The 56,312-nt window shown below is 67.5% G+C and carries 50 protein-coding genes, 1 tRNA gene, 2 pseudogenes and 2 riboswitches (2 of these 55 only partly in view); of the genes and pseudogenes, 17 read left to right on the forward strand and 36 right to left on the reverse strand.

Annotation, left to right across the window (positions count from 1 at the left end):
• Positions 1–185, forward strand: partial view of an SRPBCC family protein gene (locus QFZ61_RS00245; RefSeq protein ID WP_307032237.1) — the final stretch only. Its footprint begins 310 nt before the window's first position; 185 of the gene's 495 nt are visible here — the last part of the coding sequence; its start codon lies beyond the left edge, outside the window; its stop codon occupies positions 183–185.
• Here the strand turns inward: QFZ61_RS00245 and QFZ61_RS00250 are convergent.
• From QFZ61_RS00250 to QFZ61_RS00330, 17 genes are all read right to left on the reverse strand, one after another.
• A complete protein-coding gene (locus QFZ61_RS00250) occupies positions 131–955 on the reverse strand; it encodes a triose-phosphate isomerase family protein (RefSeq protein WP_307032239.1) in 825 nt (274 codons plus the stop codon). The genes QFZ61_RS00245 and QFZ61_RS00250 overlap by 55 nt on opposite strands.
• A 36-nt stretch (positions 956–991) precedes the next feature.
• Entirely contained in the window at positions 992–2,338 is a 1,347-nt protein-coding gene (locus QFZ61_RS00255) for an MFS transporter (RefSeq protein ID WP_307032241.1), read from the reverse strand.
• 85 nt (positions 2,339–2,423) lie between these two features.
• The gene (locus QFZ61_RS00260) at positions 2,424–3,191 is read right to left on the reverse strand and encodes an SDR family NAD(P)-dependent oxidoreductase (RefSeq protein ID WP_307032242.1); all 768 of its coding nucleotides are present in this window, start codon (positions 3,189–3,191) and stop codon (positions 2,424–2,426) included.
• 34 nt (positions 3,192–3,225) lie between these two features.
• Complete coding sequence (locus tag QFZ61_RS00265) at positions 3,226–4,179, reverse strand: 3-hydroxyacyl-CoA dehydrogenase family protein (RefSeq protein ID WP_307032244.1); 954 nt, start codon at positions 4,177–4,179, stop codon at positions 3,226–3,228.
• Positions 4,176–4,706 (reverse strand): ribose-5-phosphate isomerase, encoded by a 531-nt coding sequence (locus tag QFZ61_RS00270; RefSeq protein WP_307032245.1) that lies wholly within the window; start codon positions 4,704–4,706, stop codon positions 4,176–4,178. The genes QFZ61_RS00265 and QFZ61_RS00270 overlap by 4 nt, the downstream gene beginning before the upstream one ends.
• Positions 4,707–4,717: 11 nt before the next feature.
• Positions 4,718–6,439 (reverse strand): dihydroxyacetone kinase family protein, encoded by a 1,722-nt coding sequence (locus QFZ61_RS00275; protein ID WP_307032247.1) that lies wholly within the window; start codon positions 6,437–6,439, stop codon positions 4,718–4,720.
• Positions 6,440–6,536: 97 nt separating this feature from the next.
• Positions 6,537–7,535 carry a sugar phosphate isomerase/epimerase gene (locus QFZ61_RS00280; protein ID WP_307032249.1) on the reverse strand — a complete coding sequence of 333 codons (999 nt, stop codon included), beginning with the start codon at positions 7,533–7,535 and terminating at the stop codon, positions 6,537–6,539.
• An 81-nt stretch (positions 7,536–7,616) separates the two neighbouring features.
• Positions 7,617–8,306: a GntR family transcriptional regulator gene (locus QFZ61_RS00285; protein WP_307032251.1), complete on the reverse strand. Its 690-nt coding sequence runs from the start codon at positions 8,304–8,306 to the stop codon at positions 7,617–7,619.
• Between the two features lie 28 nt (positions 8,307–8,334).
• Complete coding sequence (locus QFZ61_RS00290; RefSeq protein ID WP_307032253.1) at positions 8,335–9,210, reverse strand: NAD(P)-dependent oxidoreductase; 876 nt, start codon at positions 9,208–9,210, stop codon at positions 8,335–8,337.
• Complete coding sequence (locus QFZ61_RS00295) at positions 9,207–10,688, reverse strand: four-carbon acid sugar kinase family protein (protein ID WP_307032255.1); 1,482 nt, start codon at positions 10,686–10,688, stop codon at positions 9,207–9,209. The genes QFZ61_RS00290 and QFZ61_RS00295 overlap by 4 nt, the downstream gene beginning before the upstream one ends.
• A 59-nt stretch (positions 10,689–10,747) precedes the next feature.
• Positions 10,748–11,524, reverse strand: coding sequence for an SDR family NAD(P)-dependent oxidoreductase (locus tag QFZ61_RS00300; protein WP_307032257.1), 777 nt, complete (start codon positions 11,522–11,524; stop codon positions 10,748–10,750).
• A gap of 9 nt (positions 11,525–11,533) precedes the next feature.
• Positions 11,534–12,883 (reverse strand): MFS transporter, encoded by a 1,350-nt coding sequence (locus tag QFZ61_RS00305; protein ID WP_307032259.1) that lies wholly within the window; start codon positions 12,881–12,883, stop codon positions 11,534–11,536.
• A gap of 181 nt (positions 12,884–13,064) precedes the next feature.
• Positions 13,065–13,793 carry a FadR/GntR family transcriptional regulator gene (locus QFZ61_RS00310; protein ID WP_307032261.1) on the reverse strand — a complete coding sequence of 243 codons (729 nt, stop codon included), beginning with the start codon at positions 13,791–13,793 and terminating at the stop codon, positions 13,065–13,067.
• Positions 13,794–13,993: 200 nt separating this feature from the next.
• The gene (gene sucD / locus QFZ61_RS00315; RefSeq protein ID WP_307032263.1) at positions 13,994–14,896 is read right to left on the reverse strand and encodes a succinate--CoA ligase subunit alpha; all 903 of its coding nucleotides are present in this window, start codon (positions 14,894–14,896) and stop codon (positions 13,994–13,996) included.
• Positions 14,897–14,909: 13 nt separating this feature from the next.
• The gene (gene sucC / locus QFZ61_RS00320; protein WP_307032265.1) at positions 14,910–16,079 is read right to left on the reverse strand and encodes an ADP-forming succinate--CoA ligase subunit beta; all 1,170 of its coding nucleotides are present in this window, start codon (positions 16,077–16,079) and stop codon (positions 14,910–14,912) included.
• 254 nt (positions 16,080–16,333) lie between these two features.
• Entirely contained in the window at positions 16,334–18,910 is a 2,577-nt protein-coding gene (gene pcrA, locus QFZ61_RS00325; protein WP_373427178.1) for a DNA helicase PcrA, read from the reverse strand.
• Positions 18,911–18,982: 72 nt separating this feature from the next.
• Entirely contained in the window at positions 18,983–19,855 is an 873-nt protein-coding gene (locus tag QFZ61_RS00330; protein WP_307032270.1) for an inositol monophosphatase family protein, read from the reverse strand.
• 93 nt (positions 19,856–19,948) lie between these two features.
• Here QFZ61_RS00330 and QFZ61_RS00335 point away from each other — a divergent pair, with 93 nt between their 5' ends.
• Entirely contained in the window at positions 19,949–20,611 is a 663-nt protein-coding gene (locus QFZ61_RS00335) for a hypothetical protein (RefSeq protein ID WP_307032273.1), read from the forward strand.
• A 42-nt stretch (positions 20,612–20,653) separates the two neighbouring features.
• Here the strand turns inward: QFZ61_RS00335 and QFZ61_RS00340 are convergent, their stop codons facing one another.
• Positions 20,654–21,727: a hypothetical protein gene (locus tag QFZ61_RS00340; RefSeq protein ID WP_307032275.1), complete on the reverse strand. Its 1,074-nt coding sequence runs from the start codon at positions 21,725–21,727 to the stop codon at positions 20,654–20,656.
• A 200-nt stretch (positions 21,728–21,927) separates the two neighbouring features.
• On the opposite strand from QFZ61_RS00340, the gene QFZ61_RS00345 reads away from it, so the two are divergent.
• Positions 21,928–22,080 carry a hypothetical protein gene (locus tag QFZ61_RS00345; protein WP_307032277.1) on the forward strand — a complete coding sequence of 51 codons (153 nt, stop codon included), beginning with the start codon at positions 21,928–21,930 and terminating at the stop codon, positions 22,078–22,080.
• A 106-nt stretch (positions 22,081–22,186) separates the two neighbouring features.
• On the opposite strand, the gene QFZ61_RS00350 is transcribed toward QFZ61_RS00345, so the two are convergent.
• The 3 genes from QFZ61_RS00350 to QFZ61_RS00360 form a co-directional block, all read right to left on the reverse strand.
• Positions 22,187–23,722, reverse strand: coding sequence for a bifunctional diguanylate cyclase/phosphodiesterase (locus QFZ61_RS00350; protein ID WP_307032279.1), 1,536 nt, complete (start codon positions 23,720–23,722; stop codon positions 22,187–22,189).
• Positions 23,712–24,302: a hypothetical protein gene (locus QFZ61_RS00355; protein WP_307032281.1), complete on the reverse strand. Its 591-nt coding sequence runs from the start codon at positions 24,300–24,302 to the stop codon at positions 23,712–23,714. Before QFZ61_RS00355 ends, QFZ61_RS00350 begins: the two co-directional genes overlap by 11 nt.
• A 276-nt stretch (positions 24,303–24,578) precedes the next feature.
• Positions 24,579–25,385 (reverse strand): DUF998 domain-containing protein, encoded by an 807-nt coding sequence (locus QFZ61_RS00360; protein ID WP_307032283.1) that lies wholly within the window; start codon positions 25,383–25,385, stop codon positions 24,579–24,581.
• A gap of 86 nt (positions 25,386–25,471) precedes the next feature.
• On the opposite strand from QFZ61_RS00360, the gene QFZ61_RS00365 reads away from it, so the two are divergent.
• The 3 genes and pseudogenes from QFZ61_RS00365 to QFZ61_RS00375 all read left to right on the forward strand — a co-directional run bounded on the left by QFZ61_RS00365 (position 25,472) and on the right by QFZ61_RS00375 (position 26,547).
• Positions 25,472–25,544, forward strand: a tRNA-Arg gene (locus tag QFZ61_RS00365).
• Between the two features lie 52 nt (positions 25,545–25,596).
• Positions 25,597–26,007, forward strand: a pseudogene (locus QFZ61_RS00370) (DUF6314 family protein); the annotation flags it as partial.
• A 105-nt stretch (positions 26,008–26,112) separates the two neighbouring features.
• Complete coding sequence (locus QFZ61_RS00375; protein ID WP_307037933.1) at positions 26,113–26,547, forward strand: NUDIX domain-containing protein; 435 nt, start codon at positions 26,113–26,115, stop codon at positions 26,545–26,547.
• Here the strand turns inward: QFZ61_RS00375 and QFZ61_RS00380 are convergent.
• Together QFZ61_RS00380 and QFZ61_RS00385 are read right to left on the reverse strand one after the other, a co-directional pair.
• On the reverse strand, positions 26,544–28,457 hold the full coding sequence (locus QFZ61_RS00380) for an ABC transporter ATP-binding protein (protein ID WP_307032285.1): 1,914 nt from the start codon (positions 28,455–28,457) through the stop codon (positions 26,544–26,546). The two genes, QFZ61_RS00375 and QFZ61_RS00380, sit on opposite strands and share 4 nt — an antisense overlap.
• Positions 28,454–30,127 carry an ABC-F family ATP-binding cassette domain-containing protein gene (locus QFZ61_RS00385; RefSeq protein ID WP_307032286.1) on the reverse strand — a complete coding sequence of 558 codons (1,674 nt, stop codon included), beginning with the start codon at positions 30,125–30,127 and terminating at the stop codon, positions 28,454–28,456. The genes QFZ61_RS00380 and QFZ61_RS00385 overlap by 4 nt, the downstream gene beginning before the upstream one ends.
• A 226-nt stretch (positions 30,128–30,353) precedes the next feature.
• Between QFZ61_RS00385 and QFZ61_RS00390 the strand changes: the two genes are divergently transcribed.
• The 3 genes from QFZ61_RS00390 to QFZ61_RS00400 are packed head-to-tail and all read left to right on the forward strand — an operon-like array spanning position 30,354 to position 32,593.
• Complete coding sequence (locus QFZ61_RS00390; protein ID WP_307032287.1) at positions 30,354–31,100, forward strand: hypothetical protein; 747 nt, start codon at positions 30,354–30,356, stop codon at positions 31,098–31,100.
• Positions 31,097–31,846 carry a hypothetical protein gene (locus QFZ61_RS00395; RefSeq protein WP_307032289.1) on the forward strand — a complete coding sequence of 250 codons (750 nt, stop codon included), beginning with the start codon at positions 31,097–31,099 and terminating at the stop codon, positions 31,844–31,846. Before QFZ61_RS00390 ends, QFZ61_RS00395 begins: the two co-directional genes overlap by 4 nt.
• A 12-nt stretch (positions 31,847–31,858) precedes the next feature.
• Positions 31,859–32,593 carry a hypothetical protein gene (locus QFZ61_RS00400; protein WP_307032290.1) on the forward strand — a complete coding sequence of 245 codons (735 nt, stop codon included), beginning with the start codon at positions 31,859–31,861 and terminating at the stop codon, positions 32,591–32,593.
• A gap of 256 nt (positions 32,594–32,849) precedes the next feature.
• Here the strand turns inward: QFZ61_RS00400 and QFZ61_RS00405 are convergent, their stop codons facing one another.
• The 9 genes from QFZ61_RS00405 to QFZ61_RS00445 all read right to left on the reverse strand — a co-directional run bounded on the left by QFZ61_RS00405 (position 32,850) and on the right by QFZ61_RS00445 (position 43,373).
• Positions 32,850–35,876, reverse strand: coding sequence for a glycoside hydrolase family 38 C-terminal domain-containing protein (locus QFZ61_RS00405; protein WP_307032292.1), 3,027 nt, complete (start codon positions 35,874–35,876; stop codon positions 32,850–32,852).
• Positions 35,877–35,979: 103 nt separating this feature from the next.
• On the reverse strand, positions 35,980–36,849 hold the full coding sequence (gene fdhD / locus QFZ61_RS00410) for a formate dehydrogenase accessory sulfurtransferase FdhD (protein WP_307032294.1): 870 nt from the start codon (positions 36,847–36,849) through the stop codon (positions 35,980–35,982).
• A gap of 88 nt (positions 36,850–36,937) precedes the next feature.
• The gene (locus QFZ61_RS00415; protein WP_307032296.1) at positions 36,938–38,302 is read right to left on the reverse strand and encodes a molybdopterin molybdotransferase MoeA; all 1,365 of its coding nucleotides are present in this window, start codon (positions 38,300–38,302) and stop codon (positions 36,938–36,940) included.
• Positions 38,299–38,586 carry a DUF6457 domain-containing protein gene (locus QFZ61_RS00420; protein WP_307032298.1) on the reverse strand — a complete coding sequence of 96 codons (288 nt, stop codon included), beginning with the start codon at positions 38,584–38,586 and terminating at the stop codon, positions 38,299–38,301. Before QFZ61_RS00420 ends, QFZ61_RS00415 begins: the two co-directional genes overlap by 4 nt.
• Complete coding sequence (locus QFZ61_RS00425) at positions 38,583–39,317, reverse strand: molybdenum cofactor guanylyltransferase (RefSeq protein WP_307032300.1); 735 nt, start codon at positions 39,315–39,317, stop codon at positions 38,583–38,585. Before QFZ61_RS00425 ends, QFZ61_RS00420 begins: the two co-directional genes overlap by 4 nt.
• Positions 39,318–39,384: 67 nt before the next feature.
• Positions 39,385–39,885 (reverse strand): HNH endonuclease, encoded by a 501-nt coding sequence (locus QFZ61_RS00430; protein WP_307032302.1) that lies wholly within the window; start codon positions 39,883–39,885, stop codon positions 39,385–39,387.
• Between the two features lie 219 nt (positions 39,886–40,104).
• Complete coding sequence (locus tag QFZ61_RS00435) at positions 40,105–40,902, reverse strand: NlpC/P60 family protein (protein ID WP_307032304.1); 798 nt, start codon at positions 40,900–40,902, stop codon at positions 40,105–40,107.
• A 264-nt stretch (positions 40,903–41,166) separates the two neighbouring features.
• A riboswitch (cyclic di-AMP (ydaO/yuaA leader) is annotated at positions 41,167–41,360 on the reverse strand.
• Between the two features lie 112 nt (positions 41,361–41,472).
• The gene (locus tag QFZ61_RS00440) at positions 41,473–42,294 is read right to left on the reverse strand and encodes a M23 family metallopeptidase (RefSeq protein ID WP_307032306.1); all 822 of its coding nucleotides are present in this window, start codon (positions 42,292–42,294) and stop codon (positions 41,473–41,475) included.
• 4 nt (positions 42,295–42,298) lie between these two features.
• Positions 42,299–42,557: riboswitch (cyclic di-AMP (ydaO/yuaA leader) on the reverse strand.
• Positions 42,558–42,677: 120 nt separating this feature from the next.
• Positions 42,678–43,373 (reverse strand): metal-dependent transcriptional regulator, encoded by a 696-nt coding sequence (locus QFZ61_RS00445; protein WP_307032308.1) that lies wholly within the window; start codon positions 43,371–43,373, stop codon positions 42,678–42,680.
• Positions 43,374–43,674: 301 nt separating this feature from the next.
• On the opposite strand from QFZ61_RS00445, the gene serC reads away from it, so the two are divergent.
• Positions 43,675–44,805 (forward strand): phosphoserine transaminase, encoded by a 1,131-nt coding sequence (gene serC, locus QFZ61_RS00450; protein WP_307037934.1) that lies wholly within the window; start codon positions 43,675–43,677, stop codon positions 44,803–44,805.
• A 23-nt stretch (positions 44,806–44,828) separates the two neighbouring features.
• Here the strand turns inward: serC and QFZ61_RS00455 are convergent, their stop codons facing one another.
• The 3 genes and pseudogenes from QFZ61_RS00455 to QFZ61_RS00465 form a co-directional block, all read right to left on the reverse strand.
• Complete coding sequence (locus QFZ61_RS00455; RefSeq protein ID WP_307032310.1) at positions 44,829–46,181, reverse strand: MFS transporter; 1,353 nt, start codon at positions 46,179–46,181, stop codon at positions 44,829–44,831.
• 319 nt (positions 46,182–46,500) lie between these two features.
• Positions 46,501–46,912 (reverse strand): annotated as a pseudogene (locus QFZ61_RS00460) (DUF3027 domain-containing protein); the annotation flags it as partial.
• 10 nt (positions 46,913–46,922) lie between these two features.
• Complete coding sequence (locus tag QFZ61_RS00465; protein WP_307032312.1) at positions 46,923–47,306, reverse strand: cold-shock protein; 384 nt, start codon at positions 47,304–47,306, stop codon at positions 46,923–46,925.
• Positions 47,307–47,483: 177 nt separating this feature from the next.
• On the opposite strand from QFZ61_RS00465, the gene QFZ61_RS00470 reads away from it, so the two are divergent.
• The 6 genes from QFZ61_RS00470 (at position 47,484) to QFZ61_RS00495 (ending at position 54,729) form a co-directional block, all read left to right on the forward strand.
• Complete coding sequence (locus QFZ61_RS00470) at positions 47,484–47,717, forward strand: hypothetical protein (RefSeq protein ID WP_307032314.1); 234 nt, start codon at positions 47,484–47,486, stop codon at positions 47,715–47,717.
• Positions 47,718–47,727: 10 nt separating this feature from the next.
• Positions 47,728–50,253 (forward strand): helicase-associated domain-containing protein, encoded by a 2,526-nt coding sequence (locus tag QFZ61_RS00475; protein WP_307032316.1) that lies wholly within the window; start codon positions 47,728–47,730, stop codon positions 50,251–50,253.
• Positions 50,250–51,896, forward strand: a complete 1,647-nt coding sequence (locus tag QFZ61_RS00480) for a DNA repair helicase XPB (protein ID WP_307032318.1) — start codon at positions 50,250–50,252, stop codon at positions 51,894–51,896. Before QFZ61_RS00475 ends, QFZ61_RS00480 begins: the two co-directional genes overlap by 4 nt.
• A gap of 67 nt (positions 51,897–51,963) precedes the next feature.
• On the forward strand, positions 51,964–52,674 hold the full coding sequence (locus QFZ61_RS00485; RefSeq protein ID WP_307032319.1) for a response regulator transcription factor: 711 nt from the start codon (positions 51,964–51,966) through the stop codon (positions 52,672–52,674).
• A 2-nt stretch (positions 52,675–52,676) separates the two neighbouring features.
• Entirely contained in the window at positions 52,677–54,263 is a 1,587-nt protein-coding gene (locus tag QFZ61_RS00490) for a HAMP domain-containing sensor histidine kinase (protein WP_307032321.1), read from the forward strand.
• A gap of 178 nt (positions 54,264–54,441) precedes the next feature.
• Positions 54,442–54,729: a WXG100 family type VII secretion target gene (locus QFZ61_RS00495; protein WP_307032323.1), complete on the forward strand. Its 288-nt coding sequence runs from the start codon at positions 54,442–54,444 to the stop codon at positions 54,727–54,729.
• A 3-nt stretch (positions 54,730–54,732) separates the two neighbouring features.
• Here QFZ61_RS00495 and QFZ61_RS00500 read toward each other — a convergent pair whose 3' ends face one another.
• On the reverse strand, positions 54,733–55,713 hold the full coding sequence (locus QFZ61_RS00500) for a ribonuclease HI family protein (protein WP_307032325.1): 981 nt from the start codon (positions 55,711–55,713) through the stop codon (positions 54,733–54,735).
• A 131-nt stretch (positions 55,714–55,844) separates the two neighbouring features.
• Here QFZ61_RS00500 and QFZ61_RS00505 point away from each other — a divergent pair, with 131 nt between their 5' ends.
• Positions 55,845–56,312, forward strand: the beginning of a protein-coding gene (locus tag QFZ61_RS00505; protein ID WP_307032327.1) for a winged helix DNA-binding domain-containing protein. The gene runs 726 nt beyond the window's last position; only the first 468 of its 1,194 coding nucleotides appear in the window; its start codon is at positions 55,845–55,847; the stop codon falls past the right edge of the window.

A 56,312-nucleotide genomic window follows, 5' to 3' on the forward strand; every position in this document is an offset into this window, starting at 1 on the left:
GCATCGAGTTCCTGACCTTCGCTGACCTCGGCGGCGGCCGCACCCGGCTCACCGCGCATGCTGTCTACCCCAGCATGGAGGCACGCGACGGCATGGCCCAGTCCGGCATGGAAGGGGGCCTCACCGAAGGCTACGAGCGGCTCGAGGAATTGCTGGCGGAACGGCTGTCAGAGGCGAGGTCCTGAACCTCGAGCGCTTCGTCCAGCACCCGCCCGAGGTTGGCGGCGTCGTGGGCGAACCGGCCTAGGAACAGCCCGTCCGCCGCCGCGAGCTTCGGCAGGAGTCCCGGCCCGGCGCTGCCGCCGTAGATGATGGGGCAGCGCCCGCCGAGCCGTTCGCGGATTCGTGCCACCACCTCGTTGACGTACCCCGGCTCGGCGGGTTGCTCCGCCCCGATCGCCCAGACCGGTTCGTAGGCCAGCACGAGCCGGGGCAGCAGCGAATCGTCACCCCTGGCAGCCGCCCCGACCTGGCGCAGGCAGAAGTCGGCCGCCTCCTCCGGACTGAGCCGCACCGGCTCACCGATGCACAGCAGCGGCGTGAGGCCGGCGTCGACCGCGGCGCGGACCTTGCGGGCCACGACGTCGTCGTCCTCGCCAAACAGTGCGCGGCGCTCCGCGTGGCCGATCTCCACGAGCGAGACACCAAGTTCGGCGAGCATGCCCGGACTCACCTCCCCGGTGAGAGGCCCGTCCGCCCAGGCGCAGTTTTGTGCGCCGAGGAGTACGGGCGAGCCGGCCAGGATGTTCTTCGCTTCGGCGAGGACCGGGAAGGAGGGGATGACGAAGACCCGGACGCGGTCGCTGCCTGCCAGGGCGGCCCGTGCGTCGACGACGGCGCGCACCTCCGACAGCCAGCGCAGGCTTTCCTGGTAGCCCAGGTACATCTTGGTGCTGACACCGATGTGCAAGGGGTGAGGCAGGGGGCTGACGCTGGTGCCGGAGGTGCGGCTCATGGATCTCCTTTTAGTGTGCGGTGGTGCTGGCCGGATTTAGTCCAGCAGCTCATCCGCCTTGTTCTTGAACCGCTTGGTAGCGAACATCATCGCCGCCGCCACAAAGGGCATAACACCGAGGGCGTAGACGCCCATGGAGCCGGTCGGCGACTGAGTGGCCTCGTTGACCGCGGTCCGCAGGATCGGGGCGACGAAGCCGCCGAGGTTGCCCAGCGAGTTGATCAGGCCGATGCCGGCGGCAGCCGCGGAGCCGGCGAGGAACGCCGTCGGGTAGGACCACACCACTGGACCCACGGCCAGGAAGCTGCAGACAGCCAGCGTAATGAAGATCATGCCGATCACGGGCTGGTGGTTGGTGCCGGCCCAGGCCGAGCCGAAGATGCACAGGCCGGTGGAGATGAACAGGGCGGTGCCGAACTTCCGGCGCTTGGCCACCGTGTCTGCTGCGCGGCCGATGAAGTAGCAGGCGAAGATGCCGAAGAACCACGGGACGGCGATCAGCAGACCGACGGCGAGGCCGACCTTCTGCCCGGTCAGGGAGGAAACCTGCTGCGGCAGGAAGAACGTCACACCGTAGACGGCGATCTGCAGGCAGAAGTAGATGGCGGTGAAGTACCAGACCCGGCCGTTGCGCATCGCGGCGAGGATGCCGCGGGGGCCCGTCTCGTCCTTGATGGTGTCCTCCAGAGCCATGACTTCCTTGAGCGCGAACTTTTCTTCGCCGCTGAGGAACTTGGCCTTTTCCGGGCCGTTGATCAGGAAGAAGAAGGCCGCAATGCCGGCCAGGACGGCGAGCAGGCCCTCCACGAAGAACATCACCTGCCAGCCGCGGAGGCCGGGAACCTGGTCGCCGATGTTGATCAGCCAGCCGGAGAGCGGGTTGCCGATCATCTGGGAGAACGGCTGCGCCAGGTAGAAGATGGCGAACATCTGCACGCGCACCTTGTTGGGGAACCACTCGGCGAGGTACATGATGACGCCGGGGAAGAGCCCGGCCTCAGTGACGCCGAGGAGGAACCGCAGGATGACGAAGGAGGTTTCGCCCTGCACGAAGGCGAAGCACGCCGAGACGATGCCCCAGGTGATCGCGATGCGGGCCAGCCAGATCTTGGCGCCGACCTTCTTGAGCAGCAGGTTGCTGGGGATCTCGAAGATCGCGTAGCCGATGAAGAAGATGCCCGCGCCGAGGGCGAAGGCCGCGGCGGAGACGCCCTTGTCCGCGCCCAGGGCGGCTTCGGCGAAACCGACGTTGGTCCGGTCCAGGAACGAAACGACGTACAGAATGACCAGCATCGGCATCAGCCGGCGGGCCGCCTTGGAGATCGCGGACTTCAGGACCGGGCGGGCCAAAAGCTCCTTGGATGTTGCGGTGGTTGCGGACACAGCACTCTCCTTCGAGTGATGAGGTGGGGTGGTTCGCCCGCGGGCCGGCGGCCCGCGGTTCGTCAGCGGCTCCCTGGTGGGGCCGTTAGTGCATGTACAGGCCGCCGTCGACGTTGAGCGTCTGCCCGGAAATGTAGCCTGCGTCTTCGCCGATCAGGAAGTGGATGGCGGCCGCGATGTCGCGGGTGCTGCCGACCCTGTTCACCACCAGGTCCTTGACCAGTTCATCTTTGCGTTCCTCGCTGAGGGTGCCGCCCATGATGTCGGTGTCGATCGGACCGGGTGAGATGGCATTGACGGTGATGTCGTACTCGCCCAGTTCGCGGGCGGTGGCGCGGGTCAGGCCGATGACGCCGGCCTTCGCCACGGAGTACGGAGTTTTGCTGAAGGTGCCGCCGCCGCGCTGGGCGGAGACGGAAGAGATGTTGACGATCCGTCCCAGCCGGTTCTTGGCCATGGATTCGGCGGCCCGGCGGGTCGCGTAGTGGACGCCGTTCAGGTTGATGTTGAGCACCCGGTCCCATTCGGCGGCGTCGAGCTCAAGGTAAGGTACCGGGGAGCTGACACCGGCAACGTTCGCCAGCGCGATCAGCTGGGGCAGTTCGGCCTCGATTTCGTCGATTGCGGCACGGACCGAGGCCTCGTCGCCGATGTTGGCACCGACGCCGTGGGCCTTCACCCCGTGCTTGCCGGCCAGTTCCTTGGCGACGGCTTTGCTGGCGGCGTCGTCGAGGTCGATGACGCCGACGTTCCAGCCGCGTTCGGCGAGGAAGTCGGCGGTCGCCCGGCCAATGCCGCGTTCGGAGACGGCGCCGGTGACGATCACGGTGCGCTCAGCGGGGAATGCGCTCATAAAGGTTTCCTTTGAAAGTTCGCGGGACGGGCGGTCAGCCAAGGGGGGCCGGGCCGAGCTCTTCGATCAGCTTCTGCATCGCAACGTAAGCCTTGTTCCGGTAGGCCACGAGCTCGGCGGTCCGCTCAGCGGGGACGTTCAGGAAGCCGGAGCCGGTCTTGGTGCCGAGCTGGCCGGCGTCGACCTTTTCCTGCAGGATCCGCGGGGTGGCGAACCGCTCCGGGAATCCGGTTTGCAGTGACTTGTAGCAGAAGGCGTAGACGTCGAGCCCGGCCATGTCCGCGATGGCGAACGGGCCGAAGAACGGCAGCCGGAAGCCGAAGGTGGTGCGCACCATGGTGTCCACGTCTTCCGCGGTCGCGATGCCTTCCTCGACGACCTGGGCGGCCTCGTGGAAGAGGGCGTACTGCAACCGGTTGAGCACAAAGCCGGTGACGTCTTTGACGGTGGCCGTTTCCTTGCCGGTCTCCCCCACGATGGCACGGGCGGCTTCGACGGTAGCGGCTGAGGTGCCCTCGTGCGGGATGACTTCCACGCCGGGAATGAACGGTGCGGGGTTGGAGAAGTGCACGCCCAGGAAGCGCTCGGGGTTCACCACCACCTCGGCCAGCTTGGCGATGGAGATGGTGGAGGTGTTCGAGCCGATGATGGCGTCCGGGCGGGCGGCAGCGCTGATCCGCGCCAGGGTGCCGTGCTTGATCTCGATGACCTCAGGCACGGCTTCTTCGATGTATTCGGCGTCGGCGACAGCCTCTTCGATGTCCTTCGCGGCCCACAGGTTTTCCTTGAGCGTTTCGGTGGCGCCGGCCGGGAACAGGCCCGCCGCGACGAATTCGTCCGATTCCTTGAGCAGGCGCTCGTAGTTGCTCTGGGCGATCTCGGCCGAAACGTCGGCGAGCGCGACCCGGGCTCCGGCGAGAGCCAGGACCTGGGCGATCCCGCCGCCCATGTAGCCGGAGCCGACGACGGCAATGTTACGAGTGGTCATTTGATTGTCTGTCCTTCCGAAGCACCCTCATAGGAGTGGATTGCGTCTACTTTGGCCGCGGAGGCGGAGGTCTCGTCGAAGCGGTGGCCGAGCCATTCGCGGACGAGTTTCTTGGCCAGTTCCAGCCCGATTACCCGCTGGCCCATGGTCAGCACCTGGGCGTTGTTGGAAAGCACGGACCGCTCCACGGAGTAGCTGTCGTGCGCGGTGACGGCGCGGATGCCGGGGACCTTGTTGGCCGAGATGGCCACGCCCAGTCCGGTGCCGCAGATCAGCAGAGCGCGGTCCGCTTCACCGTTGGCGACCTTGCGGGCCGCCGCGACGGCCAGGTGCGGGTAGGCGGTGCTGTCGTCAGCGCCGACGCCGACGTCCTCCACGGACGCGACCCGGGGGTCCGCCTCGAGCAGCTCGCGCAGGGCGTTCTTGTATTCGACGCCGGCTTCGTCGTTTCCGACGACGATCCGCCAGCCGGGCTGGGCGGTGTTGTTTTCAGGGCTGTTTTTTTCTGGGCTGTTTTTTTCAGGCAAGAGAAACTCCTTCAGCTGTTTTCGATGGAGGCCGCGTAGTCGGCCATCCGGTCGGCGATCAGGCCGAAAGATACGGCGCCCGGGTCCGGGTGGCCGATGCTCTTTTCGGCCAGCGGGCGGGCCCGGCCCTTCTTGGGGCTCAGCGCCGCCGTGGCGTCCGCGGCTTTGGCGGCGGCGTCGGCAGCGGTCCGCAGGCTGCGGGCCAGGCCCTCGCCGCCGTCGATGGACCGGTTGAAGACTTCGGCGAAGGGAAGCAGCGCGTCCACCATCGTCTTGTCTCCCGCTTCGGCTTTGCCGAGCGTGATGATGGCGTCGCGGAGCGCGTCGACCGCGGCACCGGCGTCGGCGGCGGTGTACGAGTCCTTGCTGCCAAGGGCCCGGCCGACGGCGGTGACGGCCGCGCCCCAGAGCGCCCCGGAAGTGCCGCCGGCACGTTCGGCCCACTGCTCGCCGGCGGCGGCGAGGACTTCTTCCAGCCCGGCACCGGCGGCGTGGGACTGTTCCGCCGCGGCGACGGCTGCGTCCACGCCGCGGCGCATGCCGATGCCGTGGTCGCCGTCGCCGGCAATGGCGTCGAGCTTGCCGAGGGCCTCCTCGTGTTCGACGACGACGGCCTGCGCCACCTTCAGCGCACCCACGGCCGTGGCGGCGAGCGCGGTGGACGCCGCGGTGACGGCCATCGCCGGCGTCGTTCCGGCCTCGGTCTGCTCGGACACGGTCCGGGCGCGGCGCGGGGCCAGGTTTCCCTTGCGGAACGCGGGGGTGTCGGCGGGCGCGGACCAGAACTTCTCCAGTTCCTCGTCCAGCCAGAACAGCGTCAGGGACAGCCCGGACATGTCCAAGCTGGTGACGAGCTCACCGCATTCCGGTTCAACGGTCTCCAGTCCGGCGGCGGTCAGCAGTGCTTCGACCTTTCCGAACAGCAGGAAGAGCTCGTCGTATTTAACCGTGCCCAGGCCATTGAGGATCGGCACGACGCGGCGGCCCGCGGTCTCCGGCTTGTCCTTGAGCAAGCCGTCCACCAGCAGCGCGGCCAGTTCGCTGGCGGTGGGAAGCGGCTGTTCCGAGATTCCCGGTTCGCCGTGGATGCCGAGGCCGACGGACATCATGCCCTCGGGCACGGTGAACAGCGGTTCCGCGGCGCCCGGAAGCGTGCAGCCGGCGAAGGCGACGCCCAGGGAACGGGTGTGGTGGTTGGCTTTGATCGCCAGCCGTTCCACCTCGTCCAGGTCCAGTCCCGCTTCCGCGGCGGCCCCGGCGACTTTGAAGACGGTGAGGTCCCCGGCAATGCCGCGGCGCTTCTCGATTTCCTCCAGCGGGGCACTGGCGATGTCGTCCGTGACCAGCACGGTTCGTGTGTCGATGCCCTCGGCGTTGAGCTTGTCCTGCGCCTGGCCGAAATGCAGCACGTCCCCGGCGTAATTGCCGTAGCTGAGCAGCACTCCGCCGCCTGTCTGCGCTGCCTTGGCGACGCGGTAGACCTGGCCTGCGGAAGGCGAGGCGAACATGTTGCCGCAGGCGCTGCCCGCGGCGAGTCCGGCGCCCACCAGCCCGGCGAACGCCGGATAATGCCCCGACCCGCCACCGATCACCAGCGCGACGTGGCCGTCCGGGGATTCGGTGGAGCGGACCACCCCGCCGTCCACCCGCGCCACGTACTGGCGGTGGACGGCGGCGAAGCCGTCGAGGGCGTCATCCGCGAAGCGTGCGGGATCATCAAATATCTTGGTCATGATTCCTCGTTGAACCGGTTGGGGCGGGTGGAGGGGGCAGCGGGCCGGGCGCCGGACTGTTCTTGCCGGTATGGCGCCGCGGTCGCTGCGGGTTGGCCTAGCGTGCCGCGACGGCGGCGGGCTGCTGCCGGCCCTGGGCCACCTTGGACGTGCCGAGGGCGTAGCCGTCCCGCCTGGGCAGGATCTGGCGGCGCAGGTAGTCCTGGTTTGAGGCGGTGACGCTGAGGCCGTCGCCGCCGTAGTGCTCGGTGCAGATGATGCCCTGGAAGCCGGCCGAGATTGCGACCTGGAAGGCCTCGCGGTAGCTGATCAGACCGGATTCCATCGGCGCGGGCATGGCGACGTACTGGTTCTTGGCGCGGTTTTCGTCCCGGATGTAGTTCTTGACGTGCCAGTAGTTGGAGTAGGGCAGCGCCTTCTGCACGACTTCACGCCAGTCCTCGATGGGCCGGTGCAGGCGGATGAGGTTGCCGATGTCCGGGTTGATCCCGACGTTGGGCAGGTCGATGTCCTGGACCAGCTGTACGGAGGAGTCGGCGGTGCCGAGGTAGGTGTCCTCGTACATTTCGAGGGAAACCAGGAGTCCGAGTTCCGCGGCATGCCGGCCCACTTCCCGGATCCGGGTGACGGCCTTGTTCCAGGTTTCCTTGTCCCCCACCGGGTCCTTGTGTCCTTCGACGGTCCAGAACCAGAGCTGTTCGCGCTGTTCCGGGGTGAGGGCCTGGTGCAGGCCGATCGAGACGACTTCGCAGCCGAGCTGCGCGGCAGCGTCGATGGTGCGGTGGGTGTAGGCCAGGTTGTCTTCCCAGTTGGCGGCGTCGATGACGCTGCGGCGGATGGCTGAGATGGCCGGCAGGCCGATCCCGGCGCCGTTGGCGGCGGCGGTCAGCTCGTCGAGCCGTGCCGGGCTGAGGTCTCCGGGCCGCACCCAGCTGTCGGTGAGGTCGGCGTTGGCGAAGCCTGCGTCGGCCACTTCCTGGAAGACCCGCTGCCATTCGGCGATGGGGGCGTCCTGAACGGACGTGCCATCGGCCATGGTGCCCGGGAACTGCAGCAGGGCCGCGGTGATGGGCCAGTTTTCGGCGGTGTACGACATTGTCACTCCCAAATCTTGAATCACATTTCCTATAGGATTCACCGTGATGCCGACCCTTGTCAAGGGGTCTGGGGTCTTTGCCTAGCTGCGAATTTCGCTGTCGTGCTGGGCGCGCTGCTTGACGCCCTCGATGTGGGCGATCATCTTCTGCCGCGCCAATTCCGCGTCACCGGCCTCGAACGCGCGCAAAATTTCGGTATGTTCCGCGATCGCGAAATCAGCGTCGGTGACGCCGAGTCCACCGAAGAAGCGGAAGCGCTGCACCTGACCGCCCAGCGCGTTGTACGCGGAGAGCAGGAACTGGTTGTCCGCGTACTCGGCGATAAGCCGGTGGAAGCGTTCGTCTGCCTCCCAGTAGGAGCGGAACTCCGCGAAGGAGGGTCCCCGGGGCGCGGCCTTCAGGTCGGCGATGGCCTGGGCCAGCTGGGCGGTCAATTCCTTGTCGGCGCGCCGGCAGGCCATCAGGGCGTTGGCGGGTTCGATCACCAGGCGCGCGTCCATCAGGTCGGCGAGCTCGTCCCGGGTGAAAAGCGGCGCCACGCGGTAACCGCGCAGGGCGGCGCGGCGCACCATGCCGGTCGCCTCCAGCCGGGCGAGCGCCTCCCGGACCGGCGTCGGCGAGACGTCCAGTTCCCGGGCCATGCCGTCGATGCTGACCGGTGTCCCGGCCTGCAGCCGGCCGTCCATCAGCGCGATGAGCAAAGCCTCGTACACGTGGTCGGCGAGGACCTGCCTGCTGACCCCCCGGGGGGCCTGATCCTTGATAGCCATACAGAAATCCTATAGCCGTAATCGCAGCCTACTGGCGCCCGCGCAGGACCTCGATCACGGTGGAGTCGTCCTGCCGGCCAAGGCCTGCGCGCCGCCCGCTGAGGTAGAGCTGTTCCGCCGCGGAGGCGAGCGGCGCCGGGTAGGTGCTCTCCCGTGCCGCGTCCACTACCAGGCCCATGTCCTTGACGAAGATGTCCAGGGCGCTGCGGACCTCGGTGTTGTCCGGGTCCACCATGCGGGAGCCCCGGTCGTCGAACATGAACGACGCCGCGGCGCCGGAGCGCAGCACCTCCCAGGTCTGTTTGGGATCCAGGCCGAGCGCCTCGGCGAAGGCCAGGGCCTCCCCCGCCGCGGCGATGTGCACACCGCAGAGCAGTTGGTTGACGAGCTTGACCTTCTGTCCGTCGCCGACCTCCGTTCCCACGACCGGGGCGGAGCTCGCCATCGCATCCAGCAGCGGCCGCACCACGGCCAGGGCACGCTCGGAGCCGCTGACCATCATCAGCAGGTCGCCAGTGGCGGCCCGCTTGGTACCGCCGGAGACCGGCGCGTCGACGAGTTCGACGTCGAACGCTGCCAGCCGCTGTGCGAGCGACACCACGGCGGCCGGGCCGACGGTGGCCATCAGCAGGACAACGGTCCCCGGGCGCAGCGCGGCGGCGAGCTGGTCGGAGCCGAACAGCACCGCGTCGGCCTGGGCCGGCGTGGCAACCATCAGGGCGACGACGTCGGCCTCCGCGACCGCTTCCTTGGCCGTGGCAGCGGGGGTAAGGCCCGGGACGGCCAGGGACTCCGCCCGTCCTTCCGCCACGTCGAAGGCCGCGACCTCGTGTCCGGCCGCGGCGAGGACGACCGCCATCGGTCCGCCCATCGCCCCCAGTCCGATCCATCCGACCTTGCTCATGGGGTTACTTCCTCTCGTGGGGCTGCGGACGCCGGGGCGCCGCGGAACAGTTCGATGGTGTCGGCGAGCGCGTTTTCGTTCCCGACGTTGCCGGCGAAGACGACGTACGGCATGCCCTGCACGCCGGGGGCGGCTTCATCCGGCCGGAGGACCGAGACCATGCCGGGGAACAGTTGACCCAGCACGGTGGCCCGGCGGATGCCGAGCCCGCGGACGGCCACGTCGTGGGAGGTGATGCCGCCCTTGGCGATGACCCAGGCGGGTTTGGCCGCCAGGGCGGCCTGCACCACTTCGATCAGCGCGCCGGAAACACTGCGGGCGATCTCCAGGCTGGCGGCGGCGTCGGACCCCTTGAGCAGCGACCGGGAGGTGTAGAGCAGGACGTCGGCGCCGGCGAGGGCGTCGACCACCTTGGCCGCCGTGTCGGTAATGTGGGCGCCGCGGGTGGCCGGGTTGACCAGGGCGGGAACGGACAGTTCGATCTCGGTGACGCCGCCGCGAGCCTGGGCCGCGGCGACCTGGCGGGCCGTCTGGCCGACATGGGAACCGACGACGGCGAGGCCGTGCCCAGCGGGGCGGCCGGCGGGCCAGATGTCCTTCGCCTGCAGGGTCGGTTTGGGATCGAGCCCGGCGAGCGCACGGACAAAGGACGGCCCGGTGCGGTGCAGGAACAGCTTGCCTTCACGCTGGACCTGCTGCAGGCCGAGCACCACGATTTCCAGGTCCGCGAACTCGGTGGCGTTGACGACGACGAGCTGCAGGTCATGGGCCGAGCGCAGGATGTCCGCGACCCGGTCCTCGCCGCCGGTACGGATGTCGTCGAGGCCGATGCTGAGCACCTGCTCCCGGGTGACGGTGCCGCCGCTTTTCTCCGCGACGAAGTCCTTGAGGTCCGAGGACCGGTAGCCGAAAGTGGCATCCTTGGCGAACTCGGTGTCGCCGGCCGGTACGGCTTCGCCCCCCACCATTGCCCAGTGCACGTCCCCGGCAGTGAAGCGTCCGGCTTCGAAGTAGGACGGGACGAACAGTACGCCGTCGAAGCCGCGGCCGGTGACCTCGCGCCGGACGGCGTCGAGCGTGCGGATTTCGGCCATCACATGGCCGCGGAGCGTCGAGTCGCTGCGGCTGACCAGGTCCAGGGGCGCGTCGAGCCTCTGCTCGAGTTCGAACAGCGCGCGGCCTGCTGCCTGGTTGAGGACAACGGCGTCGGCCTCATCGAGGCTGCGGGTGTTGGTGAGAATGAAGGAGGTGGACGCCGGCTCAGCGAGGGCTGCAGCGTATTCGGCGGCGTCGAGCACCGTGACCACCGAGACACCGTACACGGACTGCGAGCCGGTCGGATCGTCGTCGAGCACGGCGGTCCGGCGGCCGGTCGCCAGCCGGTGGTCGCGGATTCGCTGACGGGCGTCAGGGAGCCGGACCGGCTCCGGCGCGGCGGGCACACCGGGATGTGCGGCGGGGCGGGTTTCGTGGGTCATGCTGGATCCTTCCGGGTGCCGTGCGGCCGGAGCCGCACGGCACTGCCAGAGCGCTGAGGTCAGGAAACCTGCAGGCCGCCGTTGATGTCATAGGTGGCCGCCGTGATGTAGCCGGCGTCCTCGCCCAGGAGGAAGGCCATCAGCGCAGCGACTTCTTCGCGGCTGCCGACCCGGCCCATCATGATGCCCTCGGACATGGCAGCCTTGCGCTCTTCGCTCAGGGTGCCGCCCATGATGTCGGTGTCGATCGGGCCCGGCGCCACGGCGTTCACCGTGATGCCGAACTCCCCGACTTCGCGTGCCAGCGCGCGGGTGAAGCCGAGAATTCCGGCCTTCGAGGCGCTGTACGCGACCTTGGAGAAGGTGCCGCCGCCGCGCTGCGCCGAGATCGAGGACACGCTGACGATCCGGCCCAGCCGGCGTTCGATCATGCCCTTGAGGACGCGCTGGGAAACGATGAAGGTGCCGCGCATGTTGATGGCGAAGACCTTGTCCCATTCGGCGACGGTGGTTTCCATGAACGGCGTCGGGGAGCTGATCCCGGCCAGGTTGGCCAGGCCCACGATCGGCGGCATCGACGCTTCGACTTCACTGATGGCCCGGTCCACCGACGCTTCGTCCGATACGTCGGCCCCGACGCCGATCGCCTTGACCGCGCGGTTCGATCCGATCTCAGCTGCGGCGGCCCGGGCGTCCTCGGCGTTGATGTCCAGGATCGCGATCGACCAGCCGTCCCGGGCCATCCGGTCCGCTGTGGCCCGGCCGATGCCGCGGGCCGAGGCGGCGCCGGTCAGGACGACGGTCCGTTCGGCGGGGAAAGTGTTGTTCTCTGTCATGGGGATTTCCTAGCGGTTGTTCTTGGCGGGGGCCGCAGCTGCGGGGGCGGTGACGCCCTCCGGCCGGTTGCGGGCGTAGAGGTAGGTGGCGACGGCGGTGATGGCGAGGCAGGCGGCCAGGAAGACGAGGCCGCTCTGGCTGTTGCCGGTCGCGTCCTTGAGGATGCCGACGATGTACGGGGCTACGAAGCCGCCCAGGTTGCCGAGCGAGTTCACCATCGCGAGCCCGGCCGCGGCGGCGGCGCCGGTCAGTGCCGCGGACGGCATGGCCAGGAACGGGGCGATGGCGGAGTAGATGCCCATGGCGGCGAGGGTCAGGAAGACCATGGCCAGCACGGCGTTGACCGGGAGCAGGAACCCGGCGCCGAGCAGGCCGATGGCGGCCAGCACCATGCTGGCGCTGGCGTGCCAGACCCGGTTGCCGGTGCGGTCCGAGCGCTTGCTCCAGAAGTAGACGAACACCGCGGCGATGGCGTACGGGATGAAGACAATGAAGCCGACCTGCACGGAGTCGAACTTGCCGAGTGCCTTGACGATGGTCGGCAGCCAGAGGCCCAGACCGTAAATGCCGCAGACGAGGCCAAAGTACAGCGCGGAGTAGGCCAGGGTGCGCGGGTCCTTCAAGCCGGCGAGGAAGTTGTGCTTCCCGTCCTTCTGCTTGTCGGCCAGTTCCTTGCTCATGGTGGTGGAAAGCCACTCGCGCTCTTCCGGCTTGAGCCACTTGGCGTGTTCCGGCCGGTCGGTCATGACGAAGGGCGTGATAATGCCGAGCACGATCGCCGGGATGCCTTCGAGGATGTAGAGCCACTGCCAGCCGTGCAGGCCCGCGACGCCTTCCAGGCCCAGCAGCATGCCGGAAACCGGTGCGCCCAGGGCGTTGGAAATCGGCTGCGCGAGGATGAAAATGCCCAGGACGGTCACGCGCTGCGCGGCCGGGAACCAGAGCGTCAGGTAGAAGAGGATGGCCGGGAAGAAGCCGGCTTCAGCGGCGCCGAGCAGGAAGCGGATGATGTAGAAGGTGGTCTCGCCGTTGACCAGGAACATGGCCGTGGCGAAGATGCCCCAGCTGATCAGGATGCGGGCGATCCATTTGCGCGCACCGAAGCGGTACATACCGCCGTTGCTGGGGATTTCCAGCAGCGCGTAGCCAAGGAAGAAGATCCCGGCGCCCAGGCCGTAGGCGGCTTCGGTCAGACCGATATCACCCTGCATGCCGAGCTTGGCGAAGCCGACGTTGTTGCGGTCGAGGTAGGCGACGAAGTACAGCAGGACGATCAGCGGCATGAGCCGCCGTCGGACTTTCCGGAGCGTGGTCTGGCCCAGTTCGCTCAAGGCGGGGGCCGCAGTCAGGGAGGTCATCGCGGGCCTCCACCGGTGGTCAGGGTGCCCTGGGAAGGGACGTGCGCGCGCATGAAGACTCCTTTGGCTTGCGGCTTTTTGGGGGTAGACATCAGATGTCTGATGTCTTCCTGAGATTCTAGTCACACCGAGCCGAGGCGTCAACAGGAATGGGGTGCAGGCGAGCGGTGGCTGCGAGGCGTTAACTTGCGGCTACGTCGCGGCTGTCCGCCGCCAGGTACCGCTCGTAATCCTCAAAGGTCTGGGTGATGTGCGTGTCCATCGCGGTGCGCGCGGCGGAGGGTTCGCCGGTGGCGATGGCCGCGAGCACCAGCTTGTGATGATGGATAGCGTGCCGCTGCACGTCCGGAAACGCCGAGGTCTCCCGACGCATGGCGTAGAGCAGGGTCGACAGCTGGCCGAGCAGGGCCGGCACGAAGGGGTTCCCGGAGGCCCGCAGCACCGTGTCATGGAAGGCGATATCGGCCACGGTCAGGGCATCGACGTCGCCGGCGTGGTGCGCAGCCTCCATCCGCTCGATGCTCTCCTGCATCGCGGCGATGTCCGCGGCGCTGTGCCGGGACGCGGCGAGCTCCGCGGCGCCGGTCTCGACCATCCGGCGGACTTCGAGCAGCCGCAGCGCCACCTGGTCCGAGGCCACGCCCCGCGAGGCCGCCCGCATGATGGCATCCAGCCCGGTCCAGCGCTCGGGCGGATTGACGAAGGTGCCCAGCCCGCGCTTCACGTAGACGACGTTCTGCGCCTTGAGGGCCTTCATGGCTTCGCGCGCAGTCAGCCGGCTGACCCCTGATTCCTTGGCAATGTCAGCCTCGGGCGGGAGGGCGTCGTGGGCCTTGATCTGGCCGCTGAGGATGTATTCGAGGACTCTGTCCACGACGACGTCGACCAGCGTGCGTCGCGTTTCTGCCATGGTGATCCCCTGCCTGTGCGCGGTGAGGCGCGCGTTTTGCCTTTCCTAAACCCTACTAGACCGGCGGGCTCGACCGATCTCGGCCGCCGCTTAAACAAGGACGGGTCACCTCCGGCCAATCCCACCGGGTGGGACCGGACGGAGGTGACCCCGCGTTGGTGCTCCGGTTCCGCAGTGCTGCGGTGTCGGGGCGGTGAAGCTTAGAGGCCAGCGAAAACTTCGCGCAGCAGCTTGGCGGTCTCGGACGGCGTCTTGCCGACCTTGACGCCGGCAGCCTCGAGGGCTTCCTTCTTGGCCTGGGCGGTGCCCGCGGAGCCGGAGACGATGGCGCCGGCGTGGCCCATGGTCTTGCCTTCCGGGGCGGTGAAGCCGGCCACGTAGCCGACGACCGGCTTGGTGACGTGGGCCTTGATGTAGTCTGCGGCGCGTTCTTCGGCGTCGCCGCCGATTTCACCGATCATGACGATCGCCTTGGTCTCGGGGTCAGCTTCGAAGGCTTCGAGGGCGTCGATGTGGGTGGTGCCGATGACCGGGTCGCCGCCGATGCCGATGGCGGTGGAGAAGCCCAGGTCACGCAGTTCGTACATCATCTGGTAGGTCAGGGTGCCCGACTTGGAGACCAGGCCGATGGGGCCCTTGCCGGTGATGTTTGCGGGGGTGATGCCTACGAGGGCCTCGCCCGGGGTGATGATGCCGGGGCAGTTCGGTCCGATGATGCGGGTGACCTGCTTGCCGTCGGCGTCGACCTTGGACTGGGCCAGGGCCCAGAACTCGGCGGAGTCCTGCACCGGCACGCCTTCGGTGATGACGACGACCAGGCCGATGCCGGCCTCGATGGCTTCAACGACGGCGTCCTTGGTGAAGGCCGGCGGGACGAAGACGATGGAGACGTCGGCGCCGGTTTCTGCCATGGCTTCCTTGACGGTGCCGAAGACGGTGATTTCGTTCTCGCCGTGGACCACGGTGGTGCCGGCCTTGCGGGCGTTCACGCCGCCGACGATGTTGGTGCCGGCCTTGAGCATCAGGGCGGTGTGCTTGGTGCCTTCGCCGCCGGTGATGCCCTGGACGATGACCTTGGAGTCCTTGTTCAGATAAATAGACATAGTCGGGGTCCCTTTACTTAGCTGCGTTGGCGAGCTCGGCAGCCTTGTCGGCGCCCTCGTCCATGGTGGCGGCCAGGGTAACCAGCGGGTGGTTGGCCTCGGCCAGGATGCGGCGGCCTTCCTCGACGTTGTTGCCGTCGAGGCGGACGACCAGCGGCTTGTTCGCGGAGGAGCCCAGCTCGGCCAGTGCGCCGACGATGCCCTTGGCAACAGCGTCACAGGCGGTGATGCCGCCGAAGACGTTGACGAAGACGGACTTGACCTGTTCGTCACCGAGGATGACGTCGAGGCCTGCCGCCATGACCTCGGCGGAAGCTCCGCCGCCGATGTCGAGGAAGTTGGCGGGCTTGACGTTGCCGTGGTTTTCGCCGGCGTAGGCGACGACGTCGAGGGTGGACATGACCAGGCCGGCACCGTTACCGATGATGCCAACTTCGCCGTCGAGCTTGACGTAGTTGAGGTCCTGCGCCTTGGCCTTGGCCTCGAGCGGGTCCGCGGCGTCCTTGTCTTCAAGGGCGGAGTGCTTGGGGTGGCGGAAGTCGGCGTTCTCGTCGAGGGAGACCTTGCCGTCCAGGGCGACGATGTCGCCGGCGCCGGTCTTGACCAGCGGGTTAACCTCCACGAGGGTGGCGTCTTCCTTCTTGAACACGTCCCAGAGCTTGAGGATGACGGCGGCGACCTTGCCGCGCAGTTCCTCGGCGAACCCTGCGGCAGCGACGATTTCGTCGGCCTTGGCCTGGTCGATGCCGACGGCCGGGTCGATCGCAATCTTGGCCAGGGCTTCCGGGCGTTCGACGGCGAGCTGTTCAATTTCCATGCCGCCTTCTACCGAGCACATGGCCAGGTAGTTGCGGTTGGCTCGGTCCAGCAGGACGGAAAAGTAGTATTCTTCGGCGATGTCGGCACCCTGGGCGATCATCACCTTGTTGACGGTGTGGCCCTTGATGTCCATGCCGAGGATGTTGGTGGCGTATTCGAGAGCCTCATCGGCGGTCTTGGCGACCTTAACGCCGCCGGCCTTGCCTCGGCCACCGGCCTTAACCTGTGCCTTGACGACGGTTACGCCGCCAATCTTCTCGGCAGCTGCCTTTGCTTCTTCAGGGGTGTGCGCCACGATGCCAGCAAGCACGGGTACACCGTGCGCCTCGAACATATCGCGCGCCTGATATTCAAACAGGTCCACGGTTGGGTGTCCTTCTACGTCGAAGTAGTTTCTGTACAGCCGGACCCCACGTACTCGCGGTTACCGGGCTGCGGAATAAACGCACCCTGCGACAAGCTTGGAAACGAGCCACACGGCGCAATGCTCCTTTGGGAACTCTAGCCCTTTCAACGGACCAGCCCGACCTACAGTACCTCTTATGTGAGTAAGGACACTATTCTATTGAGCGTAGAAAAACCGCGGAATTCCGGGGTTTTTCCGGCCATCCCCCGACGTCAGGCGCCGATTTTGGTGAGCGGGGCGTACCGCAGCAGGAGCCGTTTCTCCCCCACACCGAACTGCACCTTTGCCACTGTCTTATCCCCTGCGCCTTCGAGTGCCAGCACCGTGCCGTTGCCGAAGCTGGTGTGGTTGACCTTGTCGCCCACGCTGACGGCAACGATCTCCTTTTGCGGCTGGACCCGGTTCTTGGCGATCGCGGCCGGGACATCGGCGTTGAAACCCGCAGACGAGTCGGCGCCGGCGCCGCGGGCGGCGCCGGCGCCCCAAAATGATCCGCTGTAGCGGCTGGACCCGATGGATCCGCTCCCCCAGCTGCTGGCCTGGCGGGCGGAGCCTTCGCGCTTCCACTCCACCAGTTCCGCCGGGATTTCCTCGATGAACTGGCTTGCGGGGTTGTACTGGCTTTGGCCCCACATGCTGCGGACCTCGGAGCGGGTCAGGTACAGCCGCTTCCGGGCACGGGTCAGGCCCACGTAGGCGAGCCGGCGTTCCTCCGCGAGTTCCTTGGGGTCGGTGGCGGAGCGCTGGTGCGGGAACAGCCCGTGTTCCATGCCGGTCAGGAACACGACCGGGAACTCCAGTCCCTTGGCGGTGTGCAGCGTCATGAGCGTGACAACGCCAAGCCGCTTGGCTTCGGCCACCGCCGCGTCGATATCAGCGCCGGGCGCGTCCGGGATCTGGTCAGCGTCAGCCACCAGCGACACTTGCTCCAGGAACGCACCGAGTGATCCTTCCGGGTTCTCCTGCTCGTACTCGCGCACGACGGCGACGAGTTCGGCAAGGTTCTCCACCCGGGATTCATCCTGCGGGTCGGTGCTGGAACGCAGGGTGGCGAGGTAGCCGGTCTGCTCCAGGACCGCTTCCAGGGCGGCGGCCGCCCCGGAGCCGGCGGCCACGACGCCCAGGTCGTCGAGGAGCTTCACAAAGCCCAGCACGGCGTTGACTGAGCGGGTTGCCATGCCCGGTGCTTCCTCGGCGCGGCGCGCGGCTGCCATGAAGGAGATCCGCTCGCGCTGGGCCAGGGAGGCGACGGCGCCCTCGGCCCGGTCACCGATGCCGCGCTTGGGTTCGTTGAGGATCCGGCGCAGGTTGACGTCGTCGTCGGGGTTGACCAGAACCCGCAGGTAGGCGAGGGCGTCCTTGATTTCCTTGCGCTCGTAAAAACGGGTTCCGCCGACCACCTTGTAGGGCAGCCCGACGCGTACCAGGACGTCCTCGATGGACCGGGACTGCGCGTTGGTGCGGTAGAAAATCGCGACGTCGCCCGGGCGGAGGTTGCCCTCGTCCTGCAGCCGGTCAATCTCCTTCGCGATGAACTGCGCCTCGTCGTGTTCGTTCTCGCCGACGTAGCCAACGATCTTCTCGCCGTCGCCTTCCGCTGTCCACAGCCGTTTCTCGGGCCGGTTGGGGTTGCGGGAGATGACCGAGTTGGCCGCGCTGAGAATGGTCTGCGTGGAGCGGTAGTTTTGTTCGAGTTTGATGGTCCGGGCGTCCGGATAGTCCTTTTCGAACTCCACGATGTTGCGGATGTCCGCGCCGCGGAAGGCGTAGATGGACTGGTCGGAGTCGCCAACGACGGTCAGTTCGGCAGCGCCCGGACCCTCGCCGACGATCTCGCGCACCAGGGCGTACTGGGCGTGGTTGGTGTCCTGGTATTCGTCCACCAGCACGTGGCGGAAACGGCGCCGGTAGGAGTCGGCGAGCGCCGGGAAGGCCCGGAACATGTAGACGGTTTCCGCGATCAGGTCATCAAAGTCCATCGCGTTCGCCTGGCGCAGGCGCTGCGTGTAGCCCTTGTAAACCTCGGCAACGGCCTGCTCGAAAGGGTCGCTGTGGTTGGCGCTGGAGGTGTAGCTGTCCGCGTCGATCAGTTCGTTCTTGAGGGCCGAGATCTTGTGCTGGATGGCCTTCGGCGGGAAGCGCTTGGGGTCCAGGTCCAGGTTTTTGGCCACCAGCGTGATCAGCCGGAGCGAATCGGCGGAGTCATAAATGGAGAAGTTCGAGTTCAAACCGACGTTGGCTGCCTCGCGCCGCAGGATGCGGACGCAGGAGGAGTGGAAGGTCGAAATCCACATGGTCTTGGCCCGGCCGCCGACCAGGACTTCGATCCGCTCGCGCATTTCCGCAGCGGCCTTGTTGGTGAACGTGATGGCCAGGATTTCGCCGTGGTGGGCCCGACGGGTCGCGATCAGATAGGCGATCCGGTGGCTGAGCACCCGGGTCTTGCCGGATCCTGCCCCGGCCACGATCAGCAGGGCACCGCCGGCGTGCTTGACCGCTTCTTCCTGCTGCGGGTTCAGTCCCTGCAGCAATTCCTCCGCGTTTGGAAGCCGGGGCCGGTCCCAGTCTTCGTGGTGTCCGGCGCGGCTTCCGCCGTGGTGAGCCCCGTCGTTTCTCTGGGAGTTTTCACCGCCGGTCGCACCGCCGTTCCCGCCGCGGGGACCGAAACCTGGGGCGGACATCAGGTCCGGCATACCGCTGCCAGCCCCCGGGTTTGCGGATGCTTTGGCGGGTGCGGCCAGCTTTGAGGCAGCTTGGAAGGGTCCGTCGGCATAGGGGTCAAACAACATATCCATGGTGTTAACAAGTCTAGGCCGTGCCACTGACAGCCCGATCCGCTGCCCGATCCCGGTCCCGGCTGACTACCCTGCGGAGCCGGACTCCAGCGCGGCGCGCAGCTGCCGCACCGCCGTCGTGCCTCCCGCCAGGAACCACTCCAGGCCGTTGACGCGGACGACGTCGGTGCTGCCGCCGGCGGCGCGCACGATTGCCTGGCCGGGGAGCCAGTCCCATTCCGGGCAGCTGTGTTGAAACCAGCAGTCAAGCTCGCCGTCGGCGACCCGGCCCAGGTCGCAGGAGCCGGAGCCGAACATGCGCAGCGCAGCGGCCGAGGTGGCCGCGGCGTGCCAGGGCATCGCGCACATCGGGTCTGCGAGCCAGGTGGGATGGATGTACGTCGCGGCGCCCAGCTCGGCCAGCGGCGCCTCCGCCCGGCCGCGGCCGCCTGCTTCCCGGGGGCGGAAACTGCTCAGCGGTTCACCGTTGAGCGTGGCCGCCCGCGTGGTGCCGCCGAGCCAGAGCTTGTCCTCCTCGGGCTGGAAAATGGCACCCAGCAACACCCCCGATGAGTCCTTAAGCGCCAGCGCTGAGCACCAGTAGCTGGAGCCGTGCAGGAAATTGTAGGTCCCGTCGACGGGGTCAATCACCCAGGTCCGCCCGCTGTTGCCTCGCTCCGAGGCTCCTTCTTCGCCAAGGATGCCGTCCTGGGGCCGGCAGCGTTGCAACTGTTCGAGCACGTAGGCCTCGGCGGCGTGGTCGGCGGCGGTGACGACGTCGGACACGGACGTTTTCTGCTGGCCTTCCAGGCCGGCCTGCCGCATCAGCAGCGCCAGGTTGCCCGCTTCCCGGACCAGGGCTTCAGCAAGCTGGTAGTCGTCCAGCTCCGGGCTGAGTTCCGCGGTGCTGTGCCTGCCGAGCCGGTGCCTGCCAAGTTCGTTGCTGCCTGTTTCGCTCACCCGCCCACCCTATCGGGCGGTGCGCGGCACTGAACAGCACGCCGAGATCGTCCGCGGTGTCCGCCCTGGCACGGGGCGGGCGATAATGGAGCCATGGCCAAGACCCCCGCCCAGCGGATCAAAAAGCACGGCGCCAGCGCGGCCGTTCCCCAACACCACCTGCCGTCGGTAATCAATCCAAGCACCACCCGGAGCCCGCAGAAGGCGCAAAGCAACAGCAACCTGATTCTGATCGCCGGCGTGGTGGCGAGCCTTTTCCTGTTCTGGTATCTCCACCTGCTGACTTTGAACCAGCTCACCCAATTAAGCGGCGGCCTGCCGATGCCGGATTCGCTGGTCGGCGGTTTCGACCGCGGCTTTGCGGAGCAGTTGCGCTCCGCCATGGACGGCGACGCCCGCGGACAGCTCAATTACGTGCACAAAACGGCCGGAACCTTGTTCCCGTTGATCTTCGGTTTCACCTGGCTGCTGCTGATCGGTACGAACGTGACCCGGAAGTACCTCCGCTGGGCTTTGTGGGCACTTCCGCTGCTGTTCGCCGGCGTGCGCCTCTGGGGTAACTCGGTCATCGACGCCATGATGTCTGCGGACGCGCTCGACGGCGGCCAGGTCGCACTCGCCTCAGGACTTACCGTGGCGGGCTGGGTGCTGCTCGTCCTTAGCCTCGTCGCCGGTGTCGCGGCGGTGTTCTTGGGCGGGAAGACCTCCCGGGCCCGCGCCGGCACCGGCACCGGCACCGGCACCGCCGGACACTAGCAAGCGAAGGCCGGTCCAGGGAAGCTGCCAAACCGGAAGGGATCAGTGGCGGCCGAAACTCGTGAGCTTGCGTCCAATGCGAGACCAAACAGTGGTCCTGCCCAGCTCGGCTAGGAGAACCTCTTTGGCCTGTTGAGCCCGATGCGGGGCACCGGCGGTCCGGAAATGCACCTCTGCCTCTCTCAACGATTGACGAGCAGCAACCTTGTCCCCGACGGCAAGATAGGACCTCCCCAAAAGAAGGCAAACGTCTCCAAGGATTTGCGGCGTCAGGCTTCTTACTGTTGCCCGGATCTCCTCCAGGAGCGTAACGGCAGACCCGGCGTCACCTGCAAGATAGCTCCAGTGCGCCCTGTTGCGCTTGAGAAGCAAGACGTCGGTCTCACTGCCTCCAATGACATCGGTGGCCAGCTCAGCTCGCTCGATGCATCGAAGGGTATCGGCGTCCGCTACATTAGCCGCCAGGCGCATGGCAGCGGAGGCTTTATTGAATTTAGCCCACACGTCCAGGTTTTTGGCCGGCGAAAAAGTTGCTGCCGCAAGTTCGTGGTAGCGGAGCCCCTCCTCTACTCGGTCACAGAGAAACGCGACGTTTCCGATGACCCAATAGGCCTTACCTGCCAACTGATCTTCGATATCGTCAGATACGACACCAGCGAGGTTCATACTTTCCCGCCAAGCGTCGCTGAGCTTCCCACCGTCAGCAAGTGCAGCAATCAGCGCCTGCCTAGCCTTGATGTTGAGTTCCACTTCCGACTCGCCAGCTGTCAGATCCGTAGCGGCCCGGGCGGACGCAGCAGCTTGCTCGAGCAAACCGGCACCTTGGCGCGCCTTTGCCAGCAGAATATGGACGCGAGCTTGGTCATGTAAATTTGCCTGCTCGAGACTGGTGATCAAGCTGGCGGCCAGTGTCTCGCAGTCTCCGAAGCGCTGAGCGTCCAGAAGATTTTCGGCCTGGAGAAAGGTCATATTCCACCAAGACGCGAAGTTCCCGTCCTGCAAAGCGATTTCCGCCGCCCGCTCTGCACTGTTTGCAGCGTCGGCAAAGGCGTGGTTACTACGTTGCTCATGCGCCTTGAGCTCAGCGGCTGCATAGGACGGCGAAACAGAGTGCATGAATTGATTATCGGGGTCGCGGTTAGGGAATGCGACCAAGGCGCGCACAAGTCGAACCAGCGGGGCTCGGTCTCTCGCGCTCATAACATAGGGCGATTCACTCTGGGGCAAATCGTTACAACGCGGCGTGTCGATCACCCTTATACTGAACCTGCAATCACATGAGTCACATACGCCTCTCAGACAACAGGAGCCATAAAATGAAGAAAACCCTCGCAACACTTCTTGTAGCTGGCGCCTTGGCTGCTGCGGGCCTCTCGGCCGCATCAGCAGTGTCCGCCAACGGCGGCGAAGCCGGTCAAGGTTCAGTTATGGCCGTTGACTACTGGCCGAACTCGACCCCGAAGAACTAACACCCAAACCGCGAGGGGCGGGGACCGGATTCAACTCCGGTCCCCGCCCTTTGTCGTAACTCGGAGGCATGCCGTTACAGCCGTCGTACGACGCCCGCACTAACAGCTACTGCGAAACGTGCCAATGCTCGCTGACCAGGGCCTCAATCGCCTCCGCGGCCGCCGGGCGCCCGAAGTAATACCCCTGGCCGCTGGCGCATCCCAGCCGGACAAGTTCCTCGGCCTGCTCGGCCGTCTCGATACCTTCGGCCACCGCTGTGAGTCCGCAGGCGTGGATCAGGTGCAGCACGGCCTCGACGAACCGGCCCTGTTCCTCATCTGTTCCCAGTCCGTCAATCAGGCTCCGGTCGATCTTGACGACGTTCACCGGGAGCCGCCGCAGGTAGCTGATGGACGAGTAGCCGGTCCCGAAGTCGTCGATCTCGAGCTGCACGCCAAGCTGGCGCAATCCGCTGAGTGAGTACTTGTCGACGTCGCCGCCCGTAACGGCCATGGACTCCGTCAGTTCGATGATGAGGTTTGACGCGTCCACACCGGTCTCGCGGAGGATGTCCTGGACGTGCTCGATCAGTTCAAGGTTCTGCAACTCGGTAGTGGAGATGTTGACCCTGACCGTGAATTCACTCTCCAGCGGCAGCCGGTCCTGCCAGTCGCGCAGCTGGCGGACCGCATTGCGCAGCACCCAGTGGCCCAGCTCCACGATCATTCCGGTCTCTTCGGCCAGCGGAATGAACTCATCCGGCATCAGGAGCCCGCGTTCGGGGTGGTTCCAGCGCACCAGCGCCTCAACGCCCTCGATCCGTCCGCTGGCCAGCTCCACCACGGGCTGATAATGCAGCGTCAGCTGGTCTTCGTTGATGGCTCTGCGCATCTCGGTGACCATCAGGCTCTGCAATCTGCGGGCGTACAGCAGCGCCGGCTCGAAAATCTTGATCCCGCTGTGCGGCTGGGCCTTGGCGGCATACATGGCCGTGTCCGCTTCCATCACCAGGTCGTCAACGGACTGTCCCGGCTCGGCGACGCGCACTCCGATGCTGCTGCCGCAGGTGATCCGGAGGTCACCGATCTCCAGGCTCTCGCTCAGCGCCCGGAGGATCCGGTTGGCGACCCGCCGGGCACGCACAAGGTTCGATTTGGGCAGCATGACGGCGAACTCGTCGCCGCCCAGCCGCGCCACGGTGTCGGTGACCCGGACGGCTTCCTGGAGCCGGCGGGCAATGACGCGCAGCACGTCGTCGCCCGCGCTGTGTCCCAGCGTGTCGTTGATGCCCTTGAACGAATCGAGGTCGAGAATCAGCAGCGCGGGCGGCAGCTCGCCGCGCAGGGTCTCATCGAGTGCGTGGCTGAGCACCGCGTTCAGCGCGGTCCGGTTCGCCAGCTGGGTCAGCGGATCGGTCAGTGCCATCCGTTCCAGCTCGACCTGCGCCTCGCGGAGCATGGCGGTCCGGCTCTCGACCCGCTCCTCGAGCTCCTGGTAAATGGTCTGCAGGTCATCGGCCATCAGATTGATGCCTGCGATGACGGCGGCGACGTCGTCGCGTGCCCCGGAGTGCGGGATCCTGGTGCTCAGATCGCCGCTGGCAATCCGGACGATGCCCTCCACCAGGTTGTGCAGGCGCGGGTCTGGAACATCACTTTTCACTCGTGTAAGGCCTTAACCATTCAAGGGCTGCTGTCCGTGAGCTGAAGAACTCGGCCGGAATCGATTCGGTCCGCGAGCGCAGCAGATAGTGCGCGATCACGCGGTCCACCGGGCTCTCCCCCACCAGGGCGAAGGCTGCCGCGGCAATGGAACCGGCGTAGACCTGGCGGGCTTCCACGCTGACGCCGACCACACCGGAAATGACCAACAGGACCGCCATCCGCTTGCCGTTGGCGAGCGCCCGGACGGCCGCGCCGGCCGCCCGGGCCTCCGGACCTTCAATCTCACGGTTCGGCGGCAGTGCGACTTCGATGACACCGCACTGAAGTAGCCGGACGTCGATGACTGGGGCGCCGGTCAACTCAGCGCCGGCCACCTCCGCACCAGCCACCGCCACGTCGGCGGCGCTGGGTCCGGTCAGCCCAAGCTCGGCCTCCAGCCGCGCCAGGTCCGGCTTCGTCACGGTGAGCTCCAGTGCAGGCACGGACGACGGCGGCGCCTCTGCGTCAGGCGCTGCGGTGGGGGCTTGCACTTGTTCCGGGAGCCGGCCCTCCGGCGCGGCCGGCGCTTCGACCGTCACCGGGAAGCCGTCCGACGTCGGGCCGTGCGGGGCGGAGGCCCGCTCTTGGAGTCGCGGAAGAAAGTCGCTGCCTGGTCCGGCACAACTAGTTGTTCAGACATTTGTCCCCAAGACTACAAAGTCGGCGATTCGGCGTGCGCTGTAGCAAATTCCTGCACGAGGCACCGGACCATTCCGGCGAATGCCCCCATAGTAGTCCAACCCGGCTTCTGAATGAGACATAAGACACCAGTGGTTTCTTCACGAAGTCTCCCCGGGTCGTTTAGCGCCCCCGGCTCACCTTGCCGGAGCGGAAGGTCCTGCCGAACGGGCGGAACTCGCCTGCAGGCGCATCGTCTTCTGCACCCCGCGCTCCTGCCGCACGCGTTGGGCGACGACGAGCCCCACCGCAGCGGTGCCGATGGTGATGGGGTAACCCATCAACCGCTCGAGGGTGCCCGGTTCCGGCACCTGCATTCCCGTCACCCCGCCGGTGGCGAGCGCAGCCAGGGAAACCACGCCGCAGGCCAAGATAAACCAGCCCAACGGCGTCTGGGCTCGCCACAACCAGCCGAGCAGCAACAGGGCCAGGCCGCCGGCGGCGAAAAACATCAGGGCGCCCACCACGTGCCAGCCGGAGCCGGCATCCTCCGGCACCAGCCCCACCACCACCGTCCCCGCTCCCGCCGTCACGGTCAGCGCGCGGGCAGCAAACGCCGAGGCCGACGCCGGGCGTTTCCCCGGTGCGAGGGCAAGCCGGACGCCGGCCCGGGCCGCGATCCCCACCACGGTGGAACTCAGCAGGAGCGCCCCGACCATCATGCCGATCCCCTGGACCACGAAGGAGGCGTTCATCAGCAGGTGCGCCGGCGAGCAGACATCGCGGCCGGAGAAAACCCCGCAGCCCACGGCGCCCAGATCGCTGATGTAGCCGGTGCGCCGGCTGTACGGCTCCGGGCCCGCCCACGCCCCGATCACCGCCGCCTCGGCAACGAAATACTGCAGCACACTCAGTTTCGCGAGCGCTCCGGCGTAGAACCGCGTGGAGGCCACGTCAGGGATGTAAATGAGCTCGCGGGGAACCGCCGGTGCAGAGGCTGTCATGCCAAGAGCGTAGTACGGGCCCTCACCTTGTATGCTGGTATCCGTGTCCGGAGGGGCCGGCCGACGGCCGACCACCCAGCACGCCCGCCCTCGTAGCTCAGTGGATAGAGCACGGCTCTCCTAAAGCCGGTGTCGTTGGTTCGATTCCAATCGAGGGCACTTGGACACCCAAACGCCAGGCCCCGGCGATCACCGTGAACAGCCCCTCGGGTTGCGCGACTACCTGGCGGGGTCCTGGGACGTGGCCCGCACCATGCTGGACCGGGCCACCGGAAGCCGCGGCAACTTCACCGGCGTCGTACGTTTCACCGAAACCGACGACGGCGGCCTCAGGTTCCGTGAAGAAGGCACCGTTTTGTGGAACCCCGCCGGTGGCACCCCCTTCACCGGGCCAGCGAATCGCGAATATCTGCTCCGGCCCTCGGCCGCGCCGGACACGATGGACATGTTCTTCGCCGACGGCCGCCCCTTCCACCGGATGGGTTTCGCCGACCAAACCAGCCAGGACAGCCACTGGTGCGACCCCGACACCTACGCCGTCAGCTACACCCGGTCCGGCCCGGACGAATTCCGCTACCGCTGGGACGTTCAAGGCCCGGCCAAAGATCTCCTGCTCGAATCCGTTCTGCGCCGGCTCCCGGCACCCGCCACCGCCCCGAGTGGCCGGACGGCTCCGCAAGCTCTAACGGCTCCGCAGGACCCCACCGCTGCGTCAAGAAACCCCCGCATTGTGGTCTCCGCCGTCTGCGTTTATGACCCCGCCGGACGCCTGCTCACTGTCCGCAAGCGCGGCACGGACAAGTTCATGCACCCGGGCGGCAAGCCCGAGCCCGGGGAGACCGCTGCCCAGGCCGCTTCCCGGGAACTCCAGGAAGAAGTCGGCATCATCGTGCCGCCCGGGGACCTGCTGCCGTTCGGCAAGTGGCTGGCGGAGGCGGCCAACGAAGCCGAAACCCAGATCGAGGCGACGGTGTTCACCGCGCCAGGCAGCTGGACCGCGCACCCCTCCGCCGAGATCGCCGAAATCCGCTGGCTGGATCTTGGTGCCGGCCTCCCGGACGACCTGGCGCCGCTGCTCACGGACCACGTGCTCCCGCTGCTGGGCGCGCCGCGGACGCCGCGGGAACCGCGGGAACCTCGGGACTCGCCGGACCGGGACTAGAGCTCCGGCAGTGCCTCGGCCGCCACCGCTGTTGCCTCGGCGAACTGGGTGCGGTACAGCTCGGCATAGCGGCCGTCTGCGGCGAGCAGCTCGTTGTGCGTGCCGCGCTCCACGATCACGCCTCCCTCAACCACCAGGATCGCGTCGGCAGCGCGGACGGTGGAGAGACGGTGCGCGATCACGACGGCGGTACGGCCTTCCAGCGCCGCGCCCAGCGCCTCCTGCACGGCGGCCTCATTGGTCGAATCAAGTGCGGCCGTGGCCTCGTCGAGGATCACGACGCGGGGCTGCGCAATGAGCAGGCGGGCGATGGTGAGCCGCTGGCGTTCCCCGCCCGAGAGCCGGTAGCCGCGCTCCCCCACCACGGTGTCCAGCCCGTCCGGCAAGGACCGGATCATGTCCTCAAGCCGTGCCTGCCGCAGCACGTCCCACATCAGCTCCTCGCTCGCGCCCGGGCGCGCCAGGCGCAGGTTGGAGGCGATGCTTTCGTGGAAGAGGTGGCCGTCCTGGGTGACCATGCCCAGGGTCTGCCGCATCGAATCGAAGGTGAGGTCCCGGACGTCCACGCCCGTGCCGGGCTCCAGGCCGCCGAAGCGGACGGCACCGGAATCGACGTCGTACAGCCGCGAAAGCAACTGGGCGATTGTCGACTTGCCCGCGCCGGAGGACCCGACGAGGGCCACCGTCTGGCCCGGTTCCACCCGGAAGCTGATGCCGTGCAGCACTTCCTCACCGCCGCGGGTGTCCAGGGTGGAGACGTCCTCGAGGGAGGCGAGGGAGACCTTGTCCGCCGCCGGGTAGGAGAACCGGACGTTGTCGAACTCCACCGAAAGCGGCCCGCGCGGCGACTCGACTGCGTCGGGTTTTTGCTGGATCAGCGGCGTGAGGTCCAGGATCTCGAAGACGCGCTCGAAGCTGACCAGGGCGCTCATGATTTCCACCCGCGCGTTGGAGAGCGCAGTGAGCGGGGCGTAGAGCCGGGTGAGCAGCAGGGCCAGCACGACGACGTCGCCCGCGGCGAGCTGTCCCGCCAGGGCCAGCCAGCCGCCCAGGCCGTAAACCAGTGCAAGGGCCAGCGCGGACACCAGAGTCAGAGCCGTGACGAAGGTGAACTGCAGCATGGCGGTGCGGACGCCGATGTCCCGCACCCGGCCGGCGCGCAGGGCAAACTCGCGGGACTCTTCGTCCGGGCGCCCGAAGAGTTTGACGAGGGTGGCGCCGGGGGCGGAGAACCGCTCGGTCATCTGGGTTCCCATGGTGGCGTTGTGCTCGGCGGCCTCGCGGCGCAGCTCTGCCAACCGGGATCCCATCCGGCGGGCAGGGATGAGAAAGATCGGCAGCAGGATCATGGCCAGCACGGTCACCAGCCAGGACTTGTTCAGCATGACCACGAGCGTGAGCACCAGTGCCACCACGTTGCTGACCACCCCGGAGAGGGTGCCGGCGAACGCGGACTGCGCCCCGATCACGTCGTTGTTCAGCCGGCTGACCAGGGCGCCCGTGCGGGTCCGGGTGAAGAATGCGATCGGCATTTTCTGCACATGGTCGAACACCTTGGTGCGCAGGTCCAGGATCACGTCTTCACCGATGGTGGAGGACAGCCAGCGCGTCACCAGTCCCAGCCCCGCTTCGGCCACTGCCACGATCGCGATCAGCACGGCGAGCCAGATGACGGTCCCGGCGTCGGCTTTCGCGATGATCGCGTCCACCACCTGGCCGGCGAGCACCGGCGTTGCGACCGCCAGGACGGCCATGACGATGGAGAGCAGCACGAAGGCGATCAGCCGGCTCCGGTGCGGCCGGGCGAAGCCGAACACGCGCTTGAGAAGCTCCTTGGAGAACGGCTTGGAGCCGTTGGAGGCGCGGGTGATGTTGTAGAGGGAGCTCCAGGCAACCCGGTCCATGCTCATTTGTTGGTGCCTTTCGGGGCGTTATTGGCGCCCAGCAGTTCGGTGACGACGCCGTCGACGACGTTCCAGCGCACGTCGAGACGCACGTTCTCCAGCAAACGGCGGTCGTGGGTGACCAGCAGCAGGGCGCCCTCGTAGCTGTCCAGGGCCTCCTCGAGCTGCTCGATGGCCGGCAGGTCCAGGTGGTTGGTGGGCTCGTCGAGGACCAGCAGGTTCACGCCCCGGGCCTGCAGCAGCGCCAGCGCCACCCGGGTCCGTTCGCCGGGTGAGAGTGAATCGACCGGCCGGCCGGTGTGGTCGGCTTTGAGACCGAATTTGGCCAGCAGGGTGCGGACTTCCGCCGGAGTCAGGTCGGTTAGGACGGCTTCGACGCCGTCGGCGAGTTTCAGGTGCCCTGCCAGCAGGCCACGTGCCTGATCGATCTCCCCGACCGCCACCGAGGCGCCCCTTGAGGCGTTCCCGGAATCCGGCTGCTGGACCCCCAGCAGCAGGCGCAGCAGGGTCGACTTGCCCGCCCCGTTGGGTCCGGTGATACCGATCCGCTCGCCGGCATTGAGCTGCAGGTTCACCGGCCCGAGCGTGAAGTCCCCCTGGTGCACGACGGCGTCCCGCAACGTCGCGACAACAGCGCTGGAGCGGGGCGCCGCACCGATGCTGAACTGCAGCTGCCACTCCTTGCGCGGTTCCTCGACTTCCTCGAGCCGCGCGATCCGCGATTCCATCTGCCGGACCTTCTGGCCCTGCTTCTCAGAGGATTCGGTGTTGGCGGCGCGGCGGATCTTGTCATTGTCCGGGCTTTTCTTCATGGCGTTACGGACGCCCTGGGAGCTCCATTCGCGCTGCGTGCGCGCCCGGGAAACCAGATCCGCCTTGGTGTTGGCGAACTCCTCATAGCGTTCACGGGCGTGCCGGCGGGCCACCGCGCGTTCTTCCAGATAGGCCTCGTAGCCGCCGTCGTAAACCGCGACGGCGTTCTGGGCGAGGTCCAGCTCCACGACGGTCGTGACGCAGCGCGCCAGGAACTCGCGGTCGTGCGAGACCAGCACGGCGCCGCCGCGCAAGCCGTGCACGAAGGCCTCCAGCTTGGCCAGCCCGTTGAGGTCGAGGTCGTTGGTCGGTTCGTCCAGCAAGACGAGGTCAAAACGGCTCAGCAGCAGAGCCGCGAGCGCCACGCGGGCGGCCTGGCCGCCGGAGAGTCCGGTCATCGCCGCGTCCGGGCCGACCTCGAGGCCAAGGTCCGCCAGCACCGGCGGAATCCGCTCTTCCAGATCCGCGGCGCCGGAGGCCATCCAGCGGTCAAAGGCAAGGGAGTACGCGTCGTCAGAGCCGGGGGCGCCGGTTCCTAGGGCCTCTGCGGTGGACTCCATGTCCGCCGTCGCCTGGGCACAGCCGGTGCGCCGAGCGATATAGCCGGCCACCGTCTCGCCGTCAATCCTTTCGTGCTCCTGGGGCAGCCAGCCGACGAAGGCATCCGCGGGGGTCAGGCTTACGGTGCCCTCCTGCGGCCGGTCGACGCCGGCGAGCAGCCGCAGCAGCGTGGACTTGCCGGCGCCGTTGGCGCCGACGACGCCGACGACATCGCCGGGTGCGACGGTGAGGGACAGTCCGGAGAAGAGGGTGCGGTGGTCGTGACCACCGGAAAGGTCCTTGGCAACAAGGGTTGCAGTCATTAGTCCATTCTCTCACCGGGGCCACAACAGGCTGTGGCAGGGCAATCTGGCCGGGCAAGATGCGCCGGAAACGGCCCGAATACGGCCGGGCATGAAAGAACCCGCCGGTCCGGACTTGGGGGGTGTACGGACCAACGGGTTCGACCAACTAGCATAGTTGAAGAAGACGAGAAGGTACAACCGAAGCCAGCCCGCTCTTTGGCTCAATGACGCAGGAAGCCCCTAGATGCCCTTACCCGCTAAGGCGTTCCAACACTGGCTTCACAGTGTCGCGCCCGCGATGAGCACCGCTGACATCTGCCGCATTTCCGGCGTCAAGCGCACCACCTTGGCGCAGCAGCTGGTGCGCGGCAAGGTTGCAGAGTCGTCCGTCGTGAGCATCAGCCGCGCGCTGGGGCTGAACCCGGTGGATATGCTCTCCACGTTTGACAGCTATGCCGACTTGGCGGGCCAGTCCTGCCCTCCCACGGCGGCGGAACTGGTCAGCCAGATCTCAACGATGGACTTGCTCCGCGCCGTAATATCCCGTTCGGCGCCCGCGTACGGGGGGTACGGGGACCAGGGCAGTGCGTTGACGCCGGCTTTGGGCCCTGCCCCGCACGCCACGTCAGTGCGGAACTGGGTGGACGCGGTCGACGACGGCGAGCTGCGGCACCGGGTGTCGATGGCGACCGGGATCGCCCCGCAGAACTACTCGGCGCAGTTGACCGCCAACCGGCTCTCCCCGGAGCTAGCGGTGGCGACCGCGAGGGCGGCGGGCGTGGGATTCACCGGGGGGTTGGTCGCCACGGGGCTGGTAACGGAATCCGAAGCCGGGTGGGCACCTGAGGCAAAGCAGGCCGCCCTGGACGCCCTGTCGGACGGTGAACTGACCGCGTTGGCCGGCGACCGGCTGCAGGCCCTCGGCAGGACACTGCGCCGGCAGGAACAGGAACAAGCACAAACCGAAATGATCTGGGAGAACCTGGGATGATTGCGATCCTGCAATGGACCACGCTTGCGGTTTGCGGTGTACTCGCCGCGGCCCGGATTCCGAGCGCTCTCCGCGGTGAGAGCAGGCTGATGTTTGGCATCCTGTTGCTGATGACCCTGGCGATCCTGCTCAGCATCCAAGGCCCCTACCTCGCTATTGACCAGGCGCTGGGGGGCATCAACCTCGCGAACCTTGCACTCCGCTTCATCATCTTCGGCGCCATTTTGATGGTGGGAGTCCGGGTGGCGAGGGGCTTTGGTGCTCAAGAGGCCTTGAGGCTCATCACGGGTAGGCCCGGCTTGGTGGCGCTGGCCGTTACCGGCGCCGCCGTGGTGCTGACCTTCCTGATGATGGACACGGCGGGTTCTTCTGCCGGGCTGGAGGGCGTCTTCGCGAAGGACGCCCGCAACGCCTCCCTGGTGGAGTATTACGGCGCCGCGGGACGGCTTTACCCGGCTTACGTCTCGCTGGTCCTGCTCCCCACCATGATTCGTGTTGTCCGGGGCAGTCTGCCCGCCCTTATCCGTGCGGCGGCGGCCTTGCTGTCCGTAGGAGCGGTGGCCATCGCATTGAGCCTGCTGTCTCCGGTGGTTCCTCCCGGGATGGGTTTCCTGCGCTTCATCGTCAACTACACCGCCGTCCTCTGCTACGTACTGGGACTGGCCCTGATCTGGGTTGCCAAACTGCGGGCGCACGCACTGCCGCGCCGGTGGAAATCAAATGCCGCGGGCGCAACCCCGGACTAGGAAGGCAGCATCATGCCAGTCCTCGAGTGGGGCACGCTCGCCGTTTGCTGCATCGCCTTGCTCGTCCGCGCCCCGGATGTCCTGCGGGGACGCAACCGGATAGTTTTTTGGATTCTGTTTCTCGCCACGCTGTGCAGTTTGTTGAGCATCCCGGGACCATATGCTGCACTCGATGCCGCCTTGGGCGGATGGAACCTGACAAACCTTGTCCTACGCTTCATTGTTTTCGGCATGATCTTTCTGGTGGCGCTGCGGCTCACCAAAGGACTCGGCGCCGTGCGGGTCCGGCAACTGATTACGGGCACCGGCGGCCGCTGGGCAGCGGCCGCCGGCTCTCTGGCGGTGACGGCGGTGTTCTTGCTGATGGACACGCGGGGTCCCTCTGCGGGGCTGGAGGCTCTGGCGGACGGTGACGCCAGGAACGCCGCCCTCGTTCCGCTCTACGCAGCGGCCGGCCGCAGCTATCCGGCCTTCATTTCCTTGGTCCTGCTCCCTCCCTTGCTGGCAACAATATTGGCGCCGCTGCCGCGCCTCGTCCGGGCCGGCGCGGCGCTCACCCTCGCCGGAGCCGTCGCGGCCATCGCCGGGGTGCCGGCGTCGTTTCTCCCGGGTGCGTGGGACGCGGGCCGGCAAATAATCAACTTCTCGGCAGTGCTCGGCTACGTCCTGGGGCTGCTTCTCTTCTGGCTCTCCGGCTACGTCGCCCGCCGGACGCATAACGCTCCGACAACGTTACGCAAAAAATAAGACAATCCGTTCACAAAATCATTAGAGCGTGAGAGAATCATGATTGTGTGAAGGCGCTGGCCGGTTCCGTGAATGGGGATTCAGTCTTAGGGAGTCCGGAGACGCGTTTGAACGCCATTGGGGGGATGAGTGGTAGCGGTCCGGAAGGACCGCTCCCACTCAGCCTGTTTAAGCGCCGTTCCGCTCAATCCCCGTTTTCAGGGTGTTCCCCGCTGTGTGGCTGCGCCGGCTCCGTTGGCCCCGGTCCGCACCAACGTTAGCGGGAAAACCTCAGGGTCAGCAGCTGGAACGGCCGCAGCGTCAAAGCCGGCGACACCCCGGTGTACCGCACACCGGGCGCTTCAACCGGCCGCTCCAGCAGGTCGACGCTCCACACGTCCGCCGCCTCGAAATTAACGGACACCACCCCGGCCGAGCGTTCTCCGAGGGACTCGTAGAGCCGGACGACCACGTCGCCGGAGCCGTCTTCCGCGAGTTTGACAGCCTCAATTACCAGGGCCGGGTTGGAAACGCTGAACAGCGGTTCCACTCCGTGGTTTCCCTTGACCGCACGCGGGGCGAGGTTTGTGCGGTAGCCCTCCTCAACGGCGTCGGCGATACTCGCACCGGGCCGGACCGTAACTGTCAGCTCGTGCTGCCCGCGGTCGGTGTTCGGGTCGGGAAACTGCGGCGCGCGCAGGAGTGAAACCCGCACTGTGGTGGTCGTGCCGCCGTCGAGGTCGCGGACATTGCGGGTGACGTCGTGGCCGTAGCTGGCGGCGTTGGAGACCGCGACGCCGTAGCCCGGCTCTGCCACGTGGATCCAGCGGTGCGCGCAGATCTCGAACTTGGCCGCCTCCCAGGAGGTATTGACGTGGGTTGGCCGGAATACGTGGCCGAACTGCGTCTCCGCTGCGGAACGATCCGCCCGCACGTCGAAGGCGAATCCGAGCTTGAGCAGCTTCTGGCGTTCCTGCCAGTCCACGGCGGTGGAAATCTCCAGGGAGGGCGCTCCCGGGGCCAGCCGGATCCGTTGGGTGACAGGCGAGCCGCCGGCGAACCGTTCCACCACGACGACGGCGGCGTCGCCGTCGCGTTCCAGTGTCACCGAGCGGGCCTGGACCAGCGCCGAAACGTTGCGCCGGTAAAACGCGTCAAGGTCCCAGGCGTCCCACTCGTTCGGTGTGTCCCGGTGCAGTTCGAGAAGGTTGCCAAACCCGCCCGGAGCGATCGCTTCCCGGCCGCTGCGGTGGTCTTGGAGCGAGACCAGGAGCCCGTCGGCGTTTAGCGTGGCGCGGATCAGGCCGTTGTCCAGGACGAAGCCGCCACCCTGGACCGCGCCCGAGTGCACCGGCACGGAGCTGTTGACGGGCTCCGCGGCGGCGAGGGCAGGCACCCCAAATCGGGGATGCGGAGCGGCGTTCAGCAGGAATTGCCGGTCGCCCTCGCCCAGCAGCGCCGCGGCGGCTTCGGCGATGATCGCCTCCAGCTGGCGGGCGACGGCGGCGTAGTTCCGCTCGGCATCCCGGTGGACCCAGGCAATGGCGCTTCCGGGCAGGATGTCATGGAATTGCTGCAGCAACACCAGCCGCCAGAGCCGCTTAAGCTCCGCGGCCGGGTAGGGCGCGCCCACCCGGACAGCCGCGGTGGCGCACCACAGCTCCGCTTCCCGCAACAGGTGTTCGCTGCGCCGGTTGCCCCGCTTGGTGTTGGCCTGGCTGGTGTAGGTGCCGCGGTGGAGTTCGAGGTACATTTCGCCCACCCAGACCGGAAGGTTGGGGTACTCCTCCTCGGCGCGGGTGAAGAAGTCCGCTGCGGAGCCGAGCCGGACCCGGGGGGAGCCTTCCAGGTCCGCGGTGCGGCGCGCGGCGGCCAGCATTTCCCGGGTGGGGCCGCCGCCGCCGTCGCCGTAGCCGAACGGCAGCAGCGACATGGTGCCGCGGCCGTGGTCGCGGTAGTTGCGTTCGGCGTGGGCGAGTTCCCGGCCGCTGATTTCTGAGCTGTAGGTGTCCACCGGGGGAAAGTGCGTGAAGAGCCGGGTGCCGTCAATTCCTTCCCAGTGGAACGTGTGGTGCGGCATCCGGTTCACCTGGTTCCAGGAAATCTTCTGGGTCAGGAACCAGCGGCTCCCGGCGGCCTTGACGATCTGCGGCAGCGCCGCCGAGTAGCCAAAGGTGTCCGGCAGCCAGGCCTCCCGGCATTCGACGCCGAATTCGGCCAGGAAGAAGCTCTTGCCCTCAAGGAACTGGCGCGCCATGGCTTCTCCGCCGGGCATGTTGCTGTCAGCTTCGACCCACATGCCGCCCACCGGGACGAACTGGCCGGTTTTCACCTTTTCCTTGATGCGCCCGAACAGCTCCGGGTAGTACTCCTTCATCCAGGCAAGCTGCTGGGCCGAGGAGCAGGAGAAGACGAAGCCGGGGTCATCGTCCATGAGCGCGACGACGTTGGCGAAGGTCCGCGCGCATTTGCGGATGGTCTCGCGGACCGGCCACAGCCACGCGGAGTCGATGTGCGCGTGGCCGGTCGCCACCAGCTGGTGTGCGGAGGCGTAGGCGGGCCGGGCCAGCACCTCCGCGAGCGCCGCCCGCCCCGCGGCGGCCGTGCCGGGTACGTCGTCGGGGTCCAGAACATCCAGCATCCTTTCCAGGGCGCGGAGGATTTCGTGCCGGCGGGGCAGCTCCATTGGCAGTTCGTGCATCAGCCCGCTCAGCGTCCAGATGTCCTGGTGCAGCTCCCAGACCGTCTGGTTGAGCTCGGCGATCACGATGCTGCCGAGCCGGTATCTGGGTTCTTCGCCGGACGTCGCCTTGTCGCCGTCGGGCGTCGCCGCGAAGGTCCATCCCTGGGACAGGTCCGGGTTCGCGGCCGCCTCGACGTAGAAGTCCACGGACATACCGCTGCCTAAGAGTTTCAGCGGGACGTACTGGTTCCGGGGCGAGATGGCTTTGATCACCGTCCCGTCCGGGCGCCAGGCGATCCCTTCGCATTGGAAGCCGGGAAGGTCGCCGCCGAAGCCCAGGTCCACGAGAATCTCGACGGCGGTGTCCGCGGTGCTGCCCCAGGAATCCGGTACCTCGCCCTGCAGCCGGAGCCATTTCGTGCTCCAGGGCTTCCCCCAGGGCGCCCCGTGCTCAAGAGGTGTGAACTGCTGGCGGAGCGCTTCCAGGACGGGCACCGGCTCATCCGGAGCATCCCAGCTGCTCAGCGCGAGGGGAATGCGGCGGGGGTACACCGCCGGAACGATGCGTTCGCGCAGAAAGCGGTCCAGCCGGACTTCCGTGAGACGGCGGTCGTCGTGCAATGTGATCCTCTTAGCGCTGGTGCGGGCGGGCCGGAGGCGGGCCTTGGCTCCAGCCGTTGGGGAAGAATCTACGCGGACCGCACCGCTTTAGCCACCACCTGTCCTAGCTGATTGCTGCCGGCACGCCGATCCGTTCATGACCGGCGTAGACGTTCAAGGTAGTCCCACGGCTGAACCCGGCAAGCGTCATACCGCTGGCCTCAGCGAGTTCGACCGCCAGGCTGCTGGGAGCACTGACGGCAGCCAGGACGGGAATGCCGGCCAGCGATGCCTTCTGCACCAGTTCAAACGACGCCCGTCCGGAGACCTGGAGGACGGTGCATGTCAGCGGCAGCAGCCCCTCCCGGAGCGCCCACCCCACCACCTTGTCCACCGCGTTATGCCGGCCGACGTCTTCACGCAGACACAGCAGTTCCGCGGCGCCGTCGTCGGAAATCCGGAACAAAGCTGCGGCGTGGACGCCGCCGGTAACGTCGAAGACCGCCTGGGCTTCGCGCAGCTTATCCGGCAGCGAGGCCAGCGTTTCCACCGGCACGGTCAGCCGGTCTTGGGCCGGGCTGAAGTGTGAGGATTTGCTCACGGCCTCGATGGAGTCTGTCCCGCAGATCCCGCACGAACTGGAGGTGAAGAAGTTACGCCCGGTCTCGGGCCGGACGACGTCGGGGCGCAGCTGCGCCTCCACGACGTTGAACGTCTGGACGCCGTCTTCATCCTCACCGGCGCAGAACCGCAGCGAGACGAGTTGGTCCGCCGACCAGATCACACCCTCCGAGACCAGGAACCCCGCGACGAGGTCGAAATCGTTGCCCGGGGTCCGCATGGTGACGGAGTAGGAGAGGTTGCCCAGCCTGATTTCGAGCGGTTCTTCAACCGCCAGCACGTCTTCCCGGTACCGGACCGGGAACTCCAGGGCCTGCGGCGAGCCGTCGAGGACAAATTTGTGCAGCTTGCGTCGCTGTGTCAAGCGGCCCATGGGAACTCCTTATTAGCATTGCGAGTGGGTCCGGCCGCCTGCCGGGGGCCGGGTGCCCCTCAATTCATTCTGAACCTCTGCCGGCGGGTCAGCCAAGCAGGCCGCTCCAGTCGACCGGGCCATCCGCGGCCGGTTTCCGCGAGGTACGCTTCGCGGCCGGTTTCGCCGGGGCTTTCGCGGCAGCCGGTTCCGGCAAGGCGGCGCCCCACGGCAGGGCGAAGGCCGGCACCGGCTCCCCCAGCTGCACACCGTGCGGTGGGACTACCAGGATGCCGTCGGCCGCGGCCAGTCCGCGCATCATGCCCGGGCCGGTGTGTTGCGCCGGCGACGCCATGCCGTAGAGCATACGGAACGGCATCAGCCGGGTCCTGCCCGGATCCGGATCGATCAGGGTTCCGCAGGGCACCTCGGTCACCGGAGGCAGGGTCCGGTGGTCCAGCGCGGCCAGCAGCGGGCCGCCGATCGTGGACAGCGCCATCATGGCCGCGAGCGGGTTTCCAGGCAGTCCGATGACGAAGCGCCCATCCGGCAGTTCGGCGAGCACCGCCGGGTGGCCCGGGCGCATAGCGATGCCGTCGATCAGCAGCCGGCCGCCAAGTTTCGTGACCGTGCGCCGGAGGTGGTCGGTGCCGGATTTTCCTGTGCCGCCGGTGGTGATGACGACGTCGGCAGGCAGCGTCTCGGGGGCGTCGGCGTCGATGTCCTCGAGGGCGGCGAGCCATTCCGCGTCGCTGTCCCCGATCTTGACCTCCCCGGCGCTGATCCCGCCGAGCATCTCTACGACGGCGGCCAGCTGCGGACCAAAAGTGTCCCGCACCTCGCCGGGAAGGGGCACACCGCTGCTGACGACCTCGGAGCCAGTGAGCACGAGGCGGACGACCGCCTTGCCGAGGACCGGCAGCGCGTCATGCCCGGCGAGCGCGGCCAATGCCAGGTGCGCGGGGTTAAGCACGGTGCCTGCCTTGATTAGTACGTCACCCTCGCCGGCTTCCTCCGCGGCTTTGCGGATGTGTTGACCGTTGCGCGGCTCCCCGGGCTTGGCCGCGCCGCCCAGTTTCAGCACCGGCAGTCCGTCCTCATCTTCCCCGATAACGCCGCTTTCACTGCGGAGCACTGCTTTGGCGCCCGGGGGGATCAGTCCCCCGGTGACAATCGGGCTGGCCTGGCGCGGGGCCAACCGCTGACCCGGTTCAGCGAGGATCCAGGGCCCGCTGCCATTGACAGCCCACCCGTCCATAGCGGAGGAAGCGTAATGCGGCATGTCGTGCAGGGCCACGACGTCCTCCGCCAGCGTCCGTCCCAGCGCATGGCGGAGCGGAACCGGCGCTGGCAGGATGGGCGCGGCGCAGTCGAAGGAGAGCTGCCGGGCCTCCTGCCAGGTGTGGGCGAGATGCCGGTGCGGCGCCTGTTCCGGGCCAGCGCCGATACTGCCGTCAGGTGACCCGGGCGTCATGCCCCGGAGGCCTCGGAGGCGCCGTAGTCCTTGGCCAGTTTCCGGGCCACCGCCATGGCTGCCCTCATCGAAGCGTCGTCCGGTGCCTGGCCGGAACCAGAGGCCAGGCCGGCGGCGAAGCCAGCGATGAAGGTGGTCAGCGGCGCGGCCGGACGGACGATGGAGTGGGCGGCCACGCCGGCCAGCCCCAGCACTTCGTTGATGTCGACGTCGACGTCTTCCAGCTCCAGGGCCTGGAGCAGCGCGCGGCACCAATCTTCGAGCGTTTCATCCTGGCTCTTCACGGCATGCCTCCCAAGTCGTTTACGGCCCCTGGCCCACCGGACCGGCGTGAGCCGGTCGTCGATACCCCCAAGGCGGAGGCGTCATCCCATGTGTCCACGTCATCGGTGGAGCCGGGCGGAACCGGGACCGTCCGCAGGTCAAGACTAGCAAGCAGGGCGAAGACAGATCCGCCCTGAAGCTCGCCGCGTCGTGCCGCCCCGTCGACGGCCCGTTGTAGCGCGGCTGTGCTATAAAGTCCCACCAGGGGCTGGGTGCGGCCGTCCGCCGAGACCGCCACTGCCCCCTCGAGCGGCGTCGGCGGCCCAGCGTCTGCCAGGGGCGGGCCGTCCAGCGGCGCGGGCGGGCCGGCATCTGCCCTACTACCGACGTCGTTTGCCATGGTTTCGAGCAGGGAAGGAATGGCGTCCGCGACCATCGGCATGTCGCAAGCGATCACGAGCGTCCGGGGCGCCGGACCGTCAGCGGCACTTTGCGCTGCTCCGGCTAAGGCAGCAAGCCCGGCCGCAATGGCAGCAGCGGGGCCGCCAAAAGGAGGGTCTTCACGGCATCGGAGCACGGCCGGGGGCAGCGTGACGGTGCCGGGTCCCACAACAACGCTCCGGCGGGCACCGCTGGCTGCCTGCAGGGAGCGTTCGAGCAGGGTCTGCCCGTGCAGGACCAGTTGGGCTTTGGGCACACCGCCGAGCCGGGAGGACCTGCCTCCGGCGAGGATTACGGCATCAAACGGCACCTACCCAGCCTAGCCGTACCGGCACCTCGCTGTTCGCAGGGCCGGCCGTACTGACGGGCACAGCGGGCTAGTGCGCCGACTCGGGGAGCAGGAAGGGGTCCCAAGCCGGCGTCGGCTTCTCCAGTTCCTTGATCTGCCAGATCGTGCCTTTGGGCGGGCCGGGAACAAAGCCGAGCCGCCACCCCATCTCCGCGGGGGTATGGTCCCCCTTGGCGTTGTTGCAGTGCAAGCAGGCTGCGACCAGGTTTTCCCAGGAGTCAGCGCCGCCCCGGGACTTGGGCTGGACATGGTCGATAGTGTGGGCTGCTTTGCCGCAGTAGGCGCAGCGGTGGTTGTCGCGGCGCAGCACTCCCCTGCGGCTGACGGCCGTGAGGATGTTGTAGCGCGGCCGGATGTACCGGTTGAGCAGGATCACACTCGGGCGGCCCAGGATCTCCTGGGGCCCGACGACCGGGTCGTCGCCTTCGGCCAGCACGCTGGCCTTTCCGGTCAGGACAAGGACCAGCGCCCGGCGGAAGGTCACCACCGCTAGCGGTTCATATCCAGCATTCAGAACAAGAGTGCGCATCCGCATACCTCTTCACGGCCGCACCCGCCAGGGGCACGAGGGCCGGCTGCCCTCTGCATGGTCGGGCTATGATCGACACCACAAGAGTAAACACCGGAAGCCCGGATTGCCGAATTTTTCTTCCGGGCCCTGCGGCGGCCGGGAGGCCCGCGAACGCGAAAGACCCCCACCGGAAGGCAGGGGTCTTTCGCGTTATCACGGCAGTTGCCGCGGGGAGTCCTAGCCGCCGACGCGGATGAAGACCGGGCCGGAACCAACGTTGACGCTGTACAGCGCGGTGGTGCCGCCGTTCCAGCCACCGTGGACGGCCATGCCGTTGCCGACATAGACAGCGATGTGGGCCATGCCCATGCCGCCGTTCTGGTAGTAGGCAAGGTCGCCCGGCTGCGCTTCGGCGGCGCTCACGGTGCGGCCCAGGGACAGGTAACCTGCCGGCCAGCCGTGGTAGTTGACGCCGACGGCGGCCAGCGCGTTGGTGGCCAGCATGGTGCAGTCCTGCGAGACACCGATCTGGGCGTAGGCGGCGGCGGCGATGGAGGCGCCCATGCCGCTGACAGCAGCCGGAGCCTTGGTTGCCAGGGAGGCGGTCGTTGCGGTGCCGGTGGAAGCGGCAGTTCCAGCTGCAGTTGCAGCGGCGGCGGGTGCAGCGGCCTCAGTTGCGGCGGGTGCTTCCTTGACCTCGACGACGGGCTTGGGTGCCTCGACGACGGGGGCCGGCGCGGTGGTCACGGCAGGCTTCTCGTAGGAGATAGCGATGGTGGAAGCCGCGGAAATCGTGGCCGGCGCGGTGGACTGAACTTCCATGGCGGAAGCGGAGGTCGATTCACGCTGAACGTTGGTCTCGGCAGCGTTGGCCGCGATACCGCTGGTCAGGACCAGGCCCGAGGCTGCAGCGATAACCGCAGCCTGGCGACCCATACCACCGGCGTTGTCGCCGACGGCCTTAGCAATGACAGCCAGCGAGTTGGTCTTCGTGACCTCGGCGCGGTGGCGTGCAATGGTTGCACGAGTAGTCATTCAGTTCTCTCTTTCGTGATCCTTGTGTCCGCGCTGATTGCAGGCGGGACTGAGGACGCTCCGGCATCTTGGGGGTACGCCGGATCGCCCCGAAACGGGTTTCTTTAGCGAAGGGTGTACTGCGAAGACGCGCCAAAAGCAGGAACTGCAGTGCATAGTCCAGTCCGGGCGCCGGAAAGGGCAGCGCGGAGCATGGAGTTCAGCGGGCTCGACTGAGCCTCGCCGGCGCGAAAACGCGCAGCATTGTGGCGTGAAGACACGAAAGTAGCCTCTCCCAATGCCTACGAGGTGAGCTGTCGGATTCGGATGGGAGTCACCCGGCCGCGCTGCTTCCTGGGAAGCTTTGCGACTTAACCCCTAGGTCTTCTTGCGAAGACCAAAATTGGTTCCCCCGCCCCTGCCAGACGATGTCATGCGAACGGACCTTGAGCGGTGGCAGAGTTAGGCAATCCACTCAAGAGCGCCAACTTCGGTGAAGTTGGCGTGCTTCCTACGGTACAGCAGTTGGGACCAAATGTCACATTCAGATCACGGCGTGTCACATAAATGCGAGCAGTCCCTCGGCTCCTTTCAGAGCCAGCCCAGCGGATCCACGACGTCCCCGTTTACCATCACCTCGAAGTGGAGGTGGCAGCCGGTGGAAGCGCCGGTGGTCCCGCTCATCGCCACCACGTCGCCGCGGGAGACCTGCTGGCCCACGCGGACGTTGGAGGACGACAAGTGGTTGTACGTGGTCTCCAGGCCATTGCCATGGTCGATCACGACCCGGTTACCGCCCCCGTAGGGGTGCCAACCGGAAAAAGTTACGGTGCCGCTCGCGGCGGCGTGCACAGCGGTGCCGCACTGCGCGGCGTAGTCCTGGCCTCGGTGGAACTCCCCGACCGCGCCGGTGATGGGACTGACCCGGTAGCCGAACGGCGAGGCAGTGACCATGGAGTCAAGCGGCATGCCCAGGCTGCCGGCAGAGGCGGCCCGGGTGATGGTTCCGGCGGACTGTGCGCTCAGCAGCTGCTTGAGTTTGCCGTCCGGGTCACCCTTGGTGGTCACCGCGGTGCGGTTGAAGTCGATCTTGGCGTCTGCGGCTTTGACCTCGGGCTGCGCCGCGGCTGAAACGGACGTCGTCGTCGTCGCAGCGTCGGTGGCAACCGCCGGACCGGTAGCCGGAACGGCCACTGTGAGGACCAGACCGGTGGCCGCCAGGGCGATGCCGGCTTTCTGCCCCACACCGCTGACGGCGGCGAAGTCCGTCACCTGGCGGAAGGGGCTGCGCCGGCCGCGGCGCTCATCCCGGTGCGCATCCCGCGGGCGCTCGGCAAAGATGTCGGCGGCCGGGCGCGGCTCCGGAGCGGGACCGGTCGCACGACGGCGGCCCCGGACGGTCTGGGTGGTCAACTACGGTTCCTCTCTGGATAGCCTGCGAAGTTAGCTGTCGGATTCGGGTCAGAGAGCTCAAAGACCCGGTCCGCCGGTGCAAGCATCCAGGCGCAGGGGTATCCAGGCGCAGGGGTATCCAGGGGACGCCTCGTGCAGGTTGCTTGCCGCTAGCGGACTTCACCCCAAGGCTGTTGCATCAACAGCCGTTAGTGGTTCCCCCGCCTCTGCCAGAAGGTGACGCGCCCGGCTGATCCGCTGGCAGAGCTCGGCTTCGGATCAGATAACGCTTGTGTATCGGTACTAGTCGTCAACTATAGGGGATTAAGGCCTATAGTAATAATTTCGTTATCTCCTAGACGGGCTAGTAAACAGCACCCTTACGGTATGCTTTCTAGCTTCGTCTACCCGCGGGTAACAAAGACGTGGGCCGCGACCTCCGGCGGCAACTCCAGGGCGCCTTCAATGTCCGGAACCCGGACCGAGATGTACTCGCCGACGCGCTCGAGTGAAACGGTGGCCCCGGGCCGGATGCCGCCCTCGTCGAGTTGGACCAACAGCTCGGGCTCGACCTGGATGGGCTCGGCCAGTCGGCTGACCGTGATGCGTGAATCGGCGCCGTAGCCCGCCATCGCGTCCAGCAGATTGACGACGCCCTGAGGCGCTTCGCCCGGCGGCAGTCCGCCGAGTTCGGCAAGGCCCGGAATCGGGTTTCCATACGGGGACACCGTGGGGTGGTCCAGCATGTCGAAGATGCGCTGCTCGACCCGCTCGCTCATCACGTGTTCCCAGCGGCAGGCTTCCTCGTGGACGTAGGCCCAGTCGAGTCCGATGACATCCGCGAGCAACCGCTCCGCCAGACGGTGCTTGCGCATCACTTCGATGGCGCGCCTGCGGCCCGTCTGGGTCAGTTCGAGGTGCCGGTCGCCGGAGACAACCACGAGCCCGTCGCGCTCCATCCGGCCGACGGTCTGGGAAACGGTGGGGCCGGAGTGACGGAGCCGTTCGGCGATGCGAGCGCGGAGGGCGACGATGTTTTCTTCTTCAAGTTCCAGGATGGTCCGCAGATACATCTCGGTGGTATCGATCAGATCCGTCATTCAGCTCAGCTCCTCGAGCGCCGTCCTTGCGTCATTCCCACCGTACAGCGTGCAGGTATGCGCCCCGGCGAAATCCGCCGCACATCAGCGGCAAGCCTAGCCTATTTTGAATTAGTCCCGATAATCGACCGCCGCGGCGGCCCGGGCCGCCGCCGCAGGACCGGAGCCACCGGTGCGCGTCTCAGTGACCGGACTATGACGACCGTTTTTCCCGCCTGTGCCGGGCTGTCGGGCAGAATAAAGGCGGCCCTTAACCATGCGTCCCAGCCCCACCATGCACCCAGCCGAAATCGGAGCCACCGTGAGCGACACCAGCATCACTATTCCCGCGACCCTGCTGCCCAGGGACGGCCGGTTTGGCGCCGGCCCGTCCAAGGTCCGGCCGGAACAAATGGAGGCCCTGTCCGCCGCCTCGGCGACCCTGCTCGGCACTTCGCATCGGCAGGCGCCGGTCAAGAACCTCGTTGGCTCGGTCCGCTCCGGTCTTGGCGACTTCTTCCGCGCCCCCGACGGCTACGAGGTCATCCTCGGCGTCGGCGGTTCCACCGCCTTCTGGGACGTCGCCAGTTTCGGCCTGGTTGAGAACAAGGCGCAGCATTTGTCTTTCGGCGAATTCGGCTCTAAATTCGCCGCGGCCACCAACAAGGCTCCGTTCCTCGCGGAGTCCTCCATTATCAAGGCCGAGCCCGGTACCCGTCCCGAGGCCCGGGCCGAAGCGGGCGTGGACGTTTACGCCTGGCCGCAGAATGAGACTTCGACCGGCGTCGCCGCGCCCGTCAGGCGGGTCCCGGGTGCGGACAGCGGCTCGCTCGTCCTGGTTGACGCGACCTCCGCGGCCGGCGGCTTGGACGTCAACGTCGCTGAGTCGGATGTCTACTACTTCGCCCCGCAAAAGAATTTCGCGTCCGACGGCGGCCTGTGGCTGGGCCTGTTTTCCCCCGCCGCCCTGGAGCGCGCGGCACGGATCAAAGCCAGCGGCCGCTGGATCCCGGACTTCCTGGACCTCCAGACCGCCATCGACAATTCGCGGCTGAACCAGACCTATAACACCCCGGCGCTGGCCACCCTGGTGACGCTGGACGCGCAGGTCCAGTGGCTCAACGCCAACGGCGGGCTCGACTTTGCGGCAACCCGCACTGCCGACTCCGCTGGGCGCATCTACCGCTGGGCCGAGGCCTCTTCCTACTCCACACCCTTTGTGGCCAGGGCCGAAGACCGGTCCAACGTGATCGCCACCATCGACTTCGCGGACTCAATCGACGCCGCGGCCATTGCCAAAGTTCTGCGAGCCAACGGCATCGTCGACACCGAGCCGTACCGAAAACTGGGCCGGAATCAGCTGCGCATCGCCACCTTCGTGGCAATCGAACCCGACGACGTATCGGCGCTGCTTGACTGCATCGACTTCGTCGTAGGCGAGCTCACGAAGTAGCCTAAGGGTCCGAGCCGGACCCGTCAGCGGTCGACGGCGTCGCCCGGGTCTTTCTCCCGGACGGCGCCTTCGCTGTTTTCCGGCGGGACGGCGCCGGCTGGGCCGTTCGCCGGGGCCGCCGGGACAACGCGGAAGTACCGGAGCCCCCGCGCGCGGCGGTTGAAGGTGATCCGGAGCTGCTTGGCCCGGACGATCCACACCATGCCGATCAGGGCTGTGCTCAGTCCGGCGGCGGCGGCCACCCCCAGGGACCAGCGGGCACCGGCAACGTTCGCGACCCAGCCTACAAATGGGGCGCCGATGGGGGTGCCGCCCATGAAGATGGCCATGTACAGCGCCATCACGCGGCCGCGCATTACGGGGTCCGTCGTGGTCTGGACGTAGCCGTTGGCGCTGGTCATCATGGTGATGGCGAACAGGCCGACCGGCACCAGCGCGACGCCGAACCAGAAGTAGCTGGGTGCCAGCGCCGCGAGGCCCGAGGTGACGCCGAAGGCGCCGGCTGCCCCGAAAATCACGCGCAGCCTCGGGCGGCCCCGCCCGGCTGACAGCAGCGCTCCGGCGACAGAGCCGATGGCCATAATGGAGTTCATCAGGCCGAAGGCGCCGGCGTCGAGGCCGAACTCGGTCCCGACCATGGCCGCGATAAAGAGGACGAAGTTCAGGCCGAGGGTACCGACGATAAACACCGCCACCAGCACCACGACGATGTCGGGCCGGAACCGCACGTAGCGCAGGCCTTCGCGGATCCTGCCCTTGCCGGCCGGGGCCTTGGGCAGCTGCCGCAGCGAGGCCGCCGGGATTCTCGCCAGGCTGACAAGCAGGGCCACAAACGTAACCGTATTGACCAGGAACACCCAGCCTGGCCCGACGGCGACCGTCAGCACGCCCGCGACAGCCGGACCGATCATCCGCGCGACATTGAAGGAGGCGCTGTTGAGGGCGACGGCGTTGGGCAGGTAGTCGTCGCGCACGAGTTCGGAGACGAAGGTCTGCCGGACAGGGGCGTCCAGTGCGGAGACGACTCCGAGCAGGAGGGCGAAAATGTAGACGTGCCATAGCTGCGCGGCCCCGGAGAGCACCAGCAGCCCGAGCCCGGCGCTTAGCAGGGCCATCGCCGACTGGGTCAGGACCAGCAGCGTCTTGCGGTTGAAGCGGTCCGCGACCAGCCCGGCCACCGGGGCGAGGAAGAGTTGCGGGCCCAGCTGGAGGGCCATGGTGATGCCCATGGCTCCGGCGTCCTGCGCGCTGAGGTGGTCAAAGACCAGCCAGTCCTGCGCGGTGCGCTGCATCCAGGTCCCGATGTTGGAAACCAGGGCGCCGATAAACCAGATCCGGTAGTTCAGGATATGCAGCGATTTGAAGGTGGACCTCATGTCCCGGCCTCCCGCTGTCGTCCCCCGAACCGTGCCAAACCGCTAGTTGGCCTCGACGGCGCGGGCGAGTCCTGCCCGGTACCGAAATCGGCGTCCGTTGCGCCGCCGTCGCCTTCTTCCGCGCTGGATTCCTCCGCGCCGGTTTGCTCCGCGCCGGTTGCCTCCGTGCCTGGTTCCTCCGTGACGGGTTCCCCCGCGCCGGTTAGCTCGGCACCGGTTTCCTCAGCTGCATCCTCTTCCGGCCCGGTTTCCGGGCCCGCATCTTCTGCCGACTGGGCGTCAGCGTCTGCCGGCGTCCGCTCGGCTGCCGGCTGCTCTGCGGCTTCGTCCTGCTGGGCGTCCTCGGGCCGGACGCGTTCCGCCCACGGCACCCACTCCGGGGCCAGGATGGAGTCCTCGGAGGGCAGCAGACCGAGTTCGTCCACGGTGACCACCTTGGACCGTGAGTTGCGCGTGAGTACCGCGTACCACTGCCAGCCGCCGTACCCGGGCAGCTTGGACTCGAAGAGGTGCGTAACCAGACGGTCGCCTTCGCTCTTGACCGCCAGGTGGCGGCCCACCTGGCCGGCGGGGGCGATGCCCTCCACGGCGGCGCGGGCCACGTCGACCGAGGCGGCCAGGAAGGCGTCCGGCTTGCCGACGCGCCAGACCGGCACGCCGTAGCGCGGCTTGGATCCTGCCTTGGGACCGGCGGCGCCGGTGGCCGCGGGCTGTTCAGCTTCCGAAGTCATCGCCTTAGCCTTACGCGTCCAGCTCGTCGGCGACCTTACGAAGCGCGACGGCGATGGCCTTGGCCTTGTTGCCTTCCGGGTACTTACCCGCAGACAGCGTTCCGGAGAGGTTGTCCAGCACGCTGACCAGGTCCTGGACCAGCGGTGCGAGGTCCTTCGCGCTGGGCCGCTTGGCCTTGGCGATGGACGGAGTCTTGTCCAGCACTCGCAGCCCCAGGGCCTGGGCGCCCTTGCGGCCGTCGGCCACACCGAACTCCACCCGGGTTCCGGCCTTAAGCTCCGTTATGCCTTCGGGCAGCGCCGACTTGGGCAGGAAGACTTCCTGGCCGTCCTCGCCCGCGAGGAATCCGAAGCCCTTTTCCTTGTCATACCACTTGACCTTGCCGGTAGGCACGTAATCAACCTTCTTCGTTCTGCTTGGGACGCGGCCGGCGGCCACCGCATCCGCATTGATATGCGGGTTCAGGGTGTGGCTGCCTGGACCGTGTTGGTCTGTTCCTCCAAGGTTATCGTGCCTCGTCCACTTTGCGGTTTGAGGCGCGGACGCAGCCGGACTGTTAGCGTTGCCCCCATGACACCACAGCGCTTCCGGCGGCCCCTGTTAATTCTTGCCGCCGCCGTCGCCGCGCTCTCTTTAATCGCCGTCGGGGCCGTCATGGCTATGGCCTTTAACAACACGGTGGCCCCGGTATGGCTGACGTCCACCGCCCTGTACGGGCTGCCCGTGGCTTTCCTGCTGATGGCGGCTCTCGTGGTCGACGCCGTCGCAGCCCGCCGCCGCCCGCGGGACCAAAGCGAAAGGTAACGTTGGATTAATGTCCCGGATCCGCGCGCTCAGCAAGGAACTAGAGGCACGCAGCGACGACTCGTTGCGGGCCCTGTTCTCCGCGCGGCCGGACCTAATCTCCCCTCCGGTGCCGGACTTCTCCGCCCTCGCCGCGCGGGCCAGCAGCCGCGTGAGCGTTCAGCGGGTGCTGGAACGCCTGAACCGCCCCCAGATGCAGGTCCTTGAAACCCTCCACCTCTGCACCAACACCGACACCGGGCACAGCGCGTCCGCCGCGACGCTCAAGCGGCTGATCAACGGCTCCACCGTCGCCGCCCTGGAGCGGCTGCTCCATTCCTTGCAGGAACTGGCCCTCGTCCACCGCGCCGAAGCGCCGCACGGTGTGGCCGCAGCGGTGGCCCGGCAGCACCATTTCCTCCCAGTCGGCAGCCTCAAGGACGTCATCGGTATCTATCCGGCCGGGCTGGGGCGCAGCTACACGGAGCTGGTGCGACTGCAGCCGGCCTTCGCGCAGCGCGTCGTGCAGCTGGTCGGCGAACTGCACCGCACCGGCGCCGACATCGCCCCGGCCGCCACCCCGATGGAGGCTGCGCTGTCCCTGCAGCGCTGGACCGCCTCCCCCGAGTCGCTGCAAAGGCTGCTCGCCGGCGCGCCGGACCGGACGGCCGCCTTGCTTGCCCGCTTCGGGAACTGGGCCATGGGGGCCGTCCCGCAGGCCCAGCGGCGGGCGTCGGTGCTCCACGAGGGCAACGACGTCGGCCCCGTCGACTGGCTCCTGGCACGCGGGCTGCTGGTACCGCTGGACGCCGCCCACGTGGAGCTCCCACACAGCGTGGGCGTATCGCTGCGCGGCGGTTTCGTCATCGAGCACTTCGCCCTTAGTCCCCCGGTGCCGCAGCTGGGACTGACCAGCGCCGCCCTCCGCCGCAACGCCGCCCTCGGTGCCATCGCCGAAACCCTGAGGCTCGCCGGTGAACTGCTCTACGCGGTGCGGGAGCAGCCGCTCACCACCCTGCGCAGCGGCGGCGTCGGCGTCCGGGAGATGAAGCGCCTCGCCGACTCGTTGCGGATCGGCCAGCACGAAGCCGGCGTCCTTGTAGAGCTGTGCGCCCTCGCCGGCCTGCTGCGCCTGGACGTCGACAGCTCCGCGTGGATCCAGGCGCCGCAGCTGGAATGGTTGGCGCTGCCCCGGCAGGAACAGTGGCTCTGGCTGGTCAACGCCTGGCTGGCGAGCGAGCGGGTCCCCTCCCTGGTGGGCCAGCCGGTCAGCGGCGTCGCCACCGCGCCTGGGCACCGGAGTGCCGCCGGCAGCACCATCAACGCGCTCTCCGCGGAGGCGCAGCGCCCGGACGCCCCGGTGGTCCGGAAAAGGATCCTGGAAATTCTGCACGAACTCACGCTGGAAGCCGCCGCAGCGGACGGGCAGGCTCCGGTGCTGGATTCAGCCGCCGTCCTGGAGCGAGCCGACTGGTCCCAGCCGAGGATGGCGCGGCGCTTCAGTTCGCTTATCCGCGGCGTCCTGGCCGAAGCCGAGATGCTGGGCCTGGTCGGCTCCGGCGCGCTGAGCCAGATCGGCGCGGCCATCGCCGTCGAGCAACCGGACGAGGCCTTGGCGATCCTGGGCGAGCACCTGCCCGCAGCACTGAACCATGTGCTGCTGCAGGCGGACCTGACCGCCGTCGCGCCCGGGTACCTGGATCCGGGACTGAGCGAGAAGCTGCTGACCATGTCCGACGCCGAAGGCCAGGGCCCGGCCACCATCTACCGTTTTTCGGTCTCCTCGGTGCGGCGGGCGCTCGACGCCGGGCAGGATGCCCTGGCGCTGTTGGACTTCCTGCGCGAGCACTCGGCCACCCCGGTACCGCAGCCGCTGCAATACCTGATCGAGGACACCGCCGCACGCCACGCCCGGCTCCGCGTAGGTCCGGCTGCGAGCTTCATCCAAAGCGAGGACGAAACTGCCCTGCTGGAACTCCTGAACACCTCCGCGGCCTCGGGCCTGGCCCTGGTCCGGATCGCCCCGACCGTCCTGGTTTCGCCAGCCGCTCCCCGGGAGGCTGCCCAGGTGCTGCGAAGTATGGGCCTCTCCCCTGCGCTGGATGATTCCGGTGCCGCCGTCGTGCGGCTGCGCCGGAGCGCCGCCGTGCCGGGCAGCGCTCGGCCGGTCTACACCGCGCCGCGCACGGCCCCCGCTGACGCCGACGTCGACGCCCAGCTCGCCGTGCTGCGCGACGGCCGCGCTCCGGCCGATTCGAGCCATGCCGGCACCGGAGCCGCGCCGGGTAGGCACGGGACTCCGGGGGCTCCCGGGGCTCCCGGAGGCGAGGCCGCCACGCAGCTGGGACTGGAAACTTTGCAGAAGGCCATCCGGCTCAAGCAGCGGGTGGTGATGAACGTCGTAGACAGCATGGGGAATGCCACCCGCGAAACCGTTGTTCCGGTAGCAGTGAGTGGCGGGCGGGTGCGGGTTTTTGACCCTGCCAAGGACACCGAACGGGTGCTGTCCCTCCACCGGATCATCGATGTCGAGGCTACCGAGGAACTGCTCCAGTGAATGACGGACCGCTGATCGTCCAGAGCGACAAAACCATCCTGCTGGAAGTGGACCACGAGCAGGCCACAGAGGCGCGCCACGCGATCGCGGCGTTCGCCGAGCTGGAACGGGCGCCGGAACACGTCCACAGCTACCGCCTCACGCCGCTGGGCCTCTGGAATGCGCGCGCGGCCGGGCTGGACGCGGAGCAGGTGCTGGACACCCTGCTCAAGTATTCGCGGTTCCCGGTGCCGCATTCGCTGCTGATCGACATCGAGGAAACCATGTCCCGCTACGGCCGGCTGCGGCTGGAGAAGGACCCGCAGCACGGCCTGGTCATGCGCACCTCCGACTACCCGGTCCTTGAAGAGGTCAGCCGCGCCAAGAAGATCGCCCCGCTGCTGGGACCCCGTATCGACGGCGAGACCGTGGTCGTGCACTCTTCCCAGCGCGGCCAGCTCAAGCAGCTGCTGCTTAAGATCGGCTGGCCTGCCGAAGACTTCGCCGGCTACGTCGACGGCACCCCGCACCCCATCATGCTCAACGAATCCGGCTGGAAGCTCCGGCCGTACCAGCAGCTGGCCACGGAAAACTTCTGGGCCGGCGGCAGCGGCGTCGTCGTACTCCCCTGCGGTGCCGGCAAAACCCTGGTGGGCGCCGCGGCGATGGCCACCAGTTCCACCACCACGCTGATCCTGGTGACGAACACGGTCTCCGCCCGGCAGTGGAAGGACGAGCTGCTGAAGCGGACCTCCCTGACCGAGGAGGAGATCGGCGAATACTCCGGATCCGTCAAGGAAGTCCGTCCCGTCACGATCGCGACCTACCAGGTCCTCACCACCAAGCGCGGCGGCATCTATCCGCACCTGGAACTGGTGGACGGCAACGACTGGGGTTTGATCATCTACGACGAGGTCCACCTGCTGCCGGCGCCGATCTTCCGGATGACCGCGGACCTGCAGGCCCGCCGCCGCCTCGGCCTGACCGCCACCCTGGTCCGGGAGGACGGCCGCGAGGGCGAGGTCTTCAGCCTGATCGGGCCCAAACGCTACGACGCCCCGTGGAAGGACATCGAGGCGCAGGGCTACATTGCGCCGGCGGACTGCGTGGAGGTCCGGGTGGACCTGCCCCGGGACGAGCGGGTTGCGTACGCCATGGCGGAGGACGCGGACAAGTACCGGCTCTGCGCCACCTCCGAAACCAAGACCGGGATTGTGGAGCGGCTGGTAGCCGAGCACGCCGGGGAGCAGCTCCTGGTGATCGGGCAGTACATCGACCAGCTCGACGAGATCGGTGAACGGCTGCAGGCGCCCGTGATCAAGGGTGACACCTCGGTGAAGGAACGGCAGCGGCTCTTCGACGCGTTCCGCGCCGGTCAGGTCCAGACGCTGGTGGTGTCCAAGGTCGCCAACTTCTCCATCGACCTGCCGGAGGCCTCGGTGGCGATCCAGGTTTCCGGGTCCTTCGGCTCCCGCCAGGAAGAAGCGCAGCGGCTGGGCCGGCTGCTGCGGCCCAAGCAGGACGGCCGGGCCGCACGCTTTTATTCACTCGTGGCGCGGGACACCCTGGACCAGGACTTCGCCGCCAAACGGCAGCGCTTCCTCGCCGAGCAGGGCTACGCATACCGGATCATGGACGCCAAGGACGTCGGCGCCGAGAGCTGACCGCCATCCACGCAACACACATCAGACTCCCAGAAAACTCTCAGTGACTGGGAGGATTATGGGAACTATGAAAAAGAACGGACCCGAAGCAAAGCTGCTCGTTGTCGATGACGAACCCAACATCCGCGAGCTGCTGTCCACCTCTTTGCGCTTCGCCGGGTTCGAGGTCGTCTCCGCCGGCACCGGGCGCGATGCCCTCGCGGCGGCGGAAACTCACGCGCCCGATCTCGCCGTACTGGACGTGATGCTGCCGGATATGGACGGGTTCACCGTCACCCGCCGGTTGCGCGCCTCCGGCAAGCACTTCCCCGTGCTGTTCCTCACCGCGAAGGATGACACCGAGGACAAGGTCACCGGGCTGACCGTCGGCGGCGACGACTACGTCACCAAGCCCTTCAGCCTGGACGAAGTGGTGGCCCGCATCCGTGCCGTGCTGCGCCGCACCCAGCCGATCCAGGACGACGACGCCGTCATCCGCGTTGATGACCTCGAGCTCGACGACGACGCCCACGAGGTGCGCCGTGGCGGCACAGTGATCGAGCTGTCGCCGACCGAGTTCAAGCTGCTCCGCTACCTGATGCTCAACCCCAACCGGGTGCTCTCCAAGGCCCAGATCCTGGACCACGTCTGGGAATACGACTTCAACGGGGACGCCTCGATCGTGGAGTCCTACATCTCCTACCTCCGGCGCAAGGTCGACATCGACCCCTCGGCTCCGGCCCTGATCCAGACCAAGCGGGGCGTCGGCTACGTGCTGCGGACGGCTGAAAAGCGCTGACCTTGCTGCAGCGTTGGAAGGCAGCCTCGCTGCGGTCGCAGCTGGTCGCGATCATGATGGCGCTGATGCTGGTGGCACTCACAGCCACCGGCGCCGGCACCCTCGCCCTGTTGCACAGTTATCTGCAGGGCCAGGTCGATGACAAGCTCAAGGCCGCCGTCGGGACCGCCCGCCAGCAGCAGTCCTTCAGCCAGCTGCAGGACCAGAACCCCAACGTTCCCACCGATTACTCGCTGATGCTCTTCAGCCCCGGCCAGCCGGCCTATCCCTTCGGCGGCAGCAGGGATTCCCATCCGGCGATCAGCAGCATCAGCCCGGACGAGGCCCATGACCGCGGCGAGGTTCCGTTCCAGGTGCGCGGCACCGACGGGCGCAACTGGCGGGCAGTGGCGGTGAACGTGCTGGACGGCAACCAGCGCCCGGCCGTCGTGGTGATCGGGCTGCCGCTGTACCCGGTGGATTCGGTGATGGAGCACGCCGCGCTGGTCGTCGCCGGGGTGGGGCTGCTGACCCTGGTCCTGGCCTTCTTCATTGCGACGTGGACTGTTAGCCGGTCCTTCCGCCCGCTGGCCCGGGTGGAGAAGACCGCTGCTGCGATCGCCGCAGGTGACCTCTCCCGCCGCGTGGAGGTGGAAAACCCTGACACCGAGGTCGGCCGCCTGAGCCGGTCCCTGAACGCCATGCTGGCGCACATCGAATCCGCCTTCGCCGCGAAAATGGCCTCCGAGGCAAAGATGCGCCGCTTCGCTGCCGACGCCTCACATGAACTGCGCACTCCGCTGGTGACGATCCGCGGCTTCTCCGAGCTCTACCGGCAGGGCGCCCTCACCACCCCCGAGGATGTCGCCACCGCGATGGGCCGGATCGAGAGCGAGGCCAAACGGATGGGCGCCATGGTCGAGGACCTGCTGCTGCTCGCTCGGATCGACGAGCAGCGCCCCCTGCAGCAGAAGCCGGTGGACCTGCTGCTGCTCGCCCACGACGCTGTGGTGGACACCCAGGCGAGCGACCGGAGCCGGGTGATCGCGCTACGCGGGCTCGACGGCGGCCCCGGCTCGACGGCCCCCGTGCTGGGCGATGAAGCCAAGCTGCGCCAGGTGATCGGGAACCTGGTGAGCAACGCGCTGCGTTACACGCCCGATGGCAGCCCGATTGAACTGGCAGTCGGGGTCCGCGCCGATGCCGACGGAGCGCGCCGTTCGGTGATTGAGGTTATCGACCACGGGCCGGGCGTTTCCGAGGAGGAAGCCGCCCGGATCTTCGAGCGGTTCTACCGCGCCGACACCTCTCGGACCCGGGAAACCGGCGGCAGCGGCCTTGGGCTGGCGATCGTGGCCGCCATCGTCGGCGCGTTCTCGGGCACCGTCCGTGTGCAGCCGACCGACGGCGGCGGCGCGAGCCTGGTGGTCAGCCTGCCGTTCCTGGCCGATTCAGGGCACCCGGAGCACCCGGAGGCCCACGAGGCCCCGGATTCGTCCGTCGCTTTCGAGGCGGGGGCTTCCGGGCCGTCCGTTCAAGCAGCCGCGGAGGCGCCTGCAGGAGGCCTTCCGGACTCACCTGCGGGTAGCCGCCCGGACTTGTCCACATAGCGGGTTTTCCCGCTGCGGCCGGTGCGCGCCGTTGCCTACGCTCGAAGAGTCCGGAAAGTCCGGATACCTCCACCACAGGCAGCCGGGATCTCGTTCCGCCTGACAAAGCGGCCTTCGACAACGCGGCGTCAGTCATCGCGGGATACCCGGCTGCCTGCCCGTTCGAAAGGCCACCTTCATGAGTATCATTTCCGTCGATACCGAACTGCTCCAGCTCAAGTCCGCCAACGTCCAGGCGACGGTCGAAAGAATCAGCGCCGACGTGCAAGCGATGAAACGCGGGCTGGACGAACTGCAGACAAGCTGGCGCGGCGCGGCCGCCACCAACTTCCAGGCCTTGCTGGCGGAGTGGGCCCTAACCCAGGGAAAGGTCGAGGCTTCGCTGGCCTCGATCAATCTGGCACTCAATTCCGCTGCCGCGAACTACGCCCAGGCCGAACTGAACAACGCCCAGCGGTTCGGGTAGTGCCTACGCCTCTGCGGTGCCCTGGTGGAAGCGGAGCCGCCACTGGGTCCCGTCCAGGACCCACAGGGAGCTGCGCAGAACCGTGCCGGAGCGGGCATGGCTGCGGTAGGTGAGCAGCACGGTATCCGCGCCTAGGCGCTCCGCAGCCAGCAGCTCGAGCGCCGCCGGTGCCCCGGGGTCTTCCTCAAGCGCCATCATGACCTCGTCGCGGGTCCAGAGACGTCCGGAGCTGCCGATTTCGGTGAAGTTAGGGTGAAGCAGCACTCCGGTGCGGCCCAGGTCTGACCGGGTCTCCGGCAACAGCAGTTCCCGCTCCAGCGCCTCGACGATCGTCTCCGGAGCCTGGTCCGCGGAAGCGTCCCCGGCACGGGCTTGTTCCTCCAGCTCGCTGAAGAGGTCAGGTTCATCGAACAGCCCCGACTCGCCGAACAGGGCGGGTTCCCCGACGAACGCAGACGTCATCTTCGCGGCCGGAGCGGCGGCGGGCGCCTGCTGCGGGACGGGTGCGGCCTCCCCGGCGCGGACGAAGCCGGGCCCCTGCCGGGCGGCGACGCCCTGCTGGTAGGCGAGGGCAACGGCGCGTGCCCGCTCATCGGCGGCCTCGTTAAGCTCGTGGCCGGCGTGTCCGCGGACCCATTCGAAGGTGTATTTGCGTCCGGCCAGCGCCTGGTCGATTTCCTTGAGCAGCTCGACGTTGAGCACCGGCTTGCCGTCGGACTTCCGCCAGCCCTTCCGCTTCCAGCCCGGCATCCATTTGGTCACCGAGTTGATCACGTACTGGCTGTCGCACAAGATGTGCAGGTCTTCACCCGCGAGGTGCGCCGTGGCCCGGAACAGGTCCAGTACGGCCATCAACTCGCCCTGGTTGTTGGTCCCGTGGGGCCAGCCGCCGGCGTGCCAGCACTCGTCGTTCACGTACCAGGCCCAGCCGGCCGGACCGGGATTTCCTAGGGCCGAACCGTCGGCCGCTGCTGTAATCGTCACTGCACTATCCTGCCAGACTGCAACGCACCATCCGGCTTCCGCACGGGTGTGGGTCCGGCCGTTGTCCCCGGTCCGGCCCTCCCCCGGGACGCAGAACGGCACGCAGACCGGCCGGTGGGCGGCGTTACGATATGCCAGTGATCAGGGTTTCCAAGGACGACGTCGTGGCGTTCCGGCTGGGCGCCCATTACCTCAACGAACGGCTGGGCGAGGGCGGGCTGCTGGACGCGGCTGGCCGGTGCGGGATTCAGAACAGCCCGCCCGGATCGGCGTTGCTTGCCTTGCACGCCAGGGTGCGAAGCGTCACGCAAGAGCGGGTGGCCCAGGCAGTGGCCGGAGAGAAAAGCCTGCTGCAGACCTGGTGCATGCGCGGCTCGCCGTTCTACTTTCCGGCCTCGGACGCACCGGTGTTCACCACCGGGATGCTTCCGCCGACCGAGGAGGCGATGCGCCATCTCGTTCCCGGCGTGGAACCTGCGCTCAAGCTACTCGGCATGAACCTGATCGAGACGGTGGAGCTGGCCGGCGCCGAGATCGGTGCCGTGCTGGCCGGACGCAGGCTTGCCATCGACGAATTGGGCGCGGAGATCGCTGGGCGG

This window comes from Arthrobacter sp. B3I4, from assembly GCF_030816855.1.
GTDB lineage: Bacteria > Actinomycetota > Actinomycetes > Actinomycetales > Micrococcaceae > Arthrobacter.

Excerpts from the sequence above, each read along its gene's own strand:
- QFZ61_RS00305 (WP_307032259.1), bottom strand. The coding sequence starts at position 12,883 with ATGACCTCCCTGACTGCGGCCCCCGCCTTGAGCGAACTGGGCCAGACC.
- QFZ61_RS00400 (WP_307032290.1), top strand. The coding sequence starts at position 31,859 with ATGCCAGTCCTCGAGTGGGGCACGCTCGCCGTTTGCTGCATCGCCTTG.
- QFZ61_RS00390 (WP_307032287.1), top strand. The coding sequence starts at position 30,354 with ATGCCCTTACCCGCTAAGGCGTTCCAACACTGGCTTCACAGTGTCGCG.
- sucD (WP_307032263.1), bottom strand. The coding sequence starts at position 14,896 with ATGTCTATTTATCTGAACAAGGACTCCAAGGTCATCGTCCAGGGCATC.
- QFZ61_RS00360 (WP_307032283.1), bottom strand. The coding sequence starts at position 25,385 with ATGACAGCCTCTGCACCGGCGGTTCCCCGCGAGCTCATTTACATCCCT.
- QFZ61_RS00300 (WP_307032257.1), bottom strand. The coding sequence starts at position 11,524 with ATGACAGAGAACAACACTTTCCCCGCCGAACGGACCGTCGTCCTGACC.
- QFZ61_RS00475 (WP_307032316.1), top strand. The coding sequence starts at position 47,728 with ATGTCCCGGATCCGCGCGCTCAGCAAGGAACTAGAGGCACGCAGCGAC.
- pcrA (WP_373427178.1), bottom strand. The coding sequence starts at position 18,910 with ATGTTGTTTGACCCCTATGCCGACGGACCCTTCCAAGCTGCCTCAAAG.
- QFZ61_RS00470 (WP_307032314.1), top strand. The coding sequence starts at position 47,484 with ATGACACCACAGCGCTTCCGGCGGCCCCTGTTAATTCTTGCCGCCGCC.
- QFZ61_RS00430 (WP_307032302.1), bottom strand. The coding sequence starts at position 39,885 with ATGCGCACTCTTGTTCTGAATGCTGGATATGAACCGCTAGCGGTGGTG.
- QFZ61_RS00485 (WP_307032319.1), top strand. The coding sequence starts at position 51,964 with ATGAAAAAGAACGGACCCGAAGCAAAGCTGCTCGTTGTCGATGACGAA.
- QFZ61_RS00445 (WP_307032308.1), bottom strand. The coding sequence starts at position 43,373 with ATGACGGATCTGATCGATACCACCGAGATGTATCTGCGGACCATCCTG.
- QFZ61_RS00415 (WP_307032296.1), bottom strand. The coding sequence starts at position 38,302 with ATGACGCCCGGGTCACCTGACGGCAGTATCGGCGCTGGCCCGGAACAG.
- QFZ61_RS00395 (WP_307032289.1), top strand. The coding sequence starts at position 31,097 with ATGATTGCGATCCTGCAATGGACCACGCTTGCGGTTTGCGGTGTACTC.
- QFZ61_RS00310 (WP_307032261.1), bottom strand. The coding sequence starts at position 13,793 with ATGGCAGAAACGCGACGCACGCTGGTCGACGTCGTCGTGGACAGAGTC.
- QFZ61_RS00435 (WP_307032304.1), bottom strand. The coding sequence starts at position 40,902 with ATGACTACTCGTGCAACCATTGCACGCCACCGCGCCGAGGTCACGAAG.
- QFZ61_RS00250 (WP_307032239.1), bottom strand. The coding sequence starts at position 955 with ATGAGCCGCACCTCCGGCACCAGCGTCAGCCCCCTGCCTCACCCCTTG.
- QFZ61_RS00340 (WP_307032275.1), bottom strand. The coding sequence starts at position 21,727 with ATGCACTCTGTTTCGCCGTCCTATGCAGCCGCTGAGCTCAAGGCGCAT.
- QFZ61_RS00495 (WP_307032323.1), top strand. The coding sequence starts at position 54,442 with ATGAGTATCATTTCCGTCGATACCGAACTGCTCCAGCTCAAGTCCGCC.
- QFZ61_RS00280 (WP_307032249.1), bottom strand. The coding sequence starts at position 7,535 with ATGTCGTACACCGCCGAAAACTGGCCCATCACCGCGGCCCTGCTGCAG.
- QFZ61_RS00260 (WP_307032242.1), bottom strand. The coding sequence starts at position 3,191 with ATGAGCGCATTCCCCGCTGAGCGCACCGTGATCGTCACCGGCGCCGTC.
- QFZ61_RS00385 (WP_307032286.1), bottom strand. The coding sequence starts at position 30,127 with ATGACTGCAACCCTTGTTGCCAAGGACCTTTCCGGTGGTCACGACCAC.
- QFZ61_RS00290 (WP_307032253.1), bottom strand. The coding sequence starts at position 9,210 with ATGAGCAAGGTCGGATGGATCGGACTGGGGGCGATGGGCGGACCGATG.
- QFZ61_RS00275 (WP_307032247.1), bottom strand. The coding sequence starts at position 6,439 with ATGACCAAGATATTTGATGATCCCGCACGCTTCGCGGATGACGCCCTC.
- QFZ61_RS00345 (WP_307032277.1), top strand. The coding sequence starts at position 21,928 with ATGAAGAAAACCCTCGCAACACTTCTTGTAGCTGGCGCCTTGGCTGCT.
- QFZ61_RS00380 (WP_307032285.1), bottom strand. The coding sequence starts at position 28,457 with ATGAGCATGGACCGGGTTGCCTGGAGCTCCCTCTACAACATCACCCGC.
- QFZ61_RS00335 (WP_307032273.1), top strand. The coding sequence starts at position 19,949 with ATGGCCAAGACCCCCGCCCAGCGGATCAAAAAGCACGGCGCCAGCGCG.
- QFZ61_RS00455 (WP_307032310.1), bottom strand. The coding sequence starts at position 46,181 with ATGAGGTCCACCTTCAAATCGCTGCATATCCTGAACTACCGGATCTGG.
- QFZ61_RS00295 (WP_307032255.1), bottom strand. The coding sequence starts at position 10,688 with ATGACCCACGAAACCCGCCCCGCCGCACATCCCGGTGTGCCCGCCGCG.
- QFZ61_RS00285 (WP_307032251.1), bottom strand. The coding sequence starts at position 8,306 with ATGGCTATCAAGGATCAGGCCCCCCGGGGGGTCAGCAGGCAGGTCCTC.
- QFZ61_RS00265 (WP_307032244.1), bottom strand. The coding sequence starts at position 4,179 with ATGACCACTCGTAACATTGCCGTCGTCGGCTCCGGCTACATGGGCGGC.
- fdhD (WP_307032294.1), bottom strand. The coding sequence starts at position 36,849 with ATGGGCCGCTTGACACAGCGACGCAAGCTGCACAAATTTGTCCTCGAC.